The organism is Enterobacter sp. ENT03 (genome assembly GCF_019218745.1).
Classification (GTDB): domain Bacteria; phylum Pseudomonadota; class Gammaproteobacteria; order Enterobacterales; family Enterobacteriaceae; genus Enterobacter_D.
Window position 1 is genome coordinate 1 of the sequence record NZ_JAHUXA010000025.1, and the last position, 42,414, is coordinate 42,414.

Sequence of the window (42,414 nt, forward strand, 5' to 3'; positions counted from 1 at the left end):
CAGTCCACTGCATAAATCTACGTCACAGGCTGCAAGCCTGAGGCCGGGTACGGCATGTGGACTGCATGGCAGAAAGAACCGGCCGGTTCTTTGTGCACGGGAAGCATAATACAAGGCCGGGTAAGCGTCAGCGCCACCCGGCATCACCCCGTCAGTGACCGCTCACTACCTTCCCAAGGATCTCCACATACACCGGCATCAGCGGGTGGCGGATCACCACCACGGTCGCCACTACCGCCACGCCCAGCAGCAGCGGGGCCACCCACAGCAGACGGGCGCGCGGCAGAAAACGCGTCAGCTTGTCAGGACTGGTTTTTGCACTGCGCCACAGCCGCCAGCACATCCATGCCGCCAGCCACAACAACACCGCAGCCAGCAACAGCAACCATTTAAAGCCGCCGCTCTGTTCGTCGGCGGGAATATCAATCGCCGCGCCAGCCAGAATACCCGGTAAAAAGTAGAACGGCGGCCAGAGCAGGCAGCCGATAATATTGGGCAGGATAAATTTCACCACCGGCAGATCCAGCATCCCTGCCACCATCGGCACCAGCGGACGGGTCGGCCCGACAAAGCGCCCGACGAGAATGGTAAACATGCTGTGCTGATGCAGCGCATGCTCGGTTTTATCCAGCAGCGCTTTGTTTTTCTTTAAAAAGGACCAGCGGTGCAGCGGCTTTTTGAAGCGCCAGCCGAGCCAGAAGGAGATCCAGTCACCCAGTAAACAGCCGACAATACCTGCCAGCCACGCATGCCAAAAATTGACCTCGCCGCTGCCAATCAGCGCCCCAAGCCCCGCCATCATCACCGTGCCGGGTAAAATCAGCCCGACTAATGCCAGCGACTCAAAGAAGGCCACCAGCGCAATAGCGATGAGGGAATACGCCGCCGACTGCGTAATAAAATGTTCCAGAAATGCCTGCATAACCTGCCCGATAGAATGACGTAGTGAATAGTTTACTGGTTAAGTCAGACTATCGGACATGTCTTTTCGTTTCATTTTCGTTTCATTTACGTTTCATTCACATCCGGCACGAAATTCGCTTGGGCTGGCCCCGGTGCATTTTTTAAACACGCGGGAAAAATAGAGCTGATCTTCAAAGCCGACGTTGCGCCCGACGCTGGCAATCGGCATCCGCGTGGTGCTGAGCAACAGCTTGGCCTGGCTGATGCGCTGATCCTCGCGCCAGCTCAGCACACTGACACCGAGCTGCTGGCGGAACAGGTGCGATAACCGCGACGGTGACAAACAAACATGCTGGGCGACGCTGGCGATGTCAAAGTGGCTGTCGGCCAGATGATCGCTGATGTACTGGCAGGCATCGCGCACGCGGTTATCCAGCGGTGGATGCAGGGACTCATTGATGGCTTCCATACGACGCAGCAGCACCTGCTCTAACAGGTTGATCGCCAGCAGCTCGGCGTAGCGCCCGGCGCTCTGCCCGGCATGGATAATCTGGTCGAACAGCTCGCTGAACGCCGCCTGGTGCGCTTCGTCGGGGCGAAAAATCCCGGTCTGGCCGAAAATCGTCGGCCACGCCAGCCACTCATGCCAGTAGGCGCGCGGACGGAAATAGACCCACTGGTGATACCACTCCCGCGCCTCGGGATGCCGTCCGTAATGGTGCACTTCGCCGGGCGGGAACAGCAGAATGTCGCCGGGACGGCAGACAAACTGTTTACCGTTGTTGTCGATGATCCCCTCGCCGCGCACCGTCAGATTGAGGATATAGCCCTTCATGCCCAGCGGCCGATCAACGAAAAAATCCAGGTAACCCTCGGCCTCAATCGGCGTTAATCCCGCCACCAGATGCGCGTTGAAAGAGTAGCCAGGCAGCAGCGGATCGTTTTGCGGTTCAGCCATAATGGCAATACTCCGGGTGTCATTAGAGGAAACCAATTGTCCATATTGTGATTTGTATCATCAAATCCGCCAGCGGATCCTTCCACCGGTAAATCAGCGCTCACCAACCCCGCCAGATAAAAGCACTTTGCGCGGTTTTGTTTCTACACAACGGCAAAAAAGGCTTAACAAAAGTGTCTATAAAGCCAGGTGGAATGTCCACATTGATTATTTGCACAGCGTCACACTTTGCCATGCCATAGCATTTTTATCCATAAGATTAGCGGATCCTGCCTGACCCTTTCCGGCGTCTGTCACTAATGTTTCTCCATACGCTCATTCTTGATGGAGTTACACGATGGCAATTGCAATTGGCCTCGATTTTGGCAGCGATTCAGTACGCGCCCTGGCCGTGGACAGCGTCAGCGGCGAAGAGATCGCCACCAGCGTCGAATGGTATCCGCGCTGGCAGGAAGGACGTTACTGCGACGCCCCCCACAATCAGTTTCGCCACCACCCGCGCGACTATATCGAGTCGATGGAAGCCGCGCTGAAAAGCGTGCTGGCGGCACTGAGCGCAGAACAGCGCGCGCAGGTCAGCGGTATTGGCGTGGACAGTACCGGCTCCACCCCCGCGCCGATTGATGCCGAAGGCCGTGTGCTGGCCCTGCGCCCGGAGTTCGCCGATAACCCGAACGCCATGTTCGTGCTGTGGAAAGATCACACCGCCGTCGAAGAAGCCGAAGCCATTACCCGCCTGTGCCATACCGCCGGAAAAGTGGATTACTCCCGCTATATCGGCGGTATTTACTCCAGCGAATGGTTCTGGGCGAAGATCCTGCATGTGACCCGCGCCGATGCTGCGGTGGCGCAGGCCGCCGCCTCGTGGATCGAGCTGTGCGACTGGATCCCCGCCCTGCTCTCCGACACCACCCGCCCGCAGGCGATCCGCCGTGGGCGTTGCAGCGCTGGTCATAAATCCCTGTGGCATGAAAGCTGGGGCGGCTTACCCCCTGCCAGCTTCTTTGATGAGCTTGATCCGCTGATCAACAAACACCTCAGCTACCCGATGTTTACCGATACCTATACCGCCGATATTCCGGTGGGCACGCTCAGCGCCGAGTGGGCGCAGCGTCTTGGTCTGCCGCAAAGCGTGGTGATCGCCGGCGGCGCGTTCGACTGCCATATGGGCGCGGTGGGCGCGGGCGCACAGCCAAATACGCTGGTGAAAGTGATCGGCACCTCTACCTGCGACATCCTGATCGCCGATAAACCCAGCGTCGGTGAACGCGCGGTGAAAGGCATCTGCGGTCAGGTTGACGGCAGCGTGGTGCCGGACTTTATCGGCCTTGAAGCCGGGCAATCCGCCTTTGGCGATATTTACGCCTGGTTTGGCCGCATTCTCGGCTGGCCGCTGGAGCAGCTGGCGCTGCAACATCCCGAGCTGAAAACGCAGATCCGCGCCAGCCAGAAACAGCTGTTACCAGCGCTCACCCAGGCATGGGCGGATAACCCGTCGCTGGATCATCTGCCGGTCATTCTCGACTGGTTTAACGGCCGCCGCACGCCGGATGCGAACCAACGTCTGAAAGGCGTGATCACCGATCTGAATCTTGCCACCGACGCTCCGCTGCTGTTCGGCGGGCTGGTGGCTGCCACCGCCTTTGGCGCGCGCGCCATTATGGAGTGCTTTACCGAACAGGGCATCGCGGTGAACAACGTGATGGCGCTGGGCGGCATCGCCCGTAAAAACCGCGTCATCATGCAGGCCTGCTGCGACGTGTTAAACCGTCCGTTGCAGATTGTCGCCTCCGATCAGTGCTGCGCCCTTGGGGCGGCTATTTTTGCCGCCGTGGCAGCGGGCGATCACCCGGATATTCCGACCGCCCAGCAGTCGATGGCCAGCCGCATCGAAAATACCCTGCAACCGGATCCGCGCCAGGCGCAACGTTTTGAACAGCTCTATCGCCGCTATCAACGTTGGGCGGTCAGCGCCGAACAACACTATCTCCCTTCAGCTGCCCCCGCATCGCAGGCAGCGCTGACTCATTAAGGACACGATAAATGACCGTATTCGATAACTATGAAGTGTGGTTTGTGATTGGCAGCCAACATCTGTATGGCCCGGAAGCGCTGCGCCAGGTCACTACCCATGCGGAACAGGTGGTGAACGCCCTCAATAAAGAGGCGAAACTGCCGTGCAAAATGGTGCTGAAACCGCTTGGCACCACGCCGGATGAGATCACCGCGATTTGCCGCGACGCCAACTATGACGACAAGTGCGCGGGTCTGGTGGTGTGGCTGCACACCTTCTCCCCGGCCAAAATGTGGATCAACGGCCTGACCATCCTCAATAAACCGCTGTTGCAGTTCCATACCCAGTTCAATGCGGGCCTGCCGTGGGACAGCATTGATATGGACTTTATGAACCTCAACCAGACCGCGCACGGTGGCCGTGAGTTTGGCTTTATCGGCGCGCGTATGCGTCAACAGCACAGCGTGGTGACCGGCCACTGGCAGGATCAAAAGGCCCAGCAGCGCATCGGCGCGTGGATGCGTCACGCGGTATCAAAACAGGATACCCGTCATCTGAAAGTGTGCCGTTTTGGCGACAACATGCGTGAAGTGGCAGTGACCGACGGGGATAAAGTCGCCGCGCAAATCAAATTCGGCTTCTCGGTGAATACCTGGGCGGTGGGCGATCTGGTGCAGGTGGTAAACAGCATCAGCGATGGCGATGTCAACGCGCTGGTGGACGAATATGAAAGCAGCTACCGCCTGACCCCGGCGGCGCAGATCAACGGCGATAAACGCCAGAACGTTATCGACGCCGCACGCATCGAACTGGGCATGAAACGCTTCCTCGAACAGGGCGGATTCCACGCTTTCACTACCACCTTTGAAGATCTGCACGGTTTAAAACAGCTGCCAGGCCTGGCGGTGCAGCGTCTGATGCAGCAGGGCTACGGCTTTGCCGGTGAAGGCGACTGGAAGACCGCCGCACTGCTGCGCATCATGAAGGTGATGGCGACCGGTCTGCCGGGCGGCACCTCCTTTATGGAGGATTACACCTACCACTTTGAGAACGGCAACGATCTGGTGCTCGGCTCGCACATGCTGGAAGTGTGCCCGACCATCGCGCAGGACGAAAAACCGATCCTCGACGTGCAGTATCTGGGTATCGGTGGCAAAGCCGATCCGGCGCGTCTGATCTTCTCCACCAAAACGGGTCCGGCGATCAACGCCAGCCTGATCGATCTGGGGGATCGTTTCCGTCTGCTGGTGAACTGCGTCGATTCTGTCGCGGCCCCGCACGCGCTGCCGAAGCTGCCGGTCGCTAACGCCCTGTGGAAAGCCCAGCCGGATCTGCCAACCGCCTCGGAAGCCTGGATCATCGCCGGCGGCGCGCACCATACCGTCTTCAGCCATGCGCTGGATCTGAACGATATGCGCCAGTTCAGCGAACTGCATGGTATCGAACTGACGGTCATCGACAACGACACCCGCCTGCCCGCGTTCAAAGACGCGCTGCGCTGGAACGAGGTCTATTACGGTTCGAAACGTTAATCCTTATCCCTCACCCCGGCCCTCTCCCCAGGGAGAGGGGGAAAAACAAGCCTGCACGATCTGTCCCCCCTCCCCCCGGGAGAGGGGAAAACAAGCCCGCAGGATCTGTCCCCTCTCCCTCCGGGAGAGGGTTAGGGTGAGGGGAAAATGGTGGAGTAAAATATGTTAGAGGATCTCAAACGTCAGGTACTCGACGCCAACCTGGCGCTGCCAAAGCACAATCTGGTGACGCTCACCTGGGGTAACGTCAGCGCCGTGGATCGCGAGCGCGGGGTGTTTGTCATCAAACCGTCCGGTGTCGATTACAGCGTGATGACCGCCGAAGACATGGTGGTGGTCAGCATTGAAACCGGTGAAGTGGTCGAAGGTAACAAAAAGCCTTCGTCCGATACGCCGACCCATCGCCTGCTGTATCAGGCTTTTCCGTCCATCGGCGGCATTGTGCATACCCATTCGCGCCACGCCACCATCTGGGCGCAGGCGGGAAAATCCATCCCGGCGACGGGCACCACCCACGCCGACTATTTCTATGGCGCGATCCCTTGCACCCGCAAAATGACCGATGCGGAAATCAACGGTGAATACGAGTGGGAAACGGGTAACGTGATCGTCGAAACCTTCACCTCACAGGGGATCGATGCCGCACAAATGCCCGGCGTATTAGTGCATTCCCACGGCCCCTTTGCGTGGGGAAAAAATGCCGACGACGCGGTGCATAACGCCATCGTGCTGGAAGAAGTCGCCTATATGGGCATTTTCAGCCGCCAGTTGACGCCGGACCTGCCCGCGATGCAGCAGACGCTGCTGGATAAACACTATCTGCGCAAGCACGGCGCAAAAGCGTATTACGGGCAGTAATTGCATTGTGGTGCATGTATTACATGCACCTTTAATCATCCATCATCCCTATGAATTAATTGATACTACCAATAGAAATATAGAATTTGTCGCGCCGTTCTCTGAGTGCTATAAAAACGCATCTGAGGAGAGGTGCTAAATGAGCAAACGGAATGATATTACGGATGGTATATTTGCCACGACGAAAAATACTGGCTTAATATACACGAAAAAATTGGGCTGGATAGATTTGGGTCATGCACAGGGTAATGATGCTCGTATCTTGAAAAGGAAATTAGAACAGGAACGCGGGTCAAAATATTACAAACAGTTTAACGGTCGATACTTTCCGGTGACTTACCATCAGGAGATGACCAAGAGGACAAACCTCGTTGGAATTGACTTAGATTTTCAAACAGGCGTTTTTACAGAAGTGATGGTTCGCTCTTCACTTTCACCAGCCTTGTTAGCACGCGTTGCGCTGACAATGATGTACGGTACCGCTAAAAGGTTTGAAGCATGGCAGAATGCATTCTTCTTCAATTGGTTTACCGATAGCGGTTTTAGCGCCGAGGATCTGGTTTCTGATCTCGTGGGATTCTATCGCGTCTTTGGCACGGGCCCCGACCCGCTATGGCTCGCAAATCCCGTCGATTACCAAACAGCATTGCAAATATGGGATGCGGGTGATCCTGTAGGTCGTTATAAAAATACACAATTTTCACCTTTGTTGTTCCATACAACACCCCCTTTTAACTATGCTCACCCTCGCAGGATCCCTCTACCGGAATGGTTAAGTTACATTAAACCCTTAAATAAAGACTTTACTGGTATTCTTCACAACACGTTCAGGCATAAACCTTATGATAATTTCTTCGGTAACAACTCCACATTAAAACATGAGCTTTACGGATCTGTTTCTTTAACTGCCCGCGATTATTTCCCTGGGTCCCCCTCTGAACGCCCATTATTCTTTTTACTTAACCCGCACTCACCTGTAGTGACCTTCAAAAAATGAAAAGGAAATTATCCATCATTTTATTTATCATCATTCTGCTGGTCGTTGCTTTAGCGGGATGGATCGCAGTTCCTTTAAAGGATCATCAATATAAAGTCAGCGATACATTATCCTACTGGTTTTATACACCGGATACGTTAAAAAGGATCCACTCTCATCTAAACCTTGTAGACTTTGAATATAGCTACGATATTGACGATCAGAGAACGCTACTGGTTATGACATGGAAAAAAGCAGGCAATCTCGGCGCTCTTGAAAAAGAATTGCAAAATTTCCTGCTAACGGCCGGGCAAGTAACACAATACAACTGTGCATGGACTTATAACGACCCCAATGACGCCTCCAGCCATTACGAGCGCTATTGTCTGAATCGACGATCGGATACGCTGGAACTTGAGTATTATAAAATTGAAAAATAATCAAAACACTGTATAAAACACCAGCACCCACCACCAAACCAGGCTATAATTACGCCTGGTATATTTTTATGAGAGCACGGTGTGGCGCAGGCGCGAGAAGGCTTTTTACTGACCCGGCACTGGCGGGATACCCCGAAAGGGACCGAGGTGGAATTCTGGCTCGCCACGGATGACGGGCCGCTGCACGTGGTGCTGCCGCCGCAGGAGTCGGTGGCGTTTATCCCCTCCGAACAGGTGCCGCAGGCGCAGCGCATTCTCGCCGGTGAAAACCAGTACCGCCTGACGCCGCTGGCGCTCAAAGACTTTCATCGCCAGCCGGTTCACGGCCTTTATTGCCGCGCCCATCGCCAGCTGATGCGCTACGACAAACTGCTGCGCGAAGGCGGCGTCACGGTGTTTGAAGCGGATATTCGCCCGCCGGAGCGTTTTCTGATGGAACGCTTTATTACCGCGCCGGTGTGGGTCGATGGCGACGCGCACAACGGCTCGCTGGTGAACGCGCGCTTAAAGCCGCACCCGGACTATCGCCCACCGCTGAAATGGGTGTCGCTGGATATTGAAACCACCCGCCACGGCGAGCTGTACTGCATTGGACTTGAAGGCTGCGGCCAGCGCACCGTTTATATGCTTGGCCCGCAAAACGGCGACGCCAGCGGCGTGGATTTTCATCTGGAGTACGTCGCAAGCCGCCCGCAGCTGCTGGAAAAGCTCAACGCCTGGTTTGCTGAACACGATCCCGACGTGCTGATCGGCTGGAACGTGGTGCAGTTTGACCTGCGCGTGCTGCAAAAACATGCCGAGCGTTACGGTATTCCGCTGCGCCTTGGGCGCGGCAACACCGATCTGGAGTGGCGCGAGCACGGCTTTAAGAATGGCGTGTTCTTCGCCCAGGCCACGGGCCGCTTGATTATTGACGGCATCGACGCGCTGAAATCCGCCTTCTGGAGCTTCCCGTCGTTTTCGCTGGAAGCGGTGTCGCAGGAACTGCTGGGCGAAGGCAAAGCCATTGATAATCCGTGGGATCGCATGGATGAGATCGAGCGACGCTTTGCCGAAAACAAGCCCGCGCTCGCCACTTATAACCTGAAAGACTGCGAGCTGGTGACGCGTATTTTCCATAAAACCGCCATCATGCCGTTCCTGCTGGAGCGCGCCACGGTTAACGGCCTGCCGGCAGACCGGCATGGCGGATCCGTCGCCGCCTTCAGCCACCTGTATATTCCCCGTATGCACCGCGCGGGCTATGTCGCGCCCAATCTCGGGGATGTGCCGCCGCAGGCCAGCCCCGGCGGTTATGTGATGGATTCGCGGCCTGGCCTGTATGACTCGGTGCTGGTGCTGGACTATAAAAGCCTTTATCCGGCGATTATCCGCACCTTCCTGATCGATCCGGTCGGACTGGTGGAAGGCATGGCGCAGCCGGATCCTCAGCAGAGCACCCCGGGCTTTCTCGAAGCCTGGTTTTCGCGGGATAAACACTGTCTGCCGGACATTATCGGGCAGATCTGGCTGGCCCGTGATGAGGCCAAGCGCCTCAACAATAAGCCGCTGTCCCAGGCGCTGAAGATCATCATGAACTCTTTTTACGGCGTGCTCGGCACCAGCGCCTGCCGCTTCTTTGATCCACGCCTCGCCTCGTCGATCACCATGCGCGGGCATGAGATCATGTTGCAAACCAAAGCGTTAATCGAGGCGCAAGGTTTTGATGTGATCTATGGTGACACCGACTCCACCTTTGTATGGCTGAAAGGCGCGCACAACGAAGAAGATGCAGCGAAAACCGGTCAGTCGCTGGTGGCACACGTCAACGGCTGGTGGCAGACGCATCTGCAACAGTCCGGGCTGACCAGCGCGCTGGAGCTGGAGTTTGAAACCCATTTTTGCCGCTTTCTGATGCCAACCATTCGCGGGGCAGATACCGGCAGCAAAAAACGATATGCCGGGCTGATCCAGGAAGGCGACAGCCAGCGCATGGTATTTAAAGGCCTGGAAACGGTGCGCACCGACTGGACGCCGCTGGCGCAGCAGTTCCAGCAGTCGCTGTATCTGCGCATTTTCCGCGGTGAGCCGTATCAGGATTATGTGCGGGAAACCATCGCCCAGCTGATGGCCGGCGAGCTGGATGATCGGCTGGTGTACCGCAAACGCCTGCGCCGCCCGCTGGCGGAGTATCAGCGCAATGTGCCGCCGCATGTACGCGCCGCACGGCTGGCGGATGAACAAAACCAGCAAAGAGGCCGCGCCTTGCAGTACCAGAATCGCGGCACCATCAAGTATGTCTGGACCACCAACGGCCCGGAACCGGTGGCTTATCAGCAGTCGCCGCTGGACTACGATCACTACCTCACCAAACAGTTACAACCGGTGGCGGACGGCATTTTGCCTTTCCTCCACGATGATTTTGCTACACTGGTTACCGGCCAGCTGGGGTTATTTTGAATAATGACGAAAAGGTGACGAAAGCTGTGCCTTCCAGTACCATAGCGCCCTTCCCAATCCTGGCCCCAAATTTTGATGAGCTGTCGTTTTCAGACGGTGGTCAAACTATTGCCTGCAATTAGAGATATAGAGCCGAATACTTATGCCTTTTACACTTGGTCAACGCTGGATCAGCGATACAGAAAGCGAACTGGGACTTGGAACTGTTGTCGCCATGGATGCGCGTACCGTCACTCTGCTTTTTTCCTCCACCGGCGAAAACCGCCTGTATGCCCGTAGTGACGCCCCCGTAACCCGCGTGATGTTCAATCCAGGTGACACAGTGACCAGCCACGAAGGCTGGCAGCTCATAGTTGATGAAGTAAAAGCAGAAAACGGCCTCCTTGCTTACATTGGCACGCGCCCGGATACCGGCGAAACGAACATTATGCTTCGCGAAGTGCTGCTCGACAGCAAACTGATTTTCAGCAAGCCGCAGGACCGTCTGTTTGCCGGACAAATCGACCGTATGGATCGCTTTGCGCTGCGCTACCGCGCGCGTAAATATCAGAGCGAACAGTACCGGATGCCGTGGAGCGGCCTGCGTGGTCAGCGCACCAGCCTGATCCCGCACCAGCTGCATATCGCCCACGATGTGGGCCGTCGCCATGCGCCGCGTGTGCTGCTGGCAGATGAAGTAGGTCTGGGGAAAACCATCGAAGCGGGCATGATCCTGCATCAGCAACTGCTCTCCGGTGCGGCTGAGCGTGTGCTGATCGTCGTACCCGAAACCCTGCAACATCAGTGGCTGGTGGAAATGCTGCGCCGCTTCAACCTGCGGTTTGCGCTGTTTGACGACGAGCGCTACGCCGAAGCCCAGCACGACGCCGATAACCCGTTTGAAACCGAGCAGTTAGTCATTTGCTCGCTGGACTTCGTGCGCCGCAGCAAACAGCGCCTGGAGCATCTGTGCGACGGCGAGTGGGATCTGATGGTGGTCGATGAAGCGCACCATCTGGTATGGAGCGAAGACGCGCCAAGCCGCGAATACCTCGCCATTGAACAGCTGGCCGAACGCGTGCCGGGGATCCTGCTGCTCACCGCCACCCCTGAACAGCTGGGCCTGGAGAGCCACTTTGCGCGTCTGCGCCTGCTGGATCCGAACCGCTTCCACGACTTTGCGCAGTTTGTTGAAGAGCAGAATAACTACCGCCCGGTGGCCGATGCGGTCGCCATGCTGCTGGCGGGCAAACCGCTTTCTGACAGCGAGCTGAACATGCTCGGCGAACTGATTGGCGAGCAGGATATTGAACCGCTGCTGCAAACCGCCAACAGCAACCGTGACGGCGCAGAGTCCGCCCGTCAGGAGCTGATCAGCATGCTGATGGACCGTCACGGCACCAGCCGCGTGCTGTTCCGTAATACCCGTAACGGCGTGAAAGGCTTCCCGAAACGCGAGCTGCACACTATTAAGCTGCCGCTGCCGATGCAGTATCAGACGGCAATCAAAGTTTCCGGCATTATGGGCGCCCGCAAAAGCGCCGAAGAGCGCGCCCGTGACATGCTCTATCCGGAGCAGATTTATCAGGAATTTGAAGGCGATTCCGGCACCTGGTGGAATTTCGATCCGCGCGTTGAGTGGCTGATGGGCTATCTGACCAGCCACCGCTCGCAGAAAGTGCTGGTGATTTGCGCCAAAGCCGCCACCGCGCTGCAACTGGAGCAGGTGCTGCGTGAGCGCGAAGGAATCCGTGCGGCGGTGTTCCACGAAGGCATGTCGATCATCGAACGCGATCGCGCGGCGGCGTGGTTCGGCGAAGAAGACAGCGGCGCGCAGGTGCTGCTGTGCTCGGAAATCGGCTCCGAAGGCCGTAACTTCCAGTTCGCCAGCAACCTGGTGATGTTCGACCTGCCGTTCAACCCGGATCTGCTCGAGCAACGTATTGGTCGTCTGGATCGTATCGGTCAGGCGCATGATATTCAGATCCACGTACCGTTCCTGGAAAAAACCGCCCAGTCCGTGCTGGTGCGCTGGTTCCATGAAGGTCTGGACGCCTTTGAACACACCTGCCCCACCGGACGCGCCATTTATGACAAGGTCTATACCGATCTTATCGGCTACCTGGCCGCGCCGGAAAACACCGACGGCTTTGATGAGCTGATCAAATCCTGCCGCGAGCAGCATGACGCCCTGAAAGCCCAGCTTGAACAGGGGCGCGACCGTCTGCTGGAGATCCACTCCAACGGCGGCGAAAAAGCGCAGGCACTGGCGGAAAGCATTGAAGAGCAGGACGACGATACGGCGCTGATCAGCTTCTCCATGAATCTGTTCGATATTGTCGGCATCAATCAGGACGATCGCGGTGAAAACATGATCGTGCTGACGCCGTCCGACCATATGCTGGTGCCGGATTTCCCTGGTCTGCCGGAAGATGGCTGCACCATCACCTTCGAACGTGATGTGGCGCTGTCCCGTGAAGACGCGCAGTTTGTCACCTGGGAGCATCCGCTGATCCGCAACGGTCTGGATCTGATCCTCTCTGGCGATACCGGTAGCAGCACCATTTCGCTGTTGAAAAACAAAGCCCTGCCGGTCGGGACGCTGCTGCTGGAGCTGATCTACGTGGTGGAAGCGCAGGCACCGAAACAGCTGCAGCTTAACCGCTTCCTGCCTGCCACCCCGGTGCGCATGTTGCTGGATAAAAACGGCACCAACCTGGCGGCACAGGTGGAGTTTGAAACCTTTAACCGTCAGCTGAGCGCGGTGAACCGTCATACCGGCAGCAAGCTGGTGAACGCGGTGCAGCAGGACGTGCATGCTATTCTGCAACAGGGTGAAGCGCAGATCGAAAAAGCGGCGAAAGCGCTTATTGAGGCGGCGCGTACTGAAGCGGATGAGAAGCTCTCTGCCGAACTCTCCCGTCTGGAAGCGCTGAAAGCGGTCAACCCGAACATCCGTGATGATGAACTGGCGGCCATTGAAAGCAATCGCCAGCAGGTGATGGAGAGTCTGGCCGAAGCGGGCTGGCGTCTTGATGCCCTGCGTCTGATCGTCGTGACGCATCAGTAGGAGCCTGGAATGTTGATGGAACCCTACAATCCGCCGCAGGAGCCGTGGCTGGTCATTCTGTATCAGGATGAGCACATTATGGTGGTCAACAAGCCGAGCGGCCTGTTGTCCGTGCCCGGTCGTCTTGACGAGCACAAAGACAGTGTGATGACGCGCATTCAGCGCGATTATCCACAGGCCGAGTCTGTGCATCGTCTGGATATGGCCACCAGCGGCGTGATTGTGGTGGCGCTGAACAAAGCCGCTGAGCGCGAGCTTAAGCGGCAGTTCCGCGAGCGTGAGCCAAAGAAACAGTATGTGGCGCGCGTGTGGGGCCATCCGACACAGGAAGAGGGCCTGGTGGATTTACCGCTGATTTGCGACTGGCCGAATCGCCCGCTGCAAAAGGTGTGTTATGAAACCGGCAAACCGGCGCAGACAGAGTATCGGGTGCTGGAGTATGCGGCAGATAACAGCGCGCGTGTGGAGTTAAAACCGATCACCGGGCGTTCCCATCAGCTGCGCGTGCATATGCTGGCGCTGGGACATCCCATTTTAGGCGACCGGTTTTATGCCACGCCCGAGGCGCTGGCCATGGCCCCGCGCCTGCAATTGCATGCGGAAATGCTGACCATCACCCACCCGGTTTTCGGCAGCAGTATGACGTTTAAAGCGCCTGCAGATTTCTGAGTCATGTTGCCGGATGGCGCGACGCTTATCCGGCCAGCCTGTTTTGTGGCGCATATGAAGGCGTGCCACAAAACAGGTTATCTGCCTGGTCAGTCGGCGGGCAAAGACCGTCATCATCAGCTTACCCCTCCGCCCCGGTGAAACCCCACGCCGTATTATCGCCGTCTCAGTGAAACAGGTAGTCAACCTGTTACTGTTTGTACCTTTTTCCTGCGCTGCGTTCCCTTTAAAAATTAAAATTGTTATTTTCATAACAGTGAACACGATTAAATAAATGTTTTTTCTCACCGGAAACTTATTTTTCTGGGGGATTGCGCATGTGGTTTAAACGGGGAATACAAAAGCCCATACAGAACCATTTTCGATATTTTAATGAAGCATTACCTCCGCCGCGAAAATAGCGCCAGGGCAATAATGGACTAATAACTTTTATATTCAGGATGGCGATATGAAAGAAAAATTGCAGACGTATGGAAAAGCGATGTTAATTCCCATTTCACTGGTCGCTATCGGCGGTCTTTTACTGGGGATTGGCGGAGCGCTCACCTCTGAGGTGACGGCGACATCGTTAGGGCTGGAGTGGGCAAGCTATTCGCATTCCCTCTTTTACAACGCTTTTATGGTAGTGAAAGGACTTGGGGACGTCATATTTAAAAACCTCGGTATTCTTTACGCCACAGGTGTGGCGTTTTCGCTGGCCAGAAAAGAGCAGGGCTGGGCCGCCTTTTCATCTGCGGTGGCGTATCTGTCTATGCTGACCACCCTTTCGATCCTGCTTAAAAATCATGGCTATAGCCCAGACAGTACCACCATTGCTTATTTTGTCAGCCAGGGCATGCCCCCCATTGAAGCGACAAAAGCGTCAGCGCTGTTTACCACTGAACTGGGATACTTCACGTACCGGACCGGGGTATTCGGCGGGTTAGCCATTGGGTTTAGCGTCGCTGCCATTCATGCCCGTTTTTACAATACGAAGCTACCTGCGGCACTGGCCTTCTTTTCCGGTACCCGTACCGTGCCGATTCTGGCGTTGCTGGCGGGCGGCGCTGCCGGTGTCTTTTTCTTTCTTTGCTGGCCTTTTATTGGCGGAATGCTCGGTAATTTCGCCGGCTTTGTGCACTCTGCCGGACTGCTGGGAACCTTTGTCTATCGGGCAACCAATGAAGTATTAATTCCGTTCGGCATGCATCCGTTATTGTCGTTACCCATTCGCTGGACGCAGCTTGGCGGTACCGCAGTGGTGGACGGCGTCATTGTGTCAGGCACATCGGCGATCCAGATGGCCCAGCTTGCCTCCGCTGAACCGGGAAAGCTGCTGGTACGGGCATTTATGGGCGGGAACGCGATTATCAACTTTGCGATTTACCCCGCCATTGCGCTGGCGATGTACCATACGACACGTAAAGAAAATAAGAAAAAAGTCGCCGCGCTGCTGATTTCCGTGGTGGTTTCAACGGTGGTATTTGGTATTACGGAACCGATTCTGTTCACGTTTCTGTTTATTGCCCCGTGGCTTTACTTTCTGGTGTTTGCTCCTCTTGCGGCTTCCGGTGAAGTGCTGTCGGAGTTTTTCCAGGTGTCGATTTATCAGGGGAATATTAAAGACTGGATCCCGTTTATCCTGCGGCCTGAAAAACTGAATATCTGGCCTTTCCTGTGGCTTTTCCCGCTCTATTTTATTGCCGCATACGTTATTTTCAGGACGCTGATCACCCGCTTTAATATCAAAACGCCAGGGCGGGAGGATGTCAGCGATGATGAAGAAATTCGGCTTTACACGAAACAGGATTATAACGAGAAGATCAAAAAAGACGCGGCGGCAGAGACGTTAGCGCAGGGCATTATTGCCGCTCTGGGTGGACGTGAAAATATCGTTGAAGTGGATAACTGCATTTCAAGGTTACGCATTATTCTGGCGAACGCTGAGTTAATGGCGCCGGATGCCCACTGGAAGAATAATCTCAAAGCCATGGGCATTGTGCGTATCGGGACCAACGGTGTGCAGATCGTCTATGGCCCGGATGTGTGCAGTATCGCCGTTGATGTGCGTGAAAAACTGGGGCTTTCCTGATGCGTATCCATCATCAATTTGGCGAGGCCGACGATGAAGTTTTCACTACGGTTATTCCGCTGCATGATGCAAAGGGTATTGATATTACGCTGCAAGCAGGTCCCTTTGAGCATTTTTTCCTGATCGTGAAAGATCCGCAGCACCGTATGCGGGCGCTTCTGACCTGGAAAACACGGATTAAACAGTATCAGATACGCGAAACATTCGCTGACGGTTCAAACAATACCTTGCCGGGGAAAATAATGGCGGGTGAGTGGTCCTTTACGGTGGTAAAACCCGGCAGGCTTTGCGGAGAAATCGCGTATGACATTCACTGCTGTGGCGAGGTGAAGGAAAACGCGCAACCGGAGGCTGTGGCGGTACTGGATAAACCCTGGAATGACGTCGTGAATCCGCGTTCCGGGTGGTATCGCGGCGATCTTCATGCGCACAGCGAATACTCCGATGGCCGGGTTTCATTGCAGCACATCAGCCGTCGGGCAATTGAACAGCATCTTGATTTTTTAGCGCTCACCGATCATTCGATCGTAACGACGCACTTCCCGGCCGGGGCACCGCTGGTGCTTCCGGCAACGGAACTCACCTTTGATAATGACGTTCACTACAATGTTTTTGGGCTGCGTCACTTTATTGATTATGGGCACTACTTCACCCACGCGAAAAATAAAAATGAGGCGCTAACGGCGCTGCATCGGGATTTAGCGGCATCGGGCGCACTGATCGCGATAAATCATCCTTTCTCATCGGGGATGTCGCTGGCGCATGATTTTGATCTGCGGGCGATACATTTACTGGAAGTCATTAACGCACCGCATCTTGCCGATCAACCGATTGATAATGAAAAGGCGATTCGCTTTTTCGATTTTCTCTGGCTGAACGGTCACCGCTTAACGGCAGTGGGAGGCAGTGACGCGCATAAAGAAAATAGCGGCGGGATTTACCCATTGGGTCAGCCAATAACCCAGATTTATTGTGCGGGATTAAGTATTCGCAATTTGCTTACCGGGCTAAAAGGCGGGCAAACCGTCGTTGATAATGGCGTGAATATTCAGTTAACGCTACGGCAGGCTTTAAACGTGATATTACCGGGTAGTGAAGTCAGCGGCAGCGTTGAATTTGATGCGCAAGGTACAGACCCCGCCCTTACATGGCGCTTGATGCGCAACGGCCAGTGTATTAACCAACACACCGGGCGCCACTTCACGTTCAGCGTCAACCTTGAACCGGGGAATTATTGCCGCCTTGAGGCACGGCTAAATGAGCAAACGGTTTTCTTTACCAACCCTGTCTATTGCAAACTTAGCCCGCCAGAAGAGTACCGTTTTTCTGTGCTTCGCGATCGGTTTCTTGCCGCGGATGGCTTTGAAAAGTCCGAAATGCAGTAAGCGAAAAGGAGCTGCACAGTAAAAATCGTCACCCTATTTTTGTGGCTGCTGAATGATGATGGCAGAACTGGCTGCCAGGGCAAGCAGCCTTTAATTTCATTTTCATCGTAAATATATAAATCGGTAATGGCATTGCTGCCTGACTACTTAATTACCCCTCGCTCACGCAGCTCTGTTATATCTTTCTGCCAGTGGTCATAATCACGCTGGGTTTCATTTATTTCGATGTTCAGTCTGCCGATTTGCCCCTGCAGCTTTTGCCATTCTTTGTACAGCGGCTCCACTTTTTTATCGCCCGCTGCCATTTCCGCCTGGATTTTCTGATACATCGCGTTGTGTTGTGCAGAATGCTTGCGCCCGTGCTCGGCCAGCGCTTCATCCCGGGCATTCATCAGCGGGAGAATATCGCAATCCGGTTTTTTCCTGCACTCGGCAACCGCTGGCTCATAAACCGTTTTTTGGTAATGATCTTTAAACGTCATAAAATCGCTTTGCTGATCGGCCACGCGCATTGCTGCAAGCTTTTCCTGCATTACCGTTTCGCGATTGCCGGGCTTGCCGTTTTGAGTCGTCCATGACGCATCGATTTTCGTGTGCAGCGCATCCGCTTTTTCACTCAGCTGTTCTTTCTCTTTTTCCCATCTATCCAGCATGGCTTTTTTATCCGCGTAGGCAGACTCTATCTTGTTCAGCCGGGCGTTAAAATCGCTGTCGGTCACCACAAGATCCAACTCTTTTTTGTCCTTCATCGGAGAGCCAGCGTTTCTCGCCGCCATCTGCATGGAAAAGAACTCGGTGCGCCAGCCAGACTCTTTTGTGCCTACCGACGTCACCATGGCCGAAAACTTCACCGGGCGATTTTTAACCCAGGTTTGTTCGTAAAAGCGGTAATCCGCCGCCATGCCTACTATTGAGTAGAGGTCGTCGGTGGCGGCAATATCACCTTCCGCCATCCATGTCGCCTGATTTCCCATGGCATCAAGCTGGCGAAGCGTGATTTTTTCAAGGCGCATCATGCCACTGTATTGCTCGGAAAACTGCTGCTTGAGGGTATCGTTACTGGGCGGGGTCGTATCAGCGAACGCCTGAAAGGAAGCACAACAAAAAAGAAGCGCGCCATATTTCCAGCTGTGTGACATTTGCAAATTCCTTTTATGATTGAAAAAAACATCATATGAAATTCGCCGCACAGACAGGATAAATGTAATCTCATTTTGGATGACTACCTGCCGGGCAGGTAGTCGGTAGAAAGGTCTACTTCAGCCCGCTGACCAGCGCTTTGCGGCTGTCTTCCAGCGACACCACGCGGCTGCACACGGCTTTGCCGAATTGTTCGAAATCGGCTTCCTGATTTTTCCATTCATTCTGGATCGCGGTCTGTAAACCGCCGAGGCTGCCGAGTACGCCCTGCAAGGGATTACCGCCGCCTTTCAGTACCGCTTTCGCGCCCATCTCATTGATGCTGTCCTGCAGGATGCCGCCCATCGCCTGATTGACCAGCTGCTGGCCGTTAGCGCGCACTTCATCAATGGCTTTGTAATGGAAGGTGATGCCATCCGGGCGACGCTCAAGAATGCGGTTCATCTGCTCTTTCAGCTGCGCGTCGAGTTTGGTCAGGCGACCACGCATATTGCTGCTTTCACCCACTTCTTTGGCGATGATGTTATCAAGCGCCACGCGGCCTTTCTCGACGCGGCTACGCGCGCCGTCGTCGATCCACGGCAGCGCGGTGCGCAGATCCGCCTGATAATCTTTCGCCTGCTCGCGCTGGGCGGCGCTCAGGGTGTATTGCTTACCGTTAAACATCACGTTGCCGTCCGGCGTCATCACCAGATTGCCGTTCTCGCCTTTCACCTGCACGGTTTGCGGATTGATCACCACGTCGTCACGCGGCGTGACGCTACATTTATATTCAGCCTGCGCGGTAAATGCGGTTACCGTCAGGGCAGCCGCCAGCAGCGTTTTGCGCAACATAAAAACTCCTTCACAAACAAAACGGGCCGGCAAAGCCGACCCTGTCGATAACTAATTAGTCCCACCAGACGTCAAAAAGTTCGCTGATGCGTACATCGTCGAACTTACGGTCTTCGAGCCATTTACGCACAATGGCCTGGTCCTCTTCGGTGCATTTGCCGATTTCCTGTTTGCAAATCAGCCCTTCCCACACCAGATAGCCGCTGCCGTCAAACGCCAGTTTGTTCGGCTCGATCACTTCGTTGATGAAGTCATCAACGGTCTGATCGATCTGCTCTTCACTGGTACCTTCCGGGAAACGCCATGCGACGGAAAAGCCTAATTCCTGAAAATCGTCGATATGCATTTTCTTACGCAGACGACGGCTACGATTCGTTGCCATTATTTCACCCTCTCGAACATTAAGTCCCATACGCCGTGACCAAGACGATGGCCACGCTGTTCAAATTTGGTTACCGGACGCGATTCAGGACGCGGCACATAGTCATTGCTGGCAGACTGGTTTTTATAGCCGTCCAGCGATGACATCACTTCCAGCATGTGTTCTGCATAGGCTTCCCAGTCGGTTGCCATATGGAAAACGCCGCCCAGTTTCAGTTTGCTTTTCACCAGTTCAGCAAACGGCGGCTGAACGATACGGCGTTTATTATGGCGTGCTTTATGCCATGGGTCAGGGAAAAAGAGCTGCACCATGGTTAAAGAATTGTCAGGGATCATTTTGTGCAGCACTTCTACCGCGTCGTGGCACATCACGCGCAGGTTCTCGACACCCTCTTCGTGCGCGGTGGCAAGACACGCGCCCACGCCCGGCGAATGCACTTCAATGCCGAGGAAATTCTGCGCAGGTTTGGCTTTCGCCATCGTGACCAGCGAGGCGCCCATACCAAAACCAATCTCCAGCGTGACTGGCGCGTCGCGGCCAAACAGCGCGGCGAAATCCAGCGGTGCGTCGGTGAACTCTACGCCCATCACCGGCCAGTAGTTTTCCAGCGCGTGCTCCTGCCCTTTCGTCAGACGCCCCTGACGGCGGACAAAGCTGCGGATGCGGCGCAGCGGGCGGCCGTTTTCATCAAATTCCGGTGAAATGACGTCGTTCTTCATAAATATGTCTGCTTGTGAGAGTGGTCGGGAAACGGGCATTATCCAAAGTTAGTTGCCGGATGCAAGCACCGGAAACTTCTGGTTTACACCTCTGTGCCGCTGTGCTGCAATCTGGCTCCCCCAAAACGTTACCCGGAAGCTCTGCTTTGACCTTAAACGCGTCGCAATTTTCAGCCCAGGTGCTGGAGTGGTATGACAAATACGGGCGTAAGACCCTGCCCTGGCAACTCGAAAAAACGCCCTACAAAGTATGGCTCTCTGAGGTGATGTTGCAACAAACGCAGGTCACCACCGTGATCCCCTATTTTGAGCGTTTTATGGCCCGCTTCCCGACGGTGACGGATTTAGCCAATGCGCCGCTCGATGAGGTGCTGCACCTGTGGACCGGTCTTGGCTATTACGCCCGCGCCCGCAATCTGCATAAAGCGGCGCAGCAGGTAGCCACGCTGCATCATGGCCAGTTCCCCGATACCTTCGATGAAGTGGCGGCGCTGCCGGGCGTCGGGCGCTCGACCGCCGGGGCGATTTTGTCCCTGTCGCTCAATAAGCACTTCCCGATCCTCGATGGCAACGTGAAGCGCGTGCTGGCCCGCTGCTATGCGGTAGGCGGCTGGCCGGGTAAAAAAGAGGTGGAAAAGCGCCTGTGGGAGTTAAGTGAACAGGTGACGCCCGCCGAGGGCGTGGCGCGCTTTAACCAGGCGATGATGGATTTGGGGGCGATCGTCTGCACCCGCTCAAAACCCAAATGTTCGCTCTGCCCGCTCAGCAATGGCTGCGAAGCCTATGCGCATGAGAGCTGGGCGCTGTACCCGGGCAAAAAACCGAAGCAAACGCTGCCGGAGCGCACCGGCTATTTTCTGATGCTCCAGCACGGCGACGAGGTGTTTCTGGCCCAGCGGCCGCCGGTCGGTCTGTGGGGCGGCTTATTCTGCTTCCCGCAGTTTGAAGATGAAGACAGTCTGCGTCGCTGGCTGGCGGAACGTCAGATTGACGCCGATACTCTCAGCCAGTTAACGGCGTTTCGCCATACTTTCAGCCATTTCCATCTGGATATTGTGCCAATGTGGCTTCCCGTGTCCTCATTCACCGCATGCATGGATGAAGGGGCGGGTCTCTGGTATAACTTAGCGCAACCGCAATCCGTTGGACTGGCGGCGCCCGTTGAGCGCCTGTTACAGCAATTACGTACCGGCGCCGCTGTATAGCGCTGAGATGAAAGAGGAATTTTTATGAGCAGAACCATTTTTTGTACCTTCCTGGGCCGTGAAGCGGAAGGTCAGGATTTCCAGCTTTATCCGGGCGACGTCGGCAAGCGCATCTATAACGAGATTTCGAAAGAAGCCTGGGCGCAGTGGCAGCAGAAACAGACCATGCTCATCAACGAAAAGAAACTCAATATGATGAACCTGGAGCACCGCAAGCTGCTGGAGCAGGAGATGATTAACTTCCTGTTCGAAGGCAAAGATGTGCACATCGAAGGCTATAAGCCGCAGGATCAAGAATAAAAATAACATTGCCGGGGTAACCCGGCTTTTTCACGTCTAACACCAACACAACACGCACCTGCGGAATGATGAAAAAATATTTAGCGTTTGCCCTGATCGCGCCGTTACTCATCTCGTGTTCCAGTTCCAATAATAAGGGCGATAGCTATAACGAAGCCTGGGTAAAGGACACCAACGGTTTTGACATTCTGATGGGCCAGTTCGCCCATAACATCGAAAACATCTGGGGATTTAACGAAGTCCTGATCGCAGGCCCCAAGGACTACGTTAAGTACACCGATCAGTATCAGACCCGCAGCCACATCAACTTTGATGACGGCTCGATCACCATCGAAACCATCGCCGGAACAGATCCTGCGGCTCACCTGCGCAAGGCGATCATCAAAACGCTGCTGATGGGTGACGACCCCGGTTCCATCGATCTTTACTCCGACGTCGATGATATTCCGATCTCCAAACAGCCGTTCCTTTATGGACAGGTGGTGGATAACAACGGCGAGGCTATTCGCTGGCAGTGGCGCGCGGCGCGTTATGCGGATTATCTGCTGCAAACACGTATGAAAAGCCGACAGAACGGGCTGAAAGTGATCTACAGCGTGACCATTAACCTGGTGGCAAACCACCTGGATAAACGTGCGCATAAATACACTGGCATGGTGCGTCAGGCGTCACGCAAATATGGCGTAGATGAATCGCTGATCCTGGCGATTATGCAGACCGAATCCTCCTTTAACCCGTACGCCGTCAGCCGCTCCGATGCGCTGGGACTGATGCAGGTTGTCCAGCACAGTGCCGGGAAAGATGTGTTCCGCGCGCAGGGCCGTTCCGGGATGCCGGACCGCAACTTCCTGTTCGATCCGGCGAGCAACATTGATACCGGCACGGCCTATCTGGCGATGCTGAACAATGTTTATCTTTCGGGGATCACCAACCCGACGTCACGGCGTTATGCGGTGATCACCGCCTATAACGGCGGCGCGGGTAGCGTGCTGCGGGTGTTCTCCAGCGATAAGGTACAGGCGGCGAACATGATTAACCGCATGTCGCCGGGGGATGTGTATGAAGCGCTCACCACGCGACATCCGTCTGCCGAATCGCGCCGCTATCTGTATAAAGTGGACACGGCGCAGAAAAGCTATCGTCGCAATTGAGTGTCCCCTCACCCCGGCCCTCACCCCAGGGAGAGGGAGAATGGCAATCTGCACCATCTGTCCCCTCTCCCTGTGGAGAGGGTTAGGCTACCCTTTCAAGACATAGCCAAACAGACGCTTGATGCCATCGGCGTCTGTTTCGCTATACACGCCCTGGAGTTCCGGCGAAAAGCCCGGCAGCAGGTTAACGCCCTCTTCCAGCGCGAGGAAGTAGCGCTGTACCGCACCGCCCCACACTTCTCCCGGCACCACGCATAAGACGCCCGGCGGATACGGCAGCGCGCCTTCTGCCGCGATGCGCCCTGCGGCTTCGCTGATGCGCACCAGTTCCACATTGCCACGAATAAATTCGCTGTTCGCATCCTGCGGATTCATCGCTACCGGCGGGAAGCTGTCGGCGCGGAACATCGCTTTTTGCAGATCTTTGACGTCAAAGCTGACGTATAAGTCGTGCATCTCCTGGCACAGCTCGCGCAGGGTGTAATCGCGGTAGCGCACCGGGTATTTGTTGAAGATGGTCGGCAGCACGTCGGCCAGCGGCGTATCGTCTTCAATATGCTGCTCGAACTGACCGAGCATCGCCACCAGCTGCGCCATTTTCTCCGCGCTCTCGGCAGGCGTCAGCAGGAAGAGGATCGAGTTCAGATCGCACTTCTCCGGCACAATGCCGTTCTCGCGCAGGTAGTGCGCCAGAATGGTCGCCGGAATACCGAAATCGGTGTAATCACCGGTCTGCGCATCAATGCCTGGCGTGGTGAGCAGCAGTTTGCAGGGATCGACAAAATATTGCTCGCGGGCGTAGCCGTCAAAACCGTGCCAGCTGGCGCCCGGCTCAAAACTGAAAAAGCGGCGCTCGCTGGCAATAGCGTGAGTCGGATGATCCTGCCACGGACGCCCCGCCACTTCTGGCGGCACAAAAGGTTTGATCATCTTGCAGTTGGCGATGATCGCCTTGCGCGCTTCGATACCCAGTTCGACGCACTCCGCCCACAGGCGGCGTCCGCTTTCGCCTTCATGGATCTTGGCATTGACGTCCAGCGCGGCAAACAACGGGTAAAACGGGCTGGTGGAGGCGTGCAGCATAAAGGCGTTATTCAGCCGTTTATGCGGGCAGAAGCGCGCCTGGCCGCGAATATGGTTATCTTTTTTGTGGATCTGCGAGGTCTGGGAGAAGCCCGCCTGCTGCTTGTGCACCGACTGGGTGACGAAGATCCCCGGATCGTTTTCGTTCAGATCGAGCAGCAGCGGCGAACAGTCGGCCATCATCGGAATAAACTGCTCGTAACCCACCCACGCTGAGTCAAAAAGGATGTAATCGCACAGCGATCCGATCTTGTCGATCACCTGACGGGCGTTGTAGATCGTACCGTCGTAAGTGCCGAGCTGGATCACCGCGAGGCGGAACGGGCGCGCGTCGTCGGCTTTCTCCGGCGCGACAGCGCGGATCTGCTCGCGCAGGTAATGCTCATCGAAACAGTGCTCGTCGATGCCTCCGATAAAGCCGAACGGATTACGGGCTGCTTCCAGATAGACCGGCGTCGCGCCCGCCTGGATCAGCGCGCCATGGTGATTGGATTTGTGATTGTTGCGATCGAACAACACCAGGTCGCCGCGCGTCAGCAGCGCATTGGTGACGACTTTGTTCGCCGCCGACGTGCCGTTCAGCACAAAGTAGGTTTTATCCGCGTGGAACACTTTGGCAGCAAATTTCTGCGCGTGTTTGGCGGAGCCTTCGTGGATCAGCAAATCGCCAAGTTTAACGTCGGCGTTGCACATGTCGGCACGAAAGACGTTTTCACCGAAGAAGTCAAAGAACTGACGCCCGGCGGGGTGTTTTTTGAAGAACGCGCCGTGCTGGTGTCCCGGACAGGCGAAAGTACTGTTGTCCATCGCCACGTACTGCGTCAGCGTATCGAAAAACGGCGGCAGCAGATTTTCTTCGTAGCGGCAGGCGGCGGATTCCAGCTCCAGCAGCTCCTGCGCTTTACCGCCGATTACCGCCTCGACGCCATCAGGCGCATCGGCAGGCGTGTCGCTGAACATGAACACCGGCAACTGAAAGTCTGTGCGTTTAAGCAGCGCGAGAATTCCGCTATAACTGTCTGCCACCGTAATGACGACTGCCGCCACATCGGTAAAATCCGTGTTGTCCAGGCTGACCACCTCGCGATGGGTGGAAAGCAGGGAAACCAGCTCGCGGCTGGCAGCAATTTTCATGGTTTTCATAAGCGCCTGCGTTGTCCTCACCCCAGGGTGAGCAGAGAAAAGATCATGGCGGAACGGGAGAATATTCGCATAAGTATGCGATTTGTCTGGCGAACAGAATGCAGCGTCATCCAGGCAGCCCCGTGATTAAGAGAGGAAATTTCGCGCAATAATGTCATTTTTGCCTGGCAGGTGCAACACGCAAAAAATGCCTGGAATGGGAGTTTTTGCGGCATACTATGCAATCATTAAAACAAATTCCTCAGGAGTAACAGCGTGTTAACTGGCCCCTTTATTAATGCCGCTGCCGTGCTGATGGGCGGCACTATTGGCGCGGTGCTCAGCCACCGCTTACCCGAACGCGTGCGCCATTCAATGCCCGCTATTTTCGGCCTGTGCTCGCTGGGTATCGGTATTCTGCTGGTGGTGAAGTGCGTGAACCTGCCGGTGATGGTGCTGGCCACCCTGGTGGGCACGCTGATTGGCGAGATTTGCTACGTTGAGCGCGGGATCAGCGGCGGGGTGAACCGCCTGCGCAAACTGATGCAGCGCGGTAAAAAATCGACAGGCGTGCCGGAAGGCCATGACGCGTTTATTGAAAGTCTGGTGGCCATCATTATTCTGTTCTGCGCCAGCGGCACCGGCATTTTTGGTGCGATGCGCGAAGGCATGACCGGCGATCCGAGTATTTTGATCGCCAAAGCGTTTCTCGATTTCTTTACCGCGGTGATTTTTGCCACCTCCCTCGGCATTGCCGTGGCGGCTATTTCGGTGCCGATGCTGATTATTCAACTCACCCTCGCCACCTGCGCCACCTTTATTCTGCCGCTTACCACACCGGCGATGATGGGCGATTTCACCGCCGTCGGCGGCATTTTGCTGCTGGCAACCGGGCTGCGTATCTGCGGCATTAAGATGTTTGCCGTCGCTAACATGTTGCCCGCATTGATAATCGCCATGCCGCTCTCCGCCGCCTGGACCGCCTTTTTTGCCTGAGCGGCGTGCAATCGCGCCGGATTGCTGATAGATTGTGCAGTCTGCAACGATTTAAATAAATTTCGTTGACGACACGAGGCGGATCAGGTTTAATGCGCCCCGTTGCCCGGATAGCTCAGTCGGTAGAGCAGGGGATTGAAAATCCCCGTGTCCTTGGTTCGATTCCGAGTCCGGGCACCACTATTTAGAAGAACCCGCCTATGGCGGGTTTTTTGCTTTCTGGGGTTCTGGTAGATTTCTGGCCATTCTGACCACAGATGCTGCTGCTTTATCACTTGAGTCCCACCTGAGCATCTCCCTTTAGCGACGCCCTATCCTTCCGGTGACTATACCAACGTCTGCTGGTCTTCACGCTGCCAATAAATACTATTTCCACAAGGTATATCTACTGGTGAATTGATCACTGCAAGGCAGCATCCGGTCTTTGTCCGGTCAGAAGAAAACAAGCAGCATCGCTTCACTTCTGATGTATGCAAAACACTATCGCGCCGGTAAGCTTACTCAAGCCCTCACAATTCCGGAAAGCATTCCCGGCCTTGTTCACGGTCCTCAATAAAATCTGTTATGAGCACTCTTTCAACCAGCTTTCCCCAGCCACTGCTAAGCCTCCAATAAGTGATGTTAGTGACGGCGTTAATATGCCTGCTGAGCAGCTACCGTTCTTGCTGTAAAACCGTGGCCAATATTACTTGACTGTAAGTATCCCGCATAATCGTGCCATTCACATTTAGAGATCCCCCGGCATAATCAATCTGCCAATAAGGAGATCGCTATGCGTAAAGCCCGTTTTACTGAGCATCAGATCATTGCCGTAATTAAATCGGTTGAAGCCGGACGAACCGTTAAAGATGTCTGCCGGGAGGCCGGTATTTCTGAAGCCACCTACTACAACTGGAAGTCCAGATACGGCAGCATGGAGGCTTCTGATATTAAAAAGATCAAGGATCTTGCGGATGAGAACAGGCGTCTCAAACAGATGTTTGCCGACCTGGGCCTTGAGAACCGGGCGCTGAAAGAAGTTATCAAAAAAGCTTTAAAACCAGCCTGTAAGCGTGAGCTGGTCACTCATCTGATAACGACGTTCGGACTCTGTATCCGTCAGGCCTGCCGGAATCTTAACCTGAGCAGAACGCTTTTATTGAGCGTTTTAACCGGACATACCGTACAGGAATACTCGATTTTTATCTGTTCAGAACGCTGAATGAAGTGCGGGAAATCACGGAGAAATGGTTATCAGAATATAACGGTGAACGCCCGCATGAATCACTGAACAATATGAAACCGGAGGAATACTGACAGCACCATTATTTGGCCGGGATCTCAGAAAATGCATGGAACTAAAACGGGTCTATTTTCAGGAAGATTTTTCTCCCTATTTTAAGACATCCACAGTATGAAGCCAGAACAGCGGGAATCAACGCGCCCACTACGTTTTTTCACTGACCTTTATGAGGAAATCCGTATCGTGAAGGTACAGGTTATTTCCCATTCCTTGAATTACCCCTAGCTTTTTCCACTGAGCCAGCAAACGGTTAAGGGTCTCAGTACGAATACCCAACTGATGTGCCAGCAGACGTTGAGTGACTGGCAGGGTGATATGACGCCCCTGTATTTCGCTGATTTTAAGCAAGTAGCGCGCAACCCGCTGTTCCAGCGTGCATAGGCTAAATGACTCAATATTGTCCATTGCCTGTTGCAGCATCTCTCCGGCGCTGGACAACAGGCGGATGCCGATATCAGGTTGAGTCAGGCAAAACTGGTGCAGTATCTTGCGCGGCCAGCGGCACACCAGGGATGGCATACTGGCCCAGGCGTGTACGGGATAACGACCCTCCGGCATAAACATCACCAGCGTAGCCAGCAACTGTCCACGCAGCCTGTGTTGATAAACCAGCTCTTCACCGTTACGGCCATACCGGAAAGTATTCACCTGGCCGTTTAGCACCAGATACCAGAAATCAGCCTCCTCCCCTTGATGAAAGAGCACCTGTTTGTTCTCCAAAAGGATAAAAACGCCTTCCTGCATGAGTCGCTCATACAGTTCGGAGCGGATGCCTCCCAGCATCCGCGTTGACTTTAATAGCCGAACAGCGTCCGCAAATATTACGTTCCCCGCGTTGATAATTGTCATAGCTCAATTTTTCCCTTTGCGCCTACCATTAAATAAGAATGATTATCATTATCTAAATCAAAATATCCAGAAATACTATTACAAAAAGGGAGTTGACCATCTAATGAAAGTACCGAATTCATCGCGCCTGTGTCTGGGAGCCGCGCTTTTTCTAAATAACGCCGTGGCTGGCGAAACGCTGGCAGCCGAGCCCGATAAAGAGGAACAGCTTATCGTTCAGGCGACGCGGTCGAGCACCTCGGCAGAAAACTCGCCGCGTACAGTGACCATCATTTCTTCCCAACAGATCGCCGAACGGCCAGGCTATGCCGGTATCCAGAGTCTGTTATCAGAAATACCGGGCATTCAGTTCGTGCGCTCCGGCGGCCTCGGCGGGCAAATCATGATGCGCGGATTTAACAGCAACGAAGGGCGCATGGTGTTGGCGATTGATGGCGACCGTTACGAGGGCCGCAATACGCTGCAGTTTAATATGCTGGATCCCAGCGCCATTGAACGTATCGAAGTTATCCGGGGTCCGGCTTCGGCATTGTATGGTTCCGACGCGATGACCGGCGTAATTAACATCGTTACCCGACGCGCTAAAATCGACGCCGACCAACCCTTCTCCCTGACCCCAACGCTGCGCGCCGCGCAGTGGAACAGCGTCAATAATCTTTACGGCGGGCGCGCTGAACTCCTCGGCGGCGGCAACGGTTTTGACGTGATGATCGGCTCCAGCTACCAGCACGCAGACGACTACGACACGCCGGAGGGTAAGGCCCACAACAGCGATTCACAAAGCAAAGCGGTGGACTTCAATATTGGCTACCGTCCGGGTGAGCTATCCCGCTGGGAGCTGTCCGGGCGATTCGTGGACGTGGACACCGGGCGCGCAGGCGGGCTGGGTGCCGCGCCCGGATACCCGAACCGGCTGGTCAGCGAAAGCCCGATTATCGAACGCTACCTGCGGCTGGGCTATGAAGATAAGCAGGCCGGCTGGCTGGCCGACCAGTGGGAAAGCACGCTGTATCGCCGGGATTTCCGTACCGATATCTACCAGATGAACCGTAACCCGAGAACGCAGACCAGCACCGTGCAGCAAATTCAAGTGTCCAGTCCGGTGGTCTGGGGCGGGCATCTTACCGCGCAAAAGCAACTGGCCGCTCACGCCGTCAGCTACGGCGGCGACTTCTGGTACAGCGACACCAAGGGACGAAAAACGCACACCAAAGCCTACAATGCCGCTGGAAATAAGGTCTCGCAAACGTCCTGGGTTCCGATGGAGCGAGACACCAGTACGACTAACGTGGGGCTGTTCGCCAACGACAACTGGGCGATGAGCAACAGCGTTAATCTGAACTCAGCCCTGCGCGGCGATGCGGTGCTGGTGGACATTGGCGACCCCACTCGTATGGAGCAACAGATCCAGAAAGATGCCTTCGGCGGCAACACCAGCCAGAAACACTATGCCCTGACAGGAAGTCTGGGGGCCGTATGGAAAATGACACCGGAGTGGCATCTGGTCGGCAACTTAAGCCGCGGCTTTCATGCCCCTTCGGCACAGTCGATGGTGCTGACCAGCGTGGCGGGCACGGTGAATACCCTGCCTAACCCGGAGCTTAAGCCGGAAACCAACATTACCGCCGAAGTGGGTATGCGCTGGTACGGTAAACAGAACACGATATCGCTGACTGGCTGGCAAAGCGAATATGACGATCTGATTACCCTGGTGCCCATCAATAACGGTGCACTGCGCCAGCGGCAGAACATTGCCAGCGCCACCCTGCGCGGCCTGGAACTGGAGGGGCAAGCCCGGTTCAATGACACCTGGAGCAGCCGCTATAGCCTCGCCACGCTATGGGGCGCGAACGACACCGCCAACCAGCCGCTGCCGGCCATTTCTCCGCTGACGGCGTCAGTATCGCTGCGCTATGACCACAGCGACTGGTATAGCGAAGCTGTCGTGACCGCAGTACAGGGACGTAAGCGCATCGCCAAACAGGAGGAACGTGAAACGGCGGGTTTCGCCAACGTCAACTTTTATGCCGGAGCGTATCTTGACGCCTGGTTCGGGGACAAATTCACCGGCTGGACGCTGATGGGAGGGGTGGAAAACCTGCTCGACGCCACCCAGACACTGCCCACCGCGACAGAAAATATCCGGTTGCCGCAAACCTATACTAATCCGTTAATCGAACCCGGTCGGGCCTTCGTGCTTAAACTCACGGTGGATTACTAATGAAAAAATTATATTTAACGCTGCTGCTGGCCAGTTCCGGATCGCTACAGGCGACGACGATTAACACCACGCAGTCCGTCATCCTGGTGACAGATCAGAACCAGCAGCAGGTTGCTATTACGCAACCGCCCCAGCGCGTTATGACGTTCTCTATTCCGCTGGCGTCCACCATCATGGCGATTGACGGTAGCGCAGAACGGCTGGTCGGTATGAACCGCTCAAGCGTCAGTGACATTACGGAAGGATTGCTCGGTGAGATTTACCCGGCAGCGAAAAATATTGCGGCGGATATTGCCGGTGACGGCTTTGCGCCCAACGTAGAGGCCGTTGCCGCCGCCCGGCCGGATGTCGTGTTCCAGTGGGGCGATCGGGGAGAGTCGATAATTACTCCTCTCAAACGGCTGGGATTGCCGGTCGTCACGATAAATTACGGCGACACCCGCCTTGCCCGACATTGGTTTACGCTGGTGGGCGAGGTTCTGGGAAAACCCGAGCGCGGAAATCAACTGGCGCAGTGGTTTGATGACGAAATCACGCAGGTGGAAAAACGCGCCGCTGTCGTGGCGCAGGAGGCGCGCCCCAGAGTCGTTTACCTGTACCGGGCGCGATCCGGGTTACAGGTCGCCGGGAAAGGCACCAGCATGGACAGCGACATTCGCCGCACCGGCGGCAACAATATGGCGCAGTCCTTGCCTGGCTTTACCACCATCAACGTAGAACAGCTTCTGCAATGGGATCCGCAGGTCATTCTGCTCAATAACTTCGAGGCGGGACTCATCCCGGCGGATCTCCTTAACGATCCCCGGTTGGCGGAGATTAACGCCATCAAGAATCAACGGGTTTACACCTATCCCCGCGGCGGTTTTCGCTGGGAGCCGCCCAGTCAGGAATCGCCGCTAACGCACCATTGGTTGTTCACCCTGTTCCACCCCCATCTGGCGCAGGGAGACTTTCGCGTGCGGGTGAAAGAGGCCTATCAATTTATCTATCGCTACGACCTGAGCGAAGAGCAGATCGACCGCATTCTGAAGCTGTCGGCAAACGGCGGCAGCCTGAACTACTGTACGCACTTCTGCCGTAAACAGGTTCGACCATGAGGCCCGCCTGGGCAAGCCTATTCCTGCTGGCGCTGCTGTTTCTGGTTGGTCTGGGGGCGTTGACCGTCGGTCGTTTCAGCGTGCCCACAGGGGAAGCGCTACGGGCGCTACTGGGTGAGGCGCCAGTCATGCAACAGCGGCTTATCGTGGATATTCGTTTGCCCAGAGTGCTGCTGGCGCTGATTGTCGGCGCTGGTCTTGCTGGCGCCGGGGCGGCGCTGCAGTTTCTGTTTCGCAATCCGCTGGCGGAGCCGAATTTGCTGGGTGTATCGTCAGGAGCGGCCTTTGGCGGCATCCTGATGATGATCTTTGTCGGTGACGGATGGGCGTTGATCCTGGGGGCGCTGGCGGGGGGGCTACTGGCGCTGGCGGCGGTGGTCTGGCTGGCGGGCGGCGCGGTGAACCGGGGCATGAACGACACCCTGCTCCTGATCCTCTCGGGCATCGTGATGAGCGCGCTCTTCTCGGCCTGCGTATCGTTAATGAAGCTGCTGGCCGATCCGCAAAACCAACTGCCGTCTATCGTGTTCTGGCTGATGGGCAGCCTCGCCAGCGCAGATAGCTCGCGGGTGCTGATCGCCCTGCCGACAATCGGCGGCGGCCTGTTGCTGCTCTGGACGCTGCGCTATCAGTTGATGGTTATCACGGTGCAGGGGGCGCACACGCCGCGACTGATGCAGGCGCAGCGCCTGGCGCTGCTGGCTATCGGCGTCATCGCCGCAGGCAGCGTAGCGGTATGCGGCGTAGTCGGTTGGGTTGGGTTGGTCGTACCGCATCTGGTACGGATGGCGCTGGGCCAGAACCATCGCCATTTCCTGCTGCATACCGTTCTGGCAGGAGCCAGCTACCTGGTTGTCGTGGATACGCTGGCCAGAACGCTCAGCGCCGTAGAGATCCCGCTCGGTGTGCTGACGGCGCTACTGGGCGCGCCGATGTTCGCCGGGCTCATTCGCCGCATCAGGAGATCGCTATGAGTCAGCCTGCCACCGTAATGCTGTCGACACATGAAGTCACCTGGTGCTATTCGCCGCGCCAGTCGCCGGTATTGAACAACCTCTCTTTTTCTCTGCAGCAGGGGACGTTGTGCATGGTGCTTGGCGCCAACGGCGCCGGAAAATCCACTCTCTTGAAGTTACTGGCGGGAAAGCTGCCCTGCCAGCAGGGGGAAATCTTCCGTAACGGCGATATCGCCTTTGTTCCTCAGCGTATTACCGTTCCCCCGGCTGTCTCGGTAGAAGAAACAGTCCTGGTGGGCCGGTCGGCGCGTATCGGCCTGTTGCGAGCGCCCAATCGGCAGGATTACCAGGTCTGCGAACAGGCGCTGGCCCAGGTCGGGCTACGTCACATGGCTTCCCGGGAGTTCTCTTCCTTGTCAGGCGGCGAACAGCAACTGGCGCTGATGGCGCAGGCTCTGGCATCGGAAGCCCGGATTATTTTACTGGATGAAGTCACCGCCGCGATGGACTGGCGCAATCAGGCGCTTATCCTGCGGCTAATGCAAGACCTCACCCTACGGGGCTACACCATTCTGTTTATTACCCATTCTCCGCAGCACGCGCTGGACTTCGCCAACCGCTGTCTATTGATGTTTCCCGGCGGCGCCTGGACGTTTGGCCCACCGCCGGAGGTTATTACCGACGAAACGTTAGGCCAGCTTTATCAACTACCGGTACGCCGCGCCGTGCTGGACGGCCAATGGGTGGTCATTCCACAATTTACACAAGTACAAGGAGTGTCAATGCTATGAGTCAACTACTGCATTTACGCTGTATTTCCCATGAACAGCCGGATTTTTCCCGGTTATTGCAGGAACACGGGGCTGAATCTCTCTCGGTCAGAGGGCTGACCCGGGAACAACTGCAACGCCGTACGGCGATAGTGATTGAAGCGCACATCGACCAGCGGGCTCTCATGGCCTGGCGCCAGGAGCTGGAGGATCACCTGGTGGCGGGAGGGCTCATCGTGTTTAACGGCCATCTGACCTATCCGCTGTTTAACGGCCTCGAACCCTTTCGCGTTGCAGCAGGCCGGGGGCGTGACGATCTGGTGCTGGAGAAAGTGCATGAACACCCGGTCTTTGTCGGCGTGGACTGCGAACACCTCTCTTTTCGTCGCGGCGTCGCCGGGTTTTACGCGCGCGGCGGCAACCCACCGCCTCAGGGAGCCACCGTTATCCATCAACTGAAAAAAGACGGCACGCCAGTTGACTGGATCTGGAGACGTCCAAAGGGCGGCGTCATCCTGATGCACAGCGGCAACAATATGTGGCTGTACCAGAACGATGCCACCAGTGCATCTCGCATCGTGCCACAGCTATTAACATGGATGCTGGACTATAGCGCCAGCGCTCAACGGTAATCGGGAGAAAACTATGCGCATTGCTTTTGTTGACGGCGGCACCTACTACCATCACGCCACTTATCACGATCCGGCTTTCACCCCTTTTTTCTGCCGCAACCTCTATGTCTGCGAACTGGCCAATGAAAACCTTGATGACGTAGACTGCCTGTACCTCGCCAGCCGCCAGAACCCAGCGGATTTGATTGCCGCCAAAGCCACGCTGGATGCCTTCCTGGCGCGTGGCGGGATGCTGGTAGCAATGGGCGAGAGCGGCTTACACCAATGGCTGGACGGCATAACGTGGCGCAACGGCGTCTGTAACTTCTGGTGGTGGCTGGAAGAAAACCCCCATTCCGGGTTGAGCCTGACCGCACCGGAGCATGGTCTGTTCCGCTATCTGTCGCTACAGGACTGCACCTGGCACCATCACGGCGGGTTGACGCTGCCGCCAGAGGGGAGGTCTCTGATTGAATCAGAGGAAGACGGCTGCATTCTGTTTGACGCGCCGCTGGGCGGTGGGAGAGTGCTGGCGACGACGTTAGACCCGTGCTATCACCACGGCAGTTACTTTATGCCGAACTCAACGAAGTTTATTGCAGGATTACTGCGCTGGCTGAAAGAGGGCGCACCCGGTTAAGGATAAACAATGACCACGTTCAATAACCCGCCGACTCCATAAGAAGTTGAAGTGGGTTACTGACGAACGGAACATATTAAAAAAGCCACGGCACACTTCCCAAAGCTGTCCGACTGAGGTACGCCTTTATCCGTGACTACTCCTGTTGTTGGCCTGTTCGTCTGCTCTTTCGGGTGCTGAATGTTCATCCGTGTGGGTTTTAAACCTGACTTCAGCAGCCGTATTCACCACGGCATCAGGCTGACAGGACAAGTCAAACAGTTCTGGCTGTAGTCCGGTTGCGTTTATGGCTATCGCAAGATCCTTCTCGACCTGCGAAATAGCGAGCAACAGTGCGGGATTAACCGGGTCTGGCGGTGGCGGCTGATGAAGCGTGAACGGATAAAGAAAAAGATCTACGGAACACGGGAACAAGCACGCAGCGATATTTTTGATTACATCGAAATGTTTTATCACAGTAAGGGTCGGCATAGTTCGAGTGATCAGATGCCACCGACGGAATATGAAAATCAATATTATCAACGGCTCAGAAGTGTCCAGATTATCCGTGGCGATTCAGTCCCCACCCGCTACTCGCAAAGCCCCAGTCTGCACCTTAAGGGTAACTGGCTGGCAGAGTCGGGATTTGACACCGGGCGCGGTGTGACGGTGAAAATATCGCAGGGGTGCATTGTGCTGATGGCGGAGAATAACGAGATGCAGGAACTGCGTAAGCACCTGAGGGATATTAAACAGGCTAATCAAGAGATGAAGAACGCCGCGAAAGCGGCGCTCCAGGGAATGGGCATTTACTGGGTAAGCGGATAAAAATAGCCGGGAGGAACGAGGGATTTTACCCGGCTTTTTATAGCTATTCGTATATTAACTCACACTTACCAATCACATCAAAGACATGATCATAAGTACTTAATACGATTCTTTTTCTATCATTTTTATATACACCTTCAACCTCATCAAAACTTGATTCCGTATATTTCTCGTATGGATAATCATCAAATTTATATATAGACAAGCTTTCTATTTCATCGAATGAAAAATGAATACTAACATCAGGAGCATTCATGACCACAGGCCTACAAGCAGACAGTGACAATGATGCGCTAATAGTCAACTTAAATGGATGAAAATTTAAATCCGTGTTTGATAAAATCAAAGCATTGCGTCCAAAAATAACACCATACCTTGTCTTTATTTCTTTCATTTTCATATTAAGAACAGCCTCTTACCCCTATTGACTTACCACCATTTGGAGTTGTAAATCTTCGGTCAAGTTTAATTTCAGCCAATTCAGCAGGGGTTGCCCACCTAGATGGAATCTTAGGTATCCCAGCCTCTTTAGCAGCATAAAGTCGCCTATTACCTAAAGTAAATACCGAGTGTTTATGTGCACCTTGAGATAATAACCGCTCCTGAACATTTGCAGGTAGATCACGCATTCTGACTTTGCGAATAGGCTCAACCTGATTTATATATGATGGATCGTTTATTAATCTATGTTTGAGATCATTAATACTACGACCATCATCAAAAATTGGATTAATATCATTCTGAGAATATAAAATCGTTTTAGGACTGACCGGTGATAACCCCAAAGGATCAACCCAAGTTAATGGATTAGGCGCATACTGGTAAAGATTCAGCCCCCCCGCCAGCCCTATCGGGTCCTGACTGATAAACCGTCCGCACTCCGGCGCGTAATACCGGTACAGATTATAGTGCAGCCCCGTCTCTTCATCAAAATACTGCCCCGCCATCCGCAGCGGCTGCGCCACATACGCCGTGCTGCCGCTGATATCACCCCGCCTCTCACCAAACGCACCGTGATATCCCGCCCACACCAGACTCCCGTCCTCCTTCGTCACCTCCTGCACCGTGCCCGCCGGGTCCGTGTGGTAGTACCACACTCGCCGTGAGCTTTTTTGACCCGTCACCCCCGCCACCACCGTGTACGGCTGCTCCGGGTCGTACAGATACGTCCGCCACTCCCCCTGCCACGGCTTCTCCTGCACCAGCCGGTATCCCTCCCAGATAAACTCCGTCCGGCTGCGTACCTTCCGCCCCGTGTGCCGTTCACAGGTCGCCTTGCTGATGCGCCTGCCCAGCGCGTCATACCGGTAATCCGTTTCCGTGTTGCTGCTGATAACCCGGGTCAGCTGACCCTGCGCGTTCCACACATACTGCTGCTCCCGCCGCGTCTCCAGTTCACCCCATTCGTTATACCCGTAGCGGTCATCACCGTACCCCGACAGCCGGTTGTTCATCACCGGCCCCTGATGCGCATTATCCAGCAGGTTTCCGGCCCTGTCGTAATCATAACGGTCGTGGTCGTACATCTGCCCCGTACGCCCCCTCAGCCACCCGCTTCTGTCGTAGCTGAACACCAGACTGCCCCGCAGCCTGTCACGGATGTTGTCCAGTTCGCCGTTGCCGTTCCAGTGATACGCCCGGGCTGTCACGCTGTCACCGCCTTCCGATGCCGGCGTGCCGCGCTGTGCCGCGCGCGGCAGACTCCGCTGCCAGCTTAACTGGCCGTCCGCCGTGTACCCGCTGTACGTCGCCAGCGCGCCCTGCGTGCGCATCACCTGACGGTGCAGGCTGTCGCGCTCATACTCGCTGACCGTGATGCCGTTCAGCGCCGTCTGTAACAGATGACCGCTCCCGTAGTACAGATGGCTGATATGCTGACCGTCCGGCAGCCGGATATCCACCGGGTTGCCCAGCGCGTCGCGCTCATACCGGATACTCCCCCTCCCCGCATGCTCCGCCAGCAGCCTCCCGCTCCGGTCGTGCTCAAAACGCACAACGCTGGCCTGCATACGGTGCTCCCGTTCGCCCGCCTCCGTCGGCGTCAGCGTCACCTCCGTTAACTGGTCCAGCCGGTTATAGCGGAAGGTCCGCGTACTGTGCCCGTTCTCCGTGCTCACCAGTCGACCCAGCGAATCGCGACGCTGCGTTTCCCGCCGCTCACCGCCCTGTGTCCCCGTGGTCAGGATACCGCTCAGGTGTCCGTGCGCGTCCAGACTGAAATCCCGGCTCAGCCCGTCCGGGCACACCTCCCGCACCAGACGCCCCTGTGCATCATACGTGAAACGGTACGCCGCCCCGTTGCCGTTTATCAGCGCCGTCAGTTGCCCCTCCGGCGTGTACTGCCACCGCGTCTCCCGATTCTCCTCATCCGTGTGCACCGCCACCTGACCCCGTGCCGTGTACCGCCAGCGCTGCGTGCTCCCCGTGACGCGCCGGTGACTGCTCAGCAACCCCAGCGTGTTCCAGGTGTAGCTGTCCTGCTGCTGCCCCGGATGGCTCACCGTCTCCGGCAGCCCCCGCCGGCTCCAGCGGATACGCACCGTTTTCCCTTCCGCATCCGTCACCTGCGTCAGGTTCCCGTCTTCGTCATAGTCATACGCCGTGACGCGCCCTGAGCAGTCAGTGTGGCGGGTCAGTTGCCCGCGTTCGTCATGCTCAAGCCGGACATGCCCGCCTGACGCATCCGTCCTCCCCGCCAGCAGGCCCGCGCCGGTATAGTGATATTGCGTCACCCGGCCTTCCGGGTCAGTCTCCTCCTCCACCTGGCCGTGGGCGTTGTAGCGCGCTTTCCACACCGACTCATCATCCAGCGCCGTGCGGATGATTTCATCAAAGCGGCCGTTCCACTGCGTCTGTGTGACCCTGCCTGCCGCATCCGTCGCCTTCACCACCCGCCCCAGCGGATCATATTCCCACGCCAGGCGGCGCCCGCCCGGCAGTTCTGCCGACACCAGGAAGTGGTGTTCATTGTAGGTGAAACGGTACCGCTCCCCGCACGCCGTCCGGTGCGCCGTGACGTAAGTCTCTTCGTCATACCACCAGTGCCGCTCACCGCCCTGTCTGTCCGTGACCTGCGTATGCCCGGCAGCAAAATCATACCGGAAGCGGTAATGCTCCCCGTCGCTGGTGCTGTGCGCCGTCACGCGCGGCACGCCGCTGATATTCTCCCAGCGATAGCAGCAGGCAAACCCCGCCGCGTTGCGGTGCTCCGTCATCAGACCGTTTTCATAGCTGAATTCCCGCACCGTCACCCCGCCACGGTCCACCACCGCGGTGAGCTGCCCGTGACCGTCATAGCGGTATTCCACCAGGTTGACACGGCTGCCCCCCGCCACCCGTTCAATGCGGGACAGCCGCTCGCCTGCCGGGGTCAGAATACGGTGCAGCAGCAGATGATGACCACTGCTGTCCAGCACCCGCACCAGCCGGCCGTCCTCACGTCCGAAAGCAATACGCTGCCGGTACGGCGTCTCCATAAACAGCAGCCAGGCCGTGCCGCTGTCGTCAAAATCACCAAACACGTAATAATGGCGGTCCCCGTCGTGCAGCACATAACGTCCGTCATGCAGACAGCTCAGCCAGAACTGCTCTTCCGGGTCAAATATCTCATGCCCCGGCGTTAGCATCGTTTTCGGGTAACTCAGCGCCCGCCCCTGCACGCCGGTGAGTGTGAGGCTCTCCCCGTCATCCCGCAGGCTCATCTCCCAGTTCAGGTGCCAGCCCCGGCCAAGTAATCCTTCGGTCTCAAGATGGCTGGCGTAAAAGCGCGAGCACACCACCGGCAGACGTCCGGGCAGTGTGAAATCCGTCTCCGGCAGCAGGATTTTTTGTCCCGTCGTCACATCCACCGGGTTGCCGGTCAGCCCGCTGATAATGGCCTGCGACGCCGCCATCCCCGCCAGTTGCCCGCTAATGAATTTCGTCGCGCATTTTGTGCCAAACTTCGTCCCCAGTTTCGTGGCCTGGCGCCACGCCCCCGCCAGCCCGCCCACCAGACCGGCAACCACGAACAGCACATCCACCGTGGTGCGCAGCCAGTCCGGGATTTCCGGGCTGATTTCCAGCACCGTCTGCGTGCCGCCGCCCCAGAAAACATTGGGTGAACCCGCCTCTATCACCGCGTCGCATTCCGTGTGGTCGTCCTTACGGGCCGCAGGCTGGCTGTTGATATAAATATTTTCCGACCCCTGGGCGATGCGGATTTCCGGCGTGTGGTCTTCACACAGTACGGTACTGAGAACGGCGCGGGCTGCCTTACGGCTGTTGACGCTGACATTGTCCGAACCGGTAAGAATTTTCCCGGCCGTGCTGTGTATTGACTTCCCGATGGCTTCTCCCGCCGCCAGCACCCCGGACGCAATCTGGTCAGCCAGAAAACCCAGCACCAGCCCGGCCAGAAACCCGCAGGTGAAGAAGGCAAAAGCAGCAACCGCAATAATGGCAATACCGATAATCGCGCCAAAAATAAATCCCGCCAGCGCGCTGGTGTGGCAGATGGGGTCATCCACCCGTGCGGCTTCATACATGGTCACACCTCCGTGTGGGGTCAGTTTTTATCCGGCTGAAAGCCTGCCAGCCAGTCATTCCACATCTGGTCTGTTTTTTCGTCAAAAGGGCGCGGGCAGGTCAGGGTGAAGACCAGTACCTGCCCCGGGGCGGGAATAAATCCGGCCTGCCGCTGATATGCCACCGTTTTACCGGCTTTATGGGTGGTGACGATTTGCTCGCCGGAAAGGGCATCACTGCCCCCTCCCGCCTGCACAGGCGTACGGGACTGCACCTGATGCTGGCTGAGATTTTTTTTCATCAGCACAATCTGGCGGTCGATATAAGCGATTAAGTCTTCGCCGGGTTTGAGCGTGTCGCGGGAAATATTCAGGCTGGGGAAGGCACGCTCATTGCCCTCAGGGACAAAAATATTGACGGTGCGGTCGGTCAGCGTTTTTGGCAGGGTAAAGCTACCTTCCTGGATACGGTAGTGTCGGGTCATTAAAATTCCTTTTTATTCAGATCATTCGGAAGTTGGGAGCGGTGCAATATCATCAGCGGTTAAGGCCTTACCGCCCTCCGGATTCATATCAATACCGTAACCAATAATTTGCATCGCATCACTGGTATGCAGTAGCCGTTGTTTGCCACAGAACTCAATGGAGCCGTCCTTGTGCAGCACCAGCGCAGCATTATCAGGCTATTATTATTTCAGAGCATTTTTTTCAGCATATAAAATTTCTTTATGGTTTTTCAAAAAAAATTCCTCATACTTTGGGTTATTTAACTCAAGGTTAACGACATTTGATTTAAATTCATATATTTCAACATCACCATGTTCTTTTTTTAAAATTTCAGGATTTATTGCCACCCATGGCTTTAAATAAAACGCACACTGCTGCACGCCAGAGGGTATACGATAATCTTGCACAATATTAATTCGCCCCCCCGTTTTTTTATGGCCTGGTTGTATTGTGTAATATTCCGCATCAGTGTTATATCTGTAACCAGAAAATTTAACCTCCTTTCCATTGCAAACTACATGCAATTGATCAGATATAAACGCAACCCCCTCTGGTAAATATCTGGAATCAATATAAACCGGTTTTTTTCCAATATTTTCAACAATAACCATAGCGTAAATTTTATCGCCCATAGCTTCAACATTCAATTCAACATTAACATAAGCACTCATATGCTCTCACTTAAAATGATTCAAGATAGCGTTCAAAATTATAGGCTCTATACAAAGCTGCGGGATCACCTTGTCGGGCAACCTTTATACTCCCATCGCGTAGCCCATCGTCAACCGTGCCCAACACGTCATTAAAGTGTGACATTTCGTGGCACAAAACCGCAGCTCTGGAATTAACGCCAGAATCCAGTGAATCCGTCAAAAACTTATTACTAATAGTAATATAATGTTCAGTATCCACCGAGGAAACAAAAGCATGAACATTTTGATCTGAAAAATAAAACTTCTCATACGTCATATTTTCATTCAGTTCTAATTCTTTATCTATCGCATCATAGATTTTTTGTTTTGAAACATCATCTGTAACACCAAATGCCTTTTTAAAATGAGCCCGATCCAGATCATTCCAGCGCGTCAAGGCATCTTTCGCTGATTCCAGTTTCCTCTTCTGAGCATTCAGGGCATCCTGCATTTCATCCCTACCTGGACGCTTTTCCTCTGGCATTTCATAAACTACATTTCCTCGGTTATCCCGTATGGGGTCTCCAAATCGATTAAGGAGCACTTTTCCATTGCCGGGTCCAGATTTTGACCAGTCACCGCTCCCTCCGCCCTTCTATTTATTTCCTGGAGGCGGTGCAATATCATCAGCAGTTAAGGCCTTACCGCCATCCGGATTCATATCAATACCGTTACCAATAATTTGCATCGCATCACTGGTATGCAGTAGCAGTTGTTTGCCACAGAACTCAATGGAGCCATCCTTGTGCAGAACCAGCGCAGCATTACCACAGCGGATCGTGAACTGGTCACCCACATCAATACGGTAAGTGGTGCCAATATTGATGGTTTGCGCCAGTTTCACCGTCAGACCGTCATTTTTCGTTACGGTAGTGATCCTGTCTTCGCCAATACTGTTGGTTTCGTTTTTGACGATGGTTTTTGTACGATCAACATTCACCGTGTGGGTTTCATTGTTTTTCACCACGGTGTTCAGGTCTTTTTCCGCATGAAACCACACCTCTTCCCCACCCGTCTTGTCATCAAAGCGCAGGGCGTTGCCATTGGTTGGCCCGCCGTACAGCGAGTGGCTGAAGATCCCGCTCTGCGACGCCGTACCCGGCAACCCCCACGGCGGCATCGTGTCCTGGTTGTAAACACGGCCCACTATGATCGGCATGTCCGGGTCGCCGTTCTTGAAGTCCACCAGCACTTCCTGACCAATACGCGGGATCTGAATGGTCCCAAATCCTTTACCCGCCCACGGCTGGC

At 55.4% G+C, this 42,414-nt stretch carries 35 protein-coding genes, 1 tRNA gene and 3 pseudogenes; 24 read left to right on the forward strand and 15 right to left on the reverse strand.

What is annotated here, in order from left to right; genetic code table 11:
* Positions 1-151: 151 nt before the first annotated feature.
* Positions 152-922: a DedA family protein gene (locus tag KW828_RS20060; protein WP_218338019.1), complete on the reverse strand. Its 771-nt coding sequence runs from the start codon at positions 920-922 to the stop codon at positions 152-154.
* Between the two features lie 93 nt (positions 923-1,015).
* The gene (gene araC / locus KW828_RS20065) at positions 1,016-1,861 is read right to left on the reverse strand and encodes an arabinose operon transcriptional regulator AraC (RefSeq protein ID WP_218338020.1); all 846 of its coding nucleotides are present in this window, start codon (positions 1,859-1,861) and stop codon (positions 1,016-1,018) included.
* A gap of 337 nt (positions 1,862-2,198) precedes the next feature.
* Between araC and araB the strand changes: the two genes are divergently transcribed.
* From araB to KW828_RS20115, 10 genes are all read left to right on the forward strand, one after another.
* Complete coding sequence (araB, locus tag KW828_RS20070) at positions 2,199-3,893, forward strand: ribulokinase (protein WP_218338021.1); 1,695 nt, start codon at positions 2,199-2,201, stop codon at positions 3,891-3,893.
* Between the two features lie 11 nt (positions 3,894-3,904).
* Entirely contained in the window at positions 3,905-5,407 is a 1,503-nt protein-coding gene (gene araA / locus KW828_RS20075; RefSeq protein WP_218338022.1) for an L-arabinose isomerase, read from the forward strand.
* 162 nt (positions 5,408-5,569) lie between these two features.
* Entirely contained in the window at positions 5,570-6,265 is a 696-nt protein-coding gene (araD, locus tag KW828_RS20080; protein ID WP_129363492.1) for an L-ribulose-5-phosphate 4-epimerase, read from the forward strand.
* Between the two features lie 139 nt (positions 6,266-6,404).
* Positions 6,405-7,262 carry a hypothetical protein gene (locus KW828_RS20085; protein ID WP_218338023.1) on the forward strand — a complete coding sequence of 286 codons (858 nt, stop codon included), beginning with the start codon at positions 6,405-6,407 and terminating at the stop codon, positions 7,260-7,262.
* A complete protein-coding gene (locus tag KW828_RS20090; RefSeq protein WP_218338024.1) occupies positions 7,259-7,681 on the forward strand; it encodes a hypothetical protein in 423 nt (140 codons plus the stop codon). Before KW828_RS20085 ends, KW828_RS20090 begins: the two co-directional genes overlap by 4 nt.
* An 81-nt stretch (positions 7,682-7,762) precedes the next feature.
* The gene (gene polB, locus KW828_RS20095; RefSeq protein ID WP_218338025.1) at positions 7,763-10,120 is read left to right on the forward strand and encodes a DNA polymerase II; all 2,358 of its coding nucleotides are present in this window, start codon (positions 7,763-7,765) and stop codon (positions 10,118-10,120) included.
* A gap of 142 nt (positions 10,121-10,262) precedes the next feature.
* Positions 10,263-13,169, forward strand: coding sequence for an RNA polymerase-associated protein RapA (rapA, locus tag KW828_RS20100; protein ID WP_218338026.1), 2,907 nt, complete (start codon positions 10,263-10,265; stop codon positions 13,167-13,169).
* A 9-nt stretch (positions 13,170-13,178) separates the two neighbouring features.
* Positions 13,179-13,838 carry a bifunctional tRNA pseudouridine(32) synthase/23S rRNA pseudouridine(746) synthase RluA gene (gene rluA, locus KW828_RS20105; protein WP_218338027.1) on the forward strand — a complete coding sequence of 220 codons (660 nt, stop codon included), beginning with the start codon at positions 13,179-13,181 and terminating at the stop codon, positions 13,836-13,838.
* Positions 13,839-14,286: 448 nt separating this feature from the next.
* Positions 14,287-15,909, forward strand: a complete 1,623-nt coding sequence (locus KW828_RS20110) for a PTS transporter subunit EIIC (RefSeq protein WP_218338028.1) — start codon at positions 14,287-14,289, stop codon at positions 15,907-15,909.
* Positions 15,909-17,294 carry a CehA/McbA family metallohydrolase gene (locus KW828_RS20115; protein WP_218338029.1) on the forward strand — a complete coding sequence of 462 codons (1,386 nt, stop codon included), beginning with the start codon at positions 15,909-15,911 and terminating at the stop codon, positions 17,292-17,294. The genes KW828_RS20110 and KW828_RS20115 overlap by 1 nt, the downstream gene beginning before the upstream one ends.
* 143 nt (positions 17,295-17,437) lie before the next feature.
* Here KW828_RS20115 and KW828_RS20120 read toward each other — a convergent pair whose 3' ends face one another.
* The 4 genes from KW828_RS20120 to trmB all read right to left on the reverse strand — a co-directional run bounded on the left by KW828_RS20120 (position 17,438) and on the right by trmB (position 20,369).
* Positions 17,438-18,433: a DUF1202 family protein gene (locus KW828_RS20120; protein WP_218338030.1), complete on the reverse strand. Its 996-nt coding sequence runs from the start codon at positions 18,431-18,433 to the stop codon at positions 17,438-17,440.
* Positions 18,434-18,548: 115 nt separating this feature from the next.
* Positions 18,549-19,268, reverse strand: coding sequence for a DUF2884 domain-containing protein (locus tag KW828_RS20125; RefSeq protein ID WP_218338031.1), 720 nt, complete (start codon positions 19,266-19,268; stop codon positions 18,549-18,551).
* Positions 19,269-19,323: 55 nt separating this feature from the next.
* Positions 19,324-19,650 (reverse strand): YggL family protein, encoded by a 327-nt coding sequence (locus KW828_RS20130; protein ID WP_218338032.1) that lies wholly within the window; start codon positions 19,648-19,650, stop codon positions 19,324-19,326.
* Positions 19,650-20,369, reverse strand: a complete 720-nt coding sequence (gene trmB / locus KW828_RS20135; protein ID WP_218338033.1) for a tRNA (guanosine(46)-N7)-methyltransferase TrmB — start codon at positions 20,367-20,369, stop codon at positions 19,650-19,652. The genes KW828_RS20130 and trmB overlap by 1 nt, the downstream gene beginning before the upstream one ends.
* A 146-nt stretch (positions 20,370-20,515) precedes the next feature.
* On the opposite strand from trmB, the gene mutY reads away from it, so the two are divergent.
* The 3 genes from mutY to mltC all read left to right on the forward strand — a co-directional run bounded on the left by mutY (position 20,516) and on the right by mltC (position 23,025).
* Positions 20,516-21,574, forward strand: a complete 1,059-nt coding sequence (mutY, locus tag KW828_RS20140; protein WP_256350303.1) for an A/G-specific adenine glycosylase — start codon at positions 20,516-20,518, stop codon at positions 21,572-21,574.
* Between the two features lie 24 nt (positions 21,575-21,598).
* Positions 21,599-21,874, forward strand: a complete 276-nt coding sequence (locus KW828_RS20145; RefSeq protein WP_088221319.1) for an oxidative damage protection protein — start codon at positions 21,599-21,601, stop codon at positions 21,872-21,874.
* Between the two features lie 68 nt (positions 21,875-21,942).
* Positions 21,943-23,025 carry a membrane-bound lytic murein transglycosylase MltC gene (gene mltC, locus KW828_RS20150; protein ID WP_218338049.1) on the forward strand — a complete coding sequence of 361 codons (1,083 nt, stop codon included), beginning with the start codon at positions 21,943-21,945 and terminating at the stop codon, positions 23,023-23,025.
* 87 nt (positions 23,026-23,112) lie between these two features.
* On the opposite strand, the gene KW828_RS20155 is transcribed toward mltC, so the two are convergent.
* Entirely contained in the window at positions 23,113-25,251 is a 2,139-nt protein-coding gene (locus KW828_RS20155; protein ID WP_218338035.1) for an ornithine decarboxylase, read from the reverse strand.
* 255 nt (positions 25,252-25,506) lie between these two features.
* Between KW828_RS20155 and KW828_RS20160 the strand changes: the two genes are divergently transcribed.
* The 3 genes and pseudogenes from KW828_RS20160 (at position 25,507) to KW828_RS20170 (ending at position 27,522) form a co-directional block, all read left to right on the forward strand.
* Entirely contained in the window at positions 25,507-26,226 is a 720-nt protein-coding gene (locus tag KW828_RS20160; protein ID WP_218338036.1) for a DUF554 domain-containing protein, read from the forward strand.
* A gap of 104 nt (positions 26,227-26,330) precedes the next feature.
* A tRNA-Phe gene (locus tag KW828_RS20165) sits at positions 26,331-26,406 on the forward strand.
* Between the two features lie 592 nt (positions 26,407-26,998).
* Positions 26,999-27,522: pseudogene (locus tag KW828_RS20170) on the forward strand (transposase).
* Positions 27,523-27,652: 130 nt separating this feature from the next.
* On the opposite strand, the gene KW828_RS20175 reads toward KW828_RS20170, so the two are convergent.
* Positions 27,653-28,357, reverse strand: a complete 705-nt coding sequence (locus KW828_RS20175) for a Crp/Fnr family transcriptional regulator (RefSeq protein ID WP_218338037.1) — start codon at positions 28,355-28,357, stop codon at positions 27,653-27,655.
* 103 nt (positions 28,358-28,460) lie between these two features.
* Between KW828_RS20175 and KW828_RS20180 the strand changes: the two genes are divergently transcribed.
* The 8 genes and pseudogenes from KW828_RS20180 (at position 28,461) to KW828_RS22185 (ending at position 35,459) form a co-directional block, all read left to right on the forward strand.
* Positions 28,461-30,578, forward strand: coding sequence for a TonB-dependent receptor (locus KW828_RS20180; protein WP_218338038.1), 2,118 nt, complete (start codon positions 28,461-28,463; stop codon positions 30,576-30,578).
* On the forward strand, positions 30,578-31,675 hold the full coding sequence (locus KW828_RS20185) for an ABC transporter substrate-binding protein (RefSeq protein ID WP_218338039.1): 1,098 nt from the start codon (positions 30,578-30,580) through the stop codon (positions 31,673-31,675). The genes KW828_RS20180 and KW828_RS20185 overlap by 1 nt, the downstream gene beginning before the upstream one ends.
* Entirely contained in the window at positions 31,672-32,649 is a 978-nt protein-coding gene (locus tag KW828_RS20190) for an iron ABC transporter permease (protein WP_218338040.1), read from the forward strand. Before KW828_RS20185 ends, KW828_RS20190 begins: the two co-directional genes overlap by 4 nt.
* Entirely contained in the window at positions 32,646-33,422 is a 777-nt protein-coding gene (locus tag KW828_RS20195; protein WP_218338041.1) for an ABC transporter ATP-binding protein, read from the forward strand. Before KW828_RS20190 ends, KW828_RS20195 begins: the two co-directional genes overlap by 4 nt.
* The gene (locus KW828_RS20200) at positions 33,419-34,033 is read left to right on the forward strand and encodes a hypothetical protein (protein WP_218338042.1); all 615 of its coding nucleotides are present in this window, start codon (positions 33,419-33,421) and stop codon (positions 34,031-34,033) included. The genes KW828_RS20195 and KW828_RS20200 overlap by 4 nt, the downstream gene beginning before the upstream one ends.
* A 13-nt stretch (positions 34,034-34,046) precedes the next feature.
* The gene (locus KW828_RS20205; protein WP_218338043.1) at positions 34,047-34,652 is read left to right on the forward strand and encodes a hypothetical protein; all 606 of its coding nucleotides are present in this window, start codon (positions 34,047-34,049) and stop codon (positions 34,650-34,652) included.
* 28 nt (positions 34,653-34,680) lie between these two features.
* Positions 34,681-35,189 (forward strand): annotated as a pseudogene (locus tag KW828_RS22180) (IS3 family transposase); the annotation flags it as partial.
* Between the two features lie 6 nt (positions 35,190-35,195).
* On the forward strand, positions 35,196-35,459 hold the full coding sequence (locus tag KW828_RS22185; RefSeq protein WP_371316141.1) for a SymE family type I addiction module toxin: 264 nt from the start codon (positions 35,196-35,198) through the stop codon (positions 35,457-35,459).
* Positions 35,460-35,502: 43 nt separating this feature from the next.
* On the opposite strand, the gene KW828_RS20215 is transcribed toward KW828_RS22185, so the two are convergent.
* The 7 genes and pseudogenes from KW828_RS20215 to KW828_RS20240 form a co-directional block, all read right to left on the reverse strand.
* Positions 35,503-35,859, reverse strand: a complete 357-nt coding sequence (locus tag KW828_RS20215) for a hypothetical protein (RefSeq protein WP_218338044.1) — start codon at positions 35,857-35,859, stop codon at positions 35,503-35,505.
* Position 35,860: 1 nt separating this feature from the next.
* Positions 35,861-39,985 (reverse strand): RHS repeat-associated core domain-containing protein, encoded by a 4,125-nt coding sequence (locus KW828_RS20220; protein ID WP_218338045.1) that lies wholly within the window; start codon positions 39,983-39,985, stop codon positions 35,861-35,863.
* Between the two features lie 20 nt (positions 39,986-40,005).
* The gene (locus KW828_RS20225; RefSeq protein WP_218338046.1) at positions 40,006-40,449 is read right to left on the reverse strand and encodes a DcrB-related protein; all 444 of its coding nucleotides are present in this window, start codon (positions 40,447-40,449) and stop codon (positions 40,006-40,008) included.
* Positions 40,450-40,470: 21 nt separating this feature from the next.
* Positions 40,471-40,641: pseudogene (locus KW828_RS22000) on the reverse strand (hypothetical protein); the annotation flags it as partial.
* A 12-nt stretch (positions 40,642-40,653) separates the two neighbouring features.
* Complete coding sequence (locus KW828_RS20230) at positions 40,654-41,142, reverse strand: hypothetical protein (protein WP_218338047.1); 489 nt, start codon at positions 41,140-41,142, stop codon at positions 40,654-40,656.
* A 10-nt stretch (positions 41,143-41,152) separates the two neighbouring features.
* Complete coding sequence (locus KW828_RS20235) at positions 41,153-41,647, reverse strand: M35 family metallo-endopeptidase (protein WP_218338048.1); 495 nt, start codon at positions 41,645-41,647, stop codon at positions 41,153-41,155.
* A 111-nt stretch (positions 41,648-41,758) separates the two neighbouring features.
* Positions 41,759-42,414 (reverse strand): type VI secretion system Vgr family protein (locus KW828_RS20240; protein ID WP_256350306.1); only part of this gene is annotated, 656 nt, incomplete at its 5' end.

Excerpts from the sequence above, each read along its gene's own strand:
- KW828_RS20060 (WP_218338019.1), bottom strand. The coding sequence starts at position 922 with ATGCAGGCATTTCTGGAACATTTTATTACGCAGTCGGCGGCGTATTCC.
- araC (WP_218338020.1), bottom strand. The coding sequence starts at position 1,861 with ATGGCTGAACCGCAAAACGATCCGCTGCTGCCTGGCTACTCTTTCAAC.
- araB (WP_218338021.1), top strand. The coding sequence starts at position 2,199 with ATGGCAATTGCAATTGGCCTCGATTTTGGCAGCGATTCAGTACGCGCC.
- araA (WP_218338022.1), top strand. The coding sequence starts at position 3,905 with ATGACCGTATTCGATAACTATGAAGTGTGGTTTGTGATTGGCAGCCAA.
- araD (WP_129363492.1), top strand. The coding sequence starts at position 5,570 with ATGTTAGAGGATCTCAAACGTCAGGTACTCGACGCCAACCTGGCGCTG.
- KW828_RS20085 (WP_218338023.1), top strand. The coding sequence starts at position 6,405 with ATGAGCAAACGGAATGATATTACGGATGGTATATTTGCCACGACGAAA.
- KW828_RS20090 (WP_218338024.1), top strand. The coding sequence starts at position 7,259 with ATGAAAAGGAAATTATCCATCATTTTATTTATCATCATTCTGCTGGTC.
- rapA (WP_218338026.1), top strand. The coding sequence starts at position 10,263 with ATGCCTTTTACACTTGGTCAACGCTGGATCAGCGATACAGAAAGCGAA.
- rluA (WP_218338027.1), top strand. The coding sequence starts at position 13,179 with ATGTTGATGGAACCCTACAATCCGCCGCAGGAGCCGTGGCTGGTCATT.
- KW828_RS20110 (WP_218338028.1), top strand. The coding sequence starts at position 14,287 with ATGAAAGAAAAATTGCAGACGTATGGAAAAGCGATGTTAATTCCCATT.
- KW828_RS20115 (WP_218338029.1), top strand. The coding sequence starts at position 15,909 with ATGCGTATCCATCATCAATTTGGCGAGGCCGACGATGAAGTTTTCACT.
- KW828_RS20120 (WP_218338030.1), bottom strand. The coding sequence starts at position 18,433 with ATGTCACACAGCTGGAAATATGGCGCGCTTCTTTTTTGTTGTGCTTCC.
- KW828_RS20125 (WP_218338031.1), bottom strand. The coding sequence starts at position 19,268 with ATGTTGCGCAAAACGCTGCTGGCGGCTGCCCTGACGGTAACCGCATTT.
- KW828_RS20130 (WP_218338032.1), bottom strand. The coding sequence starts at position 19,650 with ATGGCAACGAATCGTAGCCGTCGTCTGCGTAAGAAAATGCATATCGAC.
- trmB (WP_218338033.1), bottom strand. The coding sequence starts at position 20,369 with ATGAAGAACGACGTCATTTCACCGGAATTTGATGAAAACGGCCGCCCG.
- KW828_RS20145 (WP_088221319.1), top strand. The coding sequence starts at position 21,599 with ATGAGCAGAACCATTTTTTGTACCTTCCTGGGCCGTGAAGCGGAAGGT.
- mltC (WP_218338049.1), top strand. The coding sequence starts at position 21,943 with ATGAAAAAATATTTAGCGTTTGCCCTGATCGCGCCGTTACTCATCTCG.
- KW828_RS20155 (WP_218338035.1), bottom strand. The coding sequence starts at position 25,251 with ATGAAAACCATGAAAATTGCTGCCAGCCGCGAGCTGGTTTCCCTGCTT.
- KW828_RS20175 (WP_218338037.1), bottom strand. The coding sequence starts at position 28,357 with ATGACAATTATCAACGCGGGGAACGTAATATTTGCGGACGCTGTTCGG.
- KW828_RS20180 (WP_218338038.1), top strand. The coding sequence starts at position 28,461 with ATGAAAGTACCGAATTCATCGCGCCTGTGTCTGGGAGCCGCGCTTTTT.
- KW828_RS20185 (WP_218338039.1), top strand. The coding sequence starts at position 30,578 with ATGAAAAAATTATATTTAACGCTGCTGCTGGCCAGTTCCGGATCGCTA.
- KW828_RS20190 (WP_218338040.1), top strand. The coding sequence starts at position 31,672 with ATGAGGCCCGCCTGGGCAAGCCTATTCCTGCTGGCGCTGCTGTTTCTG.
- KW828_RS20195 (WP_218338041.1), top strand. The coding sequence starts at position 32,646 with ATGAGTCAGCCTGCCACCGTAATGCTGTCGACACATGAAGTCACCTGG.
- KW828_RS20200 (WP_218338042.1), top strand. The coding sequence starts at position 33,419 with ATGAGTCAACTACTGCATTTACGCTGTATTTCCCATGAACAGCCGGAT.
- KW828_RS20205 (WP_218338043.1), top strand. The coding sequence starts at position 34,047 with ATGCGCATTGCTTTTGTTGACGGCGGCACCTACTACCATCACGCCACT.
- KW828_RS20215 (WP_218338044.1), bottom strand. The coding sequence starts at position 35,859 with ATGAAAATGAAAGAAATAAAGACAAGGTATGGTGTTATTTTTGGACGC.
- KW828_RS20220 (WP_218338045.1), bottom strand. The coding sequence starts at position 39,985 with ATGTATGAAGCCGCACGGGTGGATGACCCCATCTGCCACACCAGCGCG.
- KW828_RS20225 (WP_218338046.1), bottom strand. The coding sequence starts at position 40,449 with ATGACCCGACACTACCGTATCCAGGAAGGTAGCTTTACCCTGCCAAAA.
- KW828_RS20230 (WP_218338047.1), bottom strand. The coding sequence starts at position 41,142 with ATGAGTGCTTATGTTAATGTTGAATTGAATGTTGAAGCTATGGGCGAT.
- KW828_RS20235 (WP_218338048.1), bottom strand. The coding sequence starts at position 41,647 with ATGCCAGAGGAAAAGCGTCCAGGTAGGGATGAAATGCAGGATGCCCTG.